This is a genomic window from Arabiibacter massiliensis (assembly GCF_902386925.1).
GTDB classification, from domain to species: domain Bacteria; phylum Actinomycetota; class Coriobacteriia; order Coriobacteriales; family Eggerthellaceae; genus Arabiibacter; species Arabiibacter massiliensis.
Genome location: NZ_LR698996.1, coordinates 1,143,547 through 1,199,645, shown reverse-complemented (window position 1 = coordinate 1,199,645; position 56,099 = coordinate 1,143,547). Strand labels below are relative to the sequence as shown.

Genomic DNA, 56,099 nt, shown 5'->3' with positions numbered 1-56,099 from the left:
GTTCGCGTTCGGCTCCTCAACCGAGACGAGCGCCTTCGGCCCCTCGCGCAATCCCTGGGACCTCGAGCGCGTGCCCGGCGGCTCGTCGGGCGGCAGCGCGGCGGCCGTGGCGGCGGGCCTGGCCGCGGTGACGCTGGGCAGCGACACGGGCGGCTCCATCCGCCAGCCCGGCAGCTTCTGCGGCTGCGTGGCCGTCAAGCCCACCTACGGCGTGGTGTCGCGCTTCGGCGTGGTGGCCTTCGGCAGCTCGCTCGACCAGGTGGGCCCGTTCGCCCGCTCGGTGGAGGACGCGGCGCTCGCGCTGAACGCCATCGCCGGCCGCGACGCGCTCGACTGCACGAGCCAAGCGGTGGACGTCGACTTCACGGCGAATCTGGCCGAGGGCGTGCGCGGCATGCGTATCGGCATCGTGCCCGCGTTCATGGAGGCCAAGGGCCTTACGCCCGAGGTGAAGGCCAAGGTGGAGGAGGCCGCCGAGCATCTGCGCGCGCTGGGAGCGGAGATCGTGGAGGTGGAGCTGCCCAACGCGCAGGCCGCCATGAGCGCCTACTACGTGCTGGGCCCCTGCGAGGCGTTCTCCAACCTGGCGCGCTTCGATTCGGTGCGCTACGGCTACTGCGACCCCGGGCACAAGGACCTGGGCGGCCAGTACGAGGCGAGCCGCGCCAAGGGCTTCGGCCCCGAGTCGCGCCGCCGCATCATGCTGGGCAGCTACCTTCTGTCCGCCGGCGTGTACGATAGGTACTACTACCCGGCGCAGCAGGTGCGCACGCTCATCACGCAGGACTACGCGCGCGCCTACGAGCAGGTGGACTGCATCCTGGCGCCCGTCTCCCCGCGCACGTCGTTCAAGTTCGGCGAGGTGAGCGACCCCACCGACATGTACCTGTCCGACATGTTCACCATCTCCATCAACATCGCCGGCAACGGCGGCATGAGCCTGCCGGTGGGCCTCGGCGCCGAGACGGGCCTGCCCGTGGGCGTGCAGCTCATCTCGCCGGCGTTCAAGGACGAGAACATGCTGCGCGCCGCCGCCGCCCTCGAGACGGTCTACGGCCCCGCGCCGGTCGCGCCCCTCTTCTCAGGCGAGGCCCCGGATATCAAGGCCGCCCCCGCCGACATCCCCGACGCAGCCGACGCGACGCCGGGCGTCGACCTGCCCGGCTTGCTGACAGAGGAGGGCGGCTTCGGCGTTGCCCACCAAGCGAGTTCCGCAGCGCAGCGAGGACTGTCCGAGCGACTGGGCAATGCCGAAGGCGCCCCGTCGCAGGTTGAAAAGGCAGGTGAGTAGCATGCGCAAGCTCGAAGAGGTCCTGCAGGATTGGGAGGCCGTCATCGGCCTCGAGATCCATGCCGAGCTCACGACGCTCGACACGAAGATGTTCTGCGGCTGCAAGCTGGAGTTCGGCGCCGAGCCCAACACCCACACCTGCCCCGTGTGCCTGGGCATGCCGGGCGCGCTGCCCGTGCCGAACCGCGCGGCCATCGAGTCCATCGTGCTGGCGGGCCTGGCCACCAACTGCGACATCGAGAAGCACTCGATGTTCTACCGCAAGACCTACATGTACCCCGACATGTCGAAGAACTACCAGACCACGCAGGGTCCCGTGGCCTTCTGCATGCGCGGCTTCCTGGACTTGGACGTGGACGGCGCGGCCGCCAAGGAGCGCCACGGCATCGAGGCCCTGGCCGAGGGCGACACGATGGAGAACATCACGCGCACGGCGGAGGGCTACACCGCGCACGTGGGCATCACGCGCATCCACATGGAGGAGGACGCGGGCAAGATGGTGCACGTCGGCGGCGGCGAGGGCCGCATCGCGGGTGCCACGCACTCGCTCGTGGACTACAACCGCGCGGGCACGCCCTTGACCGAGCTCGTGACCGAGCCCGACCTGCGCACGCCCGAGGAGGCGCGCCTGTTCATGCAGAAGCTGCGCCAGATCTACCTGGCGCTCGGCATCTCGGATTGCTCGATGGAGGAGGGCTCCATGCGCTGCGACGGCAACGTGAGCCTGCGCCGCCGCGGGGCGAAGGAGTTCGGCGTGAAGACCGAGCTCAAGAACATGAACAGCTTCAAGAACCTCCACGACGGCCTGGCCTACGAGATATGCCGCCAGGCCGAGGTGCTCGAGGAGGGCGGCCAGATCTTCCAGGAGACGCGCCACTGGGACCCGTCCAAGAAGCGCACCATCGTGATGCGCGTGAAGGAGACGGCCGACGACTACCGCCTGTTCCCCGACCCGGACCTCGCGCCCTACGACCTCACCGACGAGTGGATCGAGTCGGTGCGCGCCAAGCTCCCCGAGCTGCCCGACCAGAAGGCGGCCCGCTTCGAGGACGCGTTCGGCCTCACGCCTTACGACGCGCGCCACCTCGTGGAGCATCGCGAGACGGCCGACTTCTTCGAGGCGTGCATGGGGCTGGCTGGCGCCGATGCGGCAAAGCTGGCGAAGCCGGTGGCGAACCTCGTCATCAACGACGTGACCGCCTACCTGAACGCGCATGAGGGCGTGCGGCTGGCCGACACGGCGCTCACCCCCGCCCGCGCGCTCGAACTCGTGCGCCTGGTGGCTGAAGACGCCATCTCGTCCAAGCAGGGCAAAGAGGTGTTCGCGGCCGTACTCGACGAGGATAAGGACCCGGCCGCCATCGTGCGCGAGCGCGGCATGGAGCAGGTGTCCGACACCGGCGCCATCGAAGCCGTGGTGGACGCGGTGCTGGCCGCGAACCCCGACAAGGTGGCCCAGTACCAGGGCGGCAAGACGGGCCTCATCGGCTTCTTCGTGGGCCAGTGCATGAAGGAGATGCGCGGCCAGGGCAACCCCAAGGTCATCAACGAGCTCCTGGCGAAAAAGCTGGGGTAGGGGGCATCATGGCTGACGACAGCAGGAGGCCGGGGGACTGGCAGCGCAAGGATCTGCGCCGGAGCGCGAACGATCTCGAAGAGGATCCGGATCCGAGGAAGTGGTACGAGCAGACGTTCTGGATCGTGTTCTTCCTGCTCGTGTTCTGGCCGGTGGGCATCGTGCTCGCCTGGCGAAGCGACTGGCACATCGTTGCGAAGGTGGCGGCCACCCTGTACGTGGTCGTGGCCGTGTACTTCTCCTACAACATGTCGCAGATGGTCGCCCAGATGCAGCTGGGCTGACGCTGCTCTATGGCAGGGGCTGCGGCAGCCGATGCGCCGCAGCCCCTGTTTTTTCGGCGCGACGGCCGTCGGGCCATGCGGATGTGCCCCTCGTGCGGTATCATTCTCCTCGAAACACTGAGAGAGATCATTTGAGTTGCACGAGGTGAACATCATGACGACATTTGCAAACGGTCGCACGACCGTCCTGGCGGGCCACGGCTTCGCCGAATCCGGGCCCTATCTCCTGATCAACGACGTGGACGCCGGCGTCCAGCAGCGCTTTTCCGTGCGCGGGCGCACGTTCTCGCTGCGCCGCCTGCCCGCGCGACGCTGCGTGGGGCGCTTCGATCTGGGCTCGTCCGAGCGGAGCGTCTGCCCGCTCAATGTGGAGCTCCTGCCCGATTCGAAGGAGGCGATGTGCCCCGCCTGCATGCAGGCCACCGGCTTCAACCCGTCGTTCTACCACGCCGACTTCATCTCGCCCCAGCAGCGCGCTTACAACCTCACGCCGCATTTCGCGTATCTGGCGTACTTCTCGCCGCGCCACGTGAAGGCCGGCATCTCGGCGCAGGCGCGCGGCATCGAGCGGCTGCTCGAGCAGGGGTCGCGGGCGGCGCGCATCGTGGGTCGCTTCGAGAACGCCGACGACGCGCGCGAGCTGGAGGCGGCGATGTGCGCGCAGCCGGGCATTCTGGAAACCATGCGCGCCTCGCTCAAGACGCGCCTGCTCGTGGAGGAGCGCTACGACTTCGCGGAGGCTCGGGAGGTGCTCGACCGCGAGGTCGCGCGCCTCGGCCTCGACGGCGCGGAGCCGGCGCAGGACCTCTCGCCGTTCTACTTCGGCGGGCCGTCGCCTGACTGCCACGACCTGCAGGTTCCCGAGGGCCACGACGACGAGTGCGGCGGGCGCTGCATCGGCATGGTGGGCGGCGCGCTCGTGTTCGAGCAGGCCGGCGCGAACTACGTCGTGCCGGTGAAGGACTGGGAGTCCCACGAGGTCGAGCTCCTCGAGGACGAGGTGGTGTGCGAGTACGCCTACGAGCCCCAGCAGTTCTCGCTGTTCTGACGGCGCTCCCTTGCGACCACCTCGGTCACTTGTGACGGTTTTGCGCGCAGGGGAGGCTGTTTTTCGTCCTTTTCCGGATGGTTTCTCGGCGGAAAGCGTTTGACGGCTTTGACCGACCTGGGGATATGCCAGCGGCGCGCCCGCATCCGTGCGCAAAACCGTCACAAGTTGTGTTCTTCGAAGGGTGCGGTGCGGCGTCGCTTTCATGGACAGGCGCGGGGCCGTTCGTGTCGTAAAATGATGGGCATCGCAGAAATATCTTGCTTTAGCACTCTACTGTGGTAAAGTAGCGGAACGCGAAGGCGGCGTTGGCTCGGGTTGAGGGCGCGCCGCGGCTCCGATGGCGGAAATGTTTCACGTGAAACATTCGTTCGTGGTGACATTCCGGCTGCGGCCGGTGGACGGAAGGAAGAAGGCGAGGAATGAACCTGGTGACGCCGGCGGGATTTCGGGACGTGCTGACCGACGAGGCGGTGGCGCGCGAGCGCATCGCCCGCGACGTGCAGGCGTGCTTCGCCGAGCGCGGCTACCTGCCCATCGAGACGCCCACGCTCGAGGTCATGGACGTCATGCGCGCGGGGGGCCGCGTGCCGGGCTCGCCGTTCAAGTTCTTCGACGCGCGCGGCGACCTTCTGGCCATGCGCCCCGACGTGACGCTGCAGGTGGCGCGCATGTGCGCGACGCGCTTCGCCGACTGCGCAGGGCCGCTGCGCTTCCGCTACATGCAGCGCGTGTTCCGCGAGGCCGACGGCAGCATGCAGGCCGAGGCGCGCGAGATGACGCAGATCGGCATCGAGTGCATCGGCGAGGCCGGTGCCCAGGCCGACGCCGAGGTGGTGGAGCTGCTCGTGGAGGCGCTCGAGCTAGCCGGCGCGCGCGACTGCCGCCTGGCGCTCGCCACCGTGGGTGTGCTGCGCGCGCTGCTCGCGGCCTGCGGCGCCGCCGCGTCGTGGAAGGAGCAGGTGCTCGACGCCTACCACCGCTCAAACTTCGTGGAGCTCGACCGCCTGACGGGGGAGGGCGCCGCCGAGGCGGGCGCGCCTCCCGTGTTCTCCGCCGCCATCCGCGCGCTGCCGCGCATCCGCGGGGGCCGGGAGGCCATCGACGAGGTGCGCGCGCTCGTGTCGCCGCTCGGCTGCGAGGACGGCCTCGACGCGTTCGCGGCCACGTTCGACCTCCTGTCCGAGCGAGGGCTGGCCGATAGGCTGCTCGTGGACTTCTCGGTCATGAGCTCGTTCGACTACTACACGGGCATCGTGTTCGAAGCCTACGCGCCCGGCCTGGGCTCGCCGCTGGGCGCGGGGGGCCGCTACGACAACATGATCGGCTCCTACGGTGAGAGCCGCCCCGCCGCCGGCTTCGCGTTCTTCCTCGAGCAGGCCATGGCCGCTTCGGCCGCCGGCGCGCCTGCGGACGTCGAGGCCCCCCCCTTGCGCATCGCGGTGCCGAAGGGGTCGCTCAACGCCGACACGGTGGCGGCCCTCGAGGCCGCCGGCCTCGACGTGGCCGGCCTCGCGAACCCGGGGCGGCAGCTCATCATCCGCAACCCGGGCGTCGAGTACGTCATCGTGCGGCCCACCGACGCGCCGGCCTTCGTGGCCTCGGGCGCGGCGGACTGCGGCATCTGCGGCAAGGACTCCCTGCTCGAGGCCGAGCGCGACGTGGTGGAGCTGGTCGACCTCGAGTACGGCGCGTGCCGCTTCGTCGTGGCCGAGCCCGCCGGCGCGGCCGAGGCCACCGACGAGCACCTCCGCCGCCTCGGATCCATCCGCGTGGCCACGAAATACCCCCGCATCACGGCCGCCCATTACGCGAAGACGGGCATGCAGGTGGAGATCGTGAAACTCCATGGAAACATCGAGCTGGCACCCTTGACGGGGATGGCCGAGCGCATCGTGGACATCACGGCCACCGGCACCACCCTGCGCGAGAACGACCTCGTGGTGGTCGATGAGGTGCTCTCGTCCACCGCCCGCTTCTTCGCGAACACCTGCGCGTTCCGCACGGACGCACGTATCGTACAATTGGCCCGGACGCTCGCGCGCGACGCGCAGGGAGCGGACGCCGAGGAAAGGAAGTAGACATGCGCCGCATCATCCTCAAAGCCGGCGAGGTTTTCTCCAACGCCCACCTCAAGCGCACCGGCGCGTTCAACGCCGCCGCGCTCACGGCGGCCACGGCCATCGTCGAGGACGTGCGCGAGCGGGGCGACGAGGCCCTGCGCGAGCTCACGGAGAGGTTCGACGGCGTGCGCGTGGAGGACTTCCGCGTGAGCCAGGCGGCCATCGCCGAGGCCGTTGCCGCGGTCGACGACAAGCTGGCCCGCGCCCTGCGCACCGCTGCGGGCCAGATCCGCGACTTCCACGAGCGCCAGCGCCAGCAGAGCTGGTTCACCGTGCGCGAGGACGGCGCGCTTGTGGGAAGCAAGGTGGAGCCGCTCGATTCCGTGGGCATCTACGTGCCGGGGGGCCGTGCGCTCTACCCGTCGTCGGTGCTGATGAACGCGCTGCCGGCAGCTGTGGCGGGCGTGAAGCGCATCGTGTGCGTGACGCCGCCTACGAAGGACGGCTCGCTCGACCCCGCCATCATCGAGGCCTGCCGCATCTCCGGCGTCACCGAGATCTACGCGGTGGGCGGCGCGCAGGCCGTGGCCGCGCTCGCCTACGGCACCGAGTCCATCGCGCCGGTGGCCAAGATCACCGGCCCCGGCAACGCCTACGTGGCGGCCGCGAAGAAGATCGTGTCGGGCGATGTCGGGATAGACATGATCGCCGGCCCCTCCGAGGTGTGCGTCGTGGCCGATTCCACGGCCGACCCGGCGCTCGTGGCCATCGACCTCATGGCGCAGGCCGAGCACGACCCGCTGGCCGCCTGCTACCTGGTCGCCTTCGATGCGGAATACGCCGACGAGGTGGAGCGCATGGTGGAGCGGCACTTGCAGTCCTCCACGCGCGCCGAGATCACGGCCGCGTCGCTCGCCGACCAGGGGCTCGTCGTGGTGTGCGAGAGCATGGAGCAGGCCGTCGAGGCCGTGAACGTCATCGCGCCCGAGCATCTCGAGCTGCACGTCAACCACGCCTTCGACCTTCTGGGCGCCATTCGCAACGCCGGCGCCATCTTCCTGGGCGCGTGGACGCCGGAGGCCGTGGGCGACTACGTGGCCGGCCCGAACCACACGCTGCCCACGGGCGGCACGGCGCGCTTCTCCTCGCCGCTCTCCGTCGACGAGTTCGTGAAGAAGTCGAGCGTCATCCAGTATTCCTCGACCGCGCTCGCCAACGACGCCGACGCCGTCATGGCCATCGCGCGCCACGAGGGCCTCTGGGCGCACGCGATGAGCGTCGAGATGCGCAAGAACCTGCTCGACTGGGGCAACGTCTATGGGATCGAGGGCGGCGACGGCGCGCGCCGCGGAGACGGGGGAGCCGATGCGTAGCGTCTGCGCCCCGGCTCCGCAGCTCGCGGGCCTTGAGCCCTACGACCCGAAGTACCTGCCCGCCGACGCGTTCCTCTCGGCCAACGAGAACCCGCACGACGTTGAGCAGGAGGTCCGCCGCGACATCATGCGCGAGATCAAGCGCCTGCCGCTGAACCGCTACCCGGATCCTCTCGCCAACGACCTGCGCGACATGATCGCCGAGGCGAACGGCCTCGACCGCGACCAGGTGCTCGTGGGCAACGGCGGCGACGAGCTCTTATTCAACCTGGCGCTCGCGTGGGGCGGGCCGGGGCGCACGTTCCTCAACCTGCCGCCCACGTTCTCGGTCTACGATGCCAACGCGCGCCTTACGAACACGGCGGTGGTGGACGTGCCGCGCCGCGCGGACTTCTCCATCGACGAGGAGGCCGTGCTCGCGCGCCTGGCCGAGGGCGGCATCGACTACCTGATCATCACGAGCCCGAACAACCCCACGGGGCAGCTCGCCGGCGAGGAGTTCATGCTGCGCGTGCTCGACGCCACCGACGCGCTCGTCATGGTGGACGAGGCGTACTTCGAGTTCTCGCGCCAGACGATGCGGCCCTACCTGGACAAGCACAAGAACCTCGTCATCCTGCGCACGTTCTCGAAGGCGTTCAGCCTCGCGGGTGTGCGGATGGGCTACCTTCTGGGCGACGCGGAGGTGGTGCGCGAGTTCGTGAAGGTGCGCCAGCCGTACTCGGTGGACGCGGTGTCGCAGGCCGTCGCGCGCGTGGTGTACGCCAACCGCGCGAAGTTCGAGCCGGGCATCCGGGACATCATCTCCGAGCGCGCCCGCGTCATCGACGGCCTCAAGCGCATCCCCGGCGTGAAGCCGTTCCCGTCGGACGCGAACTACGTGCTGTTCCGCATCGAGAACGCGGGCCAGATCTGGGAGATGCTCTACGGCCGCGGCGTGCTCGTGCGCGACTTCTCGCGTGCGCCGCTTCTGGAGGACTGCCTGCGCGTGAGCGTCGGCTCGCCGGAGGAGAACGACGCGTTCCTGCGCGCGTTGCGGGATGCGGTGATGGGGAAGTGCGATTTGTCATCCTGAGCGAGCGAACGCAACCCCCTCTGTCATCCTGAGCGAGCGAAGCGAGTCGAAGGATCCCCTGCGGCACCAGCCGACAACGAAAGGACGAGGCACCATGGAAAACCGAACCGCCGCCCTGCGGCGCACGACGAACGAAACGGACATCGAGCTCTCCGTGAACCTTGACGGCACGGGTGCGGCCGACGTGGAGACGGGCATCGGGTTCTTCGACCACATGCTGGCCGCGTTCGGCCGCCACGGCATGTTCGACCTGCGCGTGCGCGCGAAGGGCGACCTCGAGGTGGACGGCCACCACACGGTGGAGGACACGGGCATCGTGCTGGGGCAGGCGTTCGCCCAGGCGCTCGGCGACAAGCGCGGCATCCGCCGGTTCGGCTCGCTCGCGCTGCCGATGGACGAGGCGCTGGTGCTGGCCGCCTGCGACCTGTCGGGCCGCGGCCAGCTGCACTGGGACGTGGACGTGCCGCCCGTGATGATCGGCGCGTTCGATGCGACGCTCGCCAAGGAGTTCTTCATCGCGTTCGCCGCCAACGCGGGCGTCACGCTGCACGTGCGGGGCCTCGCCGGCGAGAACGCGCACCACATCGTCGAGGCGGCGTTCAAGGCCGTGGCGCGCGCCCTGCGCGAGGCCGTGGAGCCCGACGCGCGCCTGGGCGATGCGCTTCCCAGCACGAAGGGCAGTCTGTGATGGCCCGTCGCATCGCCGTCGTCGACTACCGCAAGGGCAATCTGAAGAGTGTCGAGCGCGGCCTGGCCGCTGCGGGAGGCGACGCGTTCGTCACCGACGATGCGGCCGCCATCGCGGCGGCCGACGCCATCGTGCTGCCGGGCGTGGGCGCGTTCGCCGACGCCTCCGCCACCATGACCGAACTCGGGCAGATGGACGTCATTCGCCGCCGCATCGCCGCCGGCGTGCCGTTCCTCGGCATCTGCCTGGGCATGCACCTCATGTTCGAGGAAGGCGTCGAAGGCGCGCCGCTTGAGGACGACGAGGAATCCACCCGCAACGCCCCCGGCCTGGCCGTCCTGCCGGGCGTCGTAACAAGGATGCCCAAGCAGGACGACCAAGGCCTCTCCTACAAGGTGCCCCACGTAGGCTGGAACACGGTGCAACTGCGTGACGGCAGCGAGGGCTTCGGCGGCCTCCACCAAGCGAGTTCCACAGCGCAGCGAGGACTGTCTGAGCGACTGGAGGCTGCCGAAGCCCTTGCGGACGGCGACGGCATCTGCCCCCTGTTCGACGGCATACCGTCGGGCACCTATTTCTACTTCACGCATAGCTATATCGCGCCGTCGGGTCCGTTCGCCATCGGCGAGACCGCGCACAGCGTGGCGTTCCCCTCTGCCGTGCAGTACGGCGAGGCCGCCTTCGGCGTGCAGTTCCATCCCGAGAAGAGCTCGGACGCGGGCGCGGCGCTGCTGCGCAATTTCGTCGACTTCGTGAAAGGGGCGTGAGCCATGTACCTGCTCCCGGCCATCGATATCCTGGGCGGCAAGGCCGTCCGCCTCGCCAAAGGCGACTACGACCAGGTGACGGTCTACAACGACGACCCCGCCGCGCAGGCGCAGGCCTTCGAGGAGCAGGGTGCCTCGTGGCTGCATGTGGTCGACCTCGACGGCGCTCGTTCGGGCGAGCCGGAGAACATCGCCCTCATCGAGCGCATCCTGGCGAAGACCCTGCTCAAGGTGGAGGTGGGCGGCGGCGTCCGCTCGCTTCCCACCATCGCGCGCCTGGCCGACGCCGGCGTGTCGCGCGTGGTGCTGGGCACCTCGCTCGTGGCCGACCCTGATTTCGCGGAGGCCGCCATCGCGCGCTACGGCAAGCTGCTCGCGGCCGGCATCGACGCGCGAGGCGGCGAGGTGGCCGTGGCGGGCTGGCGCGAGGGCTCCGGCGTGGCTGCCGAGGAGCTGGCGCGCCACGTTGCCGACCTGGGATTTCGCCATCTCGTGTACACCGACATCGCGCGCGACGGCATGCAGACGGGCATCGATCCGGCCGCGTACGTGCGCATGGCCGAGGCGTTCGGCCGTCCCGTGATCGCGTCGGGCGGCGTGGCGGGCCTCGCCGACATCGAGGCGCTCGGCCAGGTAGCGGCCAGCGTCGAAGGCGTCATCGCGGGGCGTGCCGTGTACGAGGGCGCGCTCTCGGTGGCCGAGGGCGTGCGCGCCTGCGAGGACGCTACGCGCCGCATGGAGGCCGCCGCCGTCCAGTCGAACCCGTGCGGCGCGGCGGTCGCCCCGCAGCCGTCCGTCGGGCCCGACGACCCCCATCCCGCGCCCGTCATACCCTGTTGACCGATGGTCGACGCCGCAGGTGCGGCGTACGACGCGGTGAAGAAGGGCTTCGGCAAGCTGTTCGGAAGGAAGGGCTGAGACGATGCTGGCCAAACGCGTGATCCCCTGCATGGACGTGAAGGACGGCCGCGTGGTGAAGGGCGTGAACTTCGTGAACCTGCGCGACGCGGGCGACCCCATCGAGCTCGCGCAGCGCTACGACGAGGAGCGCGCCGACGAGGTCATCTTCCTCGACATCACGGCCACGAGCGACGACCGCGCCACCACGGTGGAGCTGGCCAGCCGCGCGAGCGAGCGGCTGCACCTGCCGTACTGCGTGGGCGGGGGGTTCCGCAGCGTGGCCGACATCCGCACCATGATAGCCGCCGGAGCCGACAAGGTGTCGGTGAACTCGGCCGCGGTGGCGGACCCCGCGCTCATCACCGAGGCGGCCGCCGCGTTCGGAGGCCAGGCCATCGTGTGCGCCATCGATGCGAAGCACGTCGCAGGCGCGGGGGATAAGTGGGAGGTGTACGTGCATGGCGGGCGTAAAGCCACCGGCATCGACGCCGTGGAATGGGCGCGCGAGGCGGCCCGGCGCGGGGCGGGGGAGATCCTGCTCACCAGCATGGACCGCGACGGCAGCCGCGACGGCTTCGACTGCGCGCTCACCCGCGCGGTGGCGCGCGCCGTGGACATCCCGGTCATCGCGAGCGGCGGGGTGGGCAAGCTCGAGCACTTCGCCCAGGGCATCATCGAGGGCGAGGCCGACGCCGTGCTGGCCGCAAGCGTCTTCCACTTCGGCGAGCTCACCGTCCGCCAAGTGAAAGAGCACATGCGCGCCCAGGGCATTCCGGTGAGGCTTTGACGCTTTGTCATCCTGAGCGAGCGTAAGCGAGTCGAAGGATCCCGTGCGGCGCCAGCAGGGACGCTTACGGTTGACACCGCACGGGATCCTTCCCCTAAAGGGACTAGCTTCGCGTCGCGACTCCGCGCTGCGCGCTCCGCTCAGGATGACATGCTGCATGCGCTGACGCGCTCCGCTCAGGATGACATGCTGCGTGTCAATGGTGAAACCGTAATTGTGCAGCAGCTGCTGCAGAATTTGTGCGAGCAAGGAGGAAGCGATATGGATCTGCCTGACCTCACCTACAACCCTGACGGCCTCATCCCGTGCATCGTGCAGGATGCGGGCACGCTCGAGGTGCTCATGATGGCGTGGATGAGCGCGGAGTCGCTCGCGCTCACGCTCGAGCGCGGCGAGACGGTGTTCTGGAGCCGCAGCCGCCAAGAACTCTGGCGCAAGGGCGCCACCTCCGGCAACGTCCAGCGCCTCGTCGAGCTGCGCTACGACTGCGATGCCGACACGCTGCTCGCCCTCGTGAACCCGGCCGGCCCGGCCTGCCACACCGGCGAGCGCAGCTGCTTCTACCGTGCGATCCGGGCCGCAGGCGGGCGCCTTTCCGATTAACCCGCAGGCGGGCCGCGTGCGGCGTGAGGGGTTTCCCCGCCAAAAAAGCCAACCTTCCACGTAGGGGTTGCGGCGATCGCTGACCGGGCCGATAATACCGTGATCTCAGTATGGTGTAGGATAGGAAGGTCGGCATGGCCGTGACCGGGAAACACGCAAACGCCGCCAACGGCGGGCTTCAGGGCCCGGCGCGCCTCGACTCGCTCACGGGTCTCCTGTCAAAGGAAGCGTTCTTCGAGGAAGCCTCCTCCTGGCTGCCTTGCGCCTGCGACCCCTGCGTCGTCTGCTTCGACATCGACCACTTCAAGCTGCTCAACGACCTCTACGGGCTCGAGCGCGGCGACGAGCTGCTGCGCTTTTTCGCCGGCGCCCTCAAGGAGCGCTTCTCTCCCGACGGCTGCCTTCCGCTCGCGCGCCTCGCCGCCGACACGTTCGCCCTGTGCACCGAGGCCCTCGATCCCCGGTCGGTCGAGAGCGCGCTCATCGACATCGCGTCGGCCTGCCCGCTCGGCGTGGACGCCATCTTCCGCGCGGGCATCTACCTCGTCGAGGACTCGCGCCAGGCCGTCAGCGTCATGTGCGACCGGGCCGTCATCGCCCTGCGCACGGTGAAGGGCAGCTACTTCGACCGCGTCGCCCGCTACGATCCGGGCATGCGCGAGGAGCTGCTGCGCGAGCGCGCCGTCGTCTGCGGCATCGAAGCCGCGCTGCGCGAGGACCGCATCGTGCCGTTCTTCCAGCCCAAGTGCAACATGCGCACCGGCGCGGTGGTGGGCGCGGAGGCGCTCGTGCGCTGGCTCGACCCACAGCGCGGCATCGTCCCGCCCCTCGAGTTCATCCCGCTGCTCGAGCGCAACGGCCTCATCCGCTCGCTCGACGTGCGCGTGTGGGAGAAGGCGGCCGAGTGGATACGCGGCCTGGTCGATCGCGGCGTGCGCCCCGTGCCCGTTTCGGTGAACGTGTCGCGCGCCGACATCTACCTGATGGACGTGCCCGCCGAGCTCGAGGGCATCGCCGCGCGCTACGGCATCGATCCGTCGCTTCTGGAGGTGGAGATCACCGAGAGCGCCTACTCCGAGCGCCCCGACCGCATCGTCGAGGCCATCGACGCGCTCGCCGAGCGCGGCTTCACGGTGCTCATGGACGACTTCGGCAGCGGCTACTCGTCGCTCAACATGCTCAAGGACATCAACGTCGATGTGCTCAAGATCGACCTGCGCTTCCTCGACCGCGACGACCGCCGCAGCAAGGATATCATGGAGTCGGTCATCCACATGGCGCGCTGGCTCGACCTGCCGGTCATCGCCGAGGGGGTGGAGACGCGCTCGCAGGTAGACTTCCTTTTGGACGCGGGCTGCGCCTACGGGCAGGGCTACCACTTCGCGCGCCCGATGAGCGCCGAGGACTTCGCGAAACGCCTCGAGCACGGCGCGGGCGTCGACTACGAGAGCCGTCCGCTTGAGGAGGCCCGCCGCCCCATCCTCGACTTCAAGGACCTGCTGCACGAGAACATGATCAGCGACCGCGTGCTCGAGAACATCATCGGCGCGGTGGCGCTCTACACCTACGCCGACGGCGACGTGCGGTTCCTGCGCGGCAACCTCGCCTACCGCCGCCTGTTCTCGCCGTTCGAGCGGGAGCAGGGCGCGGCCTCGGAAGGCGGCAGCGTGCTGCCCTTCCTGCACGAGGACGACCGCGCGCCCTTCCTCGATGCGGCCCGCGCCGTCGTCGAGTCGTGCCCCGACGACGGGGTTGAGGTGGTCGTGCGCCGCGAGGGCGAGGGCATGCTGCGCTGGTGCAAGGTGCGGCTGTTTTTGCTCAACGGCGGCGGGGAAGCGGCCACCCTCTACGGCACCGTCGCCGACGTGACGGCCCACATGGAGGACCTCGAGGCCCTGCGCGTGAGCGAGCGGCGCTTCGAGCTGGCCATGGAGGCCACGAGCCTCGTGGTGTTCGAGCTCGACATCCCCACGCGCACCGCCCGTTACTCCGAGTTCGTCCGGCGCGCCTTCGGCCTTACGGCCACGGCCGTCGCCGCGCCGGAGGGCTTCATCGAGCAGGGCACGGTGGCCGAGGAGTCCGTCGACGAGTTCCGCGGCGTCTACGAGGCCATCTACGACGGCGCCGAGCGCGCCTCCGCCGTCATCCGCGCGCACATGGGCGACGGCTCTATCGCGTACAACCGCGTCACGCTCATGGCGGTCCGAAGCGGGTCGGGCGCTCCCGACAAGGCGGTCGGCCTCGTGGAGAACGTCACCCGCGAGCGCACGATGGAGCTCTCCCTCGAGCGCCTCAGGCGCATCGCGAGCTGACGCTTCGGCGTCCCATGGGCGCGCATCTGCACCGATCCGTCAGCGCGCCTCCATCGCAATTACACGAACGACCCGGCTTTTCGCTTGAACGACGGGGGAACATGCGATACCATGAACCCCAGTTCATATCCTTTCAAGGAAGAAAACCCATCACATTGCACCTCTTCTCACGGAACCCATGCGCGCATTCCCGCGCGTTTCAAGCCGAAAGCCAATGCATAAGGAGGACTGGGTGAAGTTTTTTCTCGACACCGCCGATCTCGCTGAGATCGAAGAGGCGGCCAGCTGGGGCGTGCTCGCGGGCGTGACCACGAACCCGACGCTGTACGCCCGCACGGGCGGCAAGCTCGCCGATTTCCACAACCACATCAAGCGCATCTGCGAGATCGTCGACGGCCCCGTGTCGGCCGAGAGCGTCGCCATGACGCGCGACGAGATGGTCCGCGACGGCCGCGAGCTGGCCGCGCTGGCCCCGAACGTGGTGGTGAAGCTGCCCACCATGATCGAGGGCCTGGCCGCCACCAAGCAGCTGGCCGCCGAGGGCATCCCGGTGAACATGACGCTGTGCTTCACCGTGCCGCAGGCCATCATGGCCGCGCGCGCCGGCGCCCGCTACATCAGCCCGTTCGTGGGCCGCTTCGACGACATCTCCGAGGACGGCATCAGCCAGCTGGCCGACGTGGTCACGGCCGTGGGCAACTACGACTTCGGCCACGACGTGGAGATCATCGCCGCCTCGGTGCGCAGCGCGAACCACGTGGCGCAGGCGGCCCTCATGGGCGCCGACATCGCCACCGTGCCCTTCGGCGCGCTCAAGAAGTGCGTGCAGCATCCCCTGACCGACCGCGGCCTCGAGGCGTTCCTCAAGGACTGGGAGAAAGTGCAGAACGCATGAGCGAGAACGAATCAGCCACCATGGCGCCCGAGGCCCCCGCGCCGGCCGCCAAGCCGACGCGCCGCCGCTCCACGAGCGTGAAGGCGAAGGCCCCGGCCGAGAAGGCCCAGCCCGCCAAGGCCGCGGAGGCCAAGCCGGCATCCGAGCCCAAAGCCGACGCGCCCGCCCCCGCGCAGCGCCCCGCGCGCCAGCCGCGCAAGTCCGTGAAGGCGGGCGGCCAGAGCGCCCCGCAGCAGCAGGGCGGCAACACCGCCAAGCGCCCCGGCCAGAACTCGAGCGGCCGCAACCAGGGGCAGGGCAACCAGAACCGCCAGAAGCAGAACGGCGGCCAGCGCCAGAACAACGCGGGCAACAAGCAGGGCGGCAGCAACCAGAACAACCGCCGCCAGCGCCGTCCGCACGAGAACAACCGCGGCCCCCGCGAGATGCAGCCGAGCGTCTCGCGCGAGGAGCTGGCCAAGCTCAAGGTGGCCGAGCTGCGCGAGAAGGCCGCCGAGCTCAACGTCGACGTGACGGGCCTCAAGAAGGCCGAGCTCGTGGAGGCCGTCTTCAAGGCCAGCGTCAAGGCCGAGGGATTCATCGAGGTGTCGGGCATCCTGGACATCCTCGCCGACGGGTACGGGTTCCTCCGCACGCAGGGCTACCTGCCGAGCGAGTCGGACTGCTACGTGGGGCTTTCCACCATCCGCCGCAACGGCCTGCGCAAGGGCGACCTCGTGGCCGGCCAGACGCGCCCGGCGCGCGAGAACGAGAAGTACGCCGCCATCCAGAAGGTCACGGCCGTCAACGGCACGCCCGTCGAGGAGCTCGGCGCCCGCGTGCGCTTCGGCGACCTCACGCCGGTCTACCCGGACGAGTGCCTCATCATGGAGCACGGCAAGAACACCATCACGGCCCGCGTCATCGACCTCGTGAGCCCCATCGGCAAGGGTCAGCGCGGACTCATCGTGAGCCCGCCCAAGGCCGGCAAGACCACCATCCTGAAGGATATCGCGGCCGCCATCAGCGCGAACAACCCCGAGGTGCACCTCATGTGCCTGCTCGTGGACGAGCGCCCCGAAGAGGTCACGGACATGGAGCGCTCCATCAAGGGCGAGGTCATCTCCTCCACGTTCGACATGCCCACCGAGAACCACATCGCCGTGTCCGAGCTGGTCATCGAGCGCGCCAAGCGGCTCGTGGAGTGCGGCAAGGACGTCGTGGTGCTGCTCGACTCGCTCACCCGCCTCGCGCGCGCCTACAACCTGGCGCAGCCCGCGTCGGGCCGCATCCTGTCGGGCGGCGTCGACTCCACGGCGCTCTACCCGCCCAAGCGCTTCCTCGGCGCCGCGCGCAACATCGAGCATGGCGGCAGCCTCACCATCCTGGCCTCGGCGCTCGTCGACACGGGGTCGAAGATGGACGAGGTCATCTTCGAGGAGTTCAAGGGCACCGGCAACATGGAGCTCAAGCTCGACCGCAACCTGGCCGACCGCCGCATCTTCCCGGCCATCGACCCGGTGGCCTCCGGCACCCGCAAGGAGGACCTGCTGCTCGAGCCGCAGGAGGCGCCGCTCATCTGGGCCGTGCGCCGGATCCTCGCCAACACCAACAACACCGAGCGCGCCATGGACATGCTCATCAAGTCGCTCAAGCAGACCGACACCAACCAGGAGTTCCTGGTGCGCACCGCGAAGAAGGCCCAGCACAGCAAGGCGGACGGCAGCATCGAGTTCTAGCCGCCCCGCCGCCGCCCGCCCGGCAAGGCGGCCCGCGCGCAGCCCGCTCATGGAGAACCGCCGAGGAACCGCGCCCCCGTGGCGCGGTTCCTCGCAGCGTGCGGTAGTATGGTCGCACGCTCGAACGAGGAGGATGCATGTCCCAAGACAACAGCAACTGGCAGCAGCAGGTGTGGCAGCAGCCCGCCCCGCAGCAGCCCGCTCCGCAACCCGCGTACGGCGCCCCGCAGCAGCCGTACCCGCCCCAGCAGCCTAAGAAGAGCCGCGGCTGGATCGTCGCGCTCGTGTGCGTGCTCTGCGTGTTCGCGCTCCTGGCCATCGGCATGCTTTCGTGCACGTCCATGATGGCGTCTTCGTTCGGATCGTTCGGCTCCCTCGCCGCCGCCGACGACGTCGACTACCTCACGCAGGACGCGGTGGCCGTCATCGACATCGACGGCACCATCCAGTACGACGGCACCACCGCGAGCCCCGAGGGCCTGAAGAAGCAGCTCGACCGCGCCGAGGAGAACAACCGCATCAAGGCGGTCGTGCTGCGCGTCAACTCCGGCGGCGGCACCGCCACGGCGGGGGAGGAGATGTCGGCCTACGTGCGCGAGTTCTCCGAATCCACCGGCAAGCCCGTCGTGGTGTCGAGCGCGTCGATCAACGCGAGCGCCGCCTACGAGATATCCTCGCAGGCCGACTACATCTACACGGCCAAGACCACGGCCATCGGCTCCATCGGCACTGTCATGCAGGTGACCGACCTGACGGGACTCCTGGAGAAGCTCGGCATCTCGGTGGATAACATCGCCAGCGCCGACAGCAAGGACTCCAGCTCCGGCACGCGCCCGCTCACCGAGGAGGAGCGCGCCTACTACCAGGCCCAGGTCGACCAGATCAACGCCACGTTCATCCAGACCGTGGCCGAGGGCCGCGGCATGGGCGAGGACGAGGTGCGCGCGCTGGCCACCGGCATGACGTTCACCGGCATGGAGGCGGTCGACAACGGCCTGGCCGACGAGATCGGCACGAAGGAGGACGCGGTGGCCAAGGCGGCCGAGCTCGCGGGCCTGTCGCACTACGCGACCGTGAGCCTGCGAGAGGAGATCGACGGCCTGTCGAGCCTGCTCGGCCTCATGTCCGAGAACGAGATCACCACAGACGAGATAGCCCGAGCGCTGAAGGAGCTGGAAAACGATGGCAGCATCGCGCGGTAACCATGAGCGGACCTCCTGGCCCAAGCGGGCCGTCGTCACGGCGGGCATGCCCTACGGCAACAAGCCGCTGCACTTCGGCCACATCGCCGGCGTGTTCGTGCCGGCCGACGCCTTCGCGCGCTTCCTGCGCGACCGCATCGGCGCGGCCAACGTGCGCTTCATCAGCGGCACCGACTGCTTCGGCTCGCCCATCAACGAGGGCTACCGCAAGCTCGTGGAGGCCGGCGAGTTCGACGGCACCATCGAGGAGTACGTGCTCAACAACCACGCCGCCCAGAAGGCGACGCTCGACTCCTACGGCATCAGCCTGGACATCTACGAGGGCTCCAACATCGGCCACTCCGGCGACGTGCACCAGCTCATCAGCGAGAAGTTCATCGAGAAGCTGCACGAGAACGGCCACTTGCAGCGCCGCAGCACGCTTCAGTTCTACGACCCCGAGGCGAAGACGTTCTTGAACGGCCGCCAGGTGGTCGGGCGCTGCCCCGTGCAGGGCTGCAAGTCCGAGCACGGCTACGCCGACGAGTGCGACCTGGGGCACAGCTACGCGCCGGAGGACCTCATCGCGCCGAAGTCGTCCCTCACGGGCGTCGAGCCCGAGATGCGCCCGGTGGAGAACTGGTACTTCGACCTGCCCGCGTTCGCGGAGTTTTTGCGCGCGCACGTGGAGGCGCTCGAGGCCAACCCGGACGTGCGCGCCATCGTGCCGCAGGCCATCAAGGAATTCCTGGCCCCGCCGGTCGTCTACATCAAGAACGACGCGCGCGAGGCGTACGAGGCCGTGGCCGCCGACCTGCCGGCCCACGAGCTGCGCGAACCTGAGAAGGGCAAGCAGAGCTTCGAGATCGAGTTCGCCGACATCGACGCGCGCGACGCGGCCCGCGAGGTGCTCGGGCGCGCGGGCATCCGCTTCCGCACCGGCAAGGCGCTCGTGCCGTTCCGCATCACGGGCAACATCGAGTGGGGCGTGAAAGCCCCGGTCATCGACGGGCTCGAGGGGCTCACCGTGTGGTGCTGGCCCGAGAGCCTGTGGGCGCCCATGTCGTTCACCATGGCCGTGAACGACCAGCGGGGCATGCCGCGGGGCAGCTGGCGCGACTGGTGGTGCTCGAAGGACGCCGAGGTGTTCCAGTTCATCGGCCAGGACAACCTGTACTTCTACGGCGTGGCGCAGCCGGCCCTCATCGAGGCGCTGCGCCCCGGCGACATCCTCGCGCCCGGCGTGACGGAGAACCCCATCCGCCAGACCACGCTCGTGGCCAACCACCACATCCTGTTCGGCGACAAGAAGGCCTCGTCGTCGGGCGCCGTGAAGCCGCCCACGGCCGACGAGCTTCTGGACCACTACACCGTCGAGCAACTGCGCGCGCACTTCCTGGCGCTCGGGCTGGACCAGAAGTCGGTGGGCTTCAAGCCCAAGCCCTACCTGGCCACCCCCGAGGAGCTGGCCGACACGCGCGTGGCCGACCCGGTGCTCAAGGAGGGCGCGCTGCTCACCAACGTGTTCAACCGCCTGGCCCGCAGCTGCTTCTACGAGGCGCAGAAGAACTTCGAGGGCTACCTGCCGCTCGGCGAGGTGAGCGGGGATGTGGTGGAGAAGGCCCACGCGACGCTGGCCGCCTACGACGCCACGATGCGCCGTGCGGAGCTGCATACCATCATGTCCATCATGGACGAGTTCATCCGCTGGGCGAACAAGCGCTGGACCGACGGCATCCGCGAGGCGGAGCTCGCCGGCGACGACGAGGCGCGCCGCCAGGTGCTCGTGGACTCGTTCTACCTCCTGCGCGTGGCGACGCTGCTCATGCACCCCGTGGTGCCCTCCGGCGCGGAGAAGATCTGCGACTACCTGAGCTTCGAGTTCGACGAGTTCTTCAGCTGGAACTACGACTTCGAGGACGTCGACGAGCTGTGCAGCGCCGGCGAGCTGGCCGAACGCCGCCACCGCATCCGCGAGCTGCCGCCCCGCTTCGACTTCTTCGAGAAGCACCCGAGCCAGTACAAGTGACGCGAAAGGCGCGCATGCTTCACGTAGACATCTTCACCGACGGCGCGGCTCGCGGGAACCCCGGCCCCGGCGGCTACGGCGCGGTCATGCGCTTCGTCGACCGCAACGGCCGCGTGCATGAGAAGGAGCTCTCGCAGGGCTTCGAGCGCACCACCAACAACCGCATGGAGCTCCTCGGCGTGATCGCGGCCTTCGAGGCGCTCAAAAGCCCCTGCGACATCACGCTCTACTCCGACTCGCAGTACGTGGTGAACGCCTTCAACCAGCACTGGGTGGACGGCTGGCTCAAGCGCGGCTGGAAGAACGCCAAGAAGGAGCCCGTGAAGAACGTCGATCTGTGGAAGCGCCTGCTCGCGGCGAAGCGGCCGCACCAGGTGGAGTTCGTGTGGGTGAAGGGCCACGCGGGCCACGCGGAGAACGAGCGCTGCGACGAGCTGGCCACGGCCGCGGCCGACGGCGAGGGCCGCGTGCGCGACGAGGGCTTCGAGCGCGCAGGCGGCATGCTGTAACCTCCGGTTGAGGCCTGCGCCGCTGTGCCGGCATCGTGGCTGATGGGAGGCGTGTCGATCGTGTAGTGATCGGCTCACGCTTCGGAAACGCCCGGCCTGTTCTGCTACACTGGACGCCAGCACGCACACGCATCGAACGCACGTGGAGGTACCTCGCATGCAGAAGCCCGTTTCCCTCGCCCGCCCCTTCGGCATCCTGGCGATACTCGCCGCCATCCTCATGGCGGCCGTTCTCGTCGCCCCGACGCCGGCGCACGCCGACCCGTCGTCCGCCGAGAAGCGGGCCGAGGCGCAGGCCGCGCTCGCGACCCTCGACTCCATGCAGTCGACGCTCGAGCAGGCGGCGGACGCCTACGACGAGGCCCTCGCCGCGCAGGCCGAGGCGGAGGCGAACCGCGACGAGGCCCAAGGGCGCATCGACGAGGCCAGCGCGCAGATCGCCGACGTGCAGGAGCGCCTCGCGGCGCGCGCGAGCAGCATGTACCGCACGGGCGGCAGCTCGTTTCTCGACCTTCTGCTGGGCTCGGCCACCTTTCAGGAATTCGCCACCAACTGGGACCTGCTCAACGCCGTGAACCGCAACGACGCCCAGCTCGTGCAGCAGGCGAAGGATCTGCGCGCCGAGATCGAGGACCAGCAAGCGACGTATGCCGAGCAGGCGCGCGTGGCCGCCGATAAGGCCGACGAGGCCAAGCGCAAGAAGGACGAGACGGCCTCCACCATAGCCGCCATGCAGGCCACCTACGACGGCTTGGACGCCGAGGCCGCCGCGCTGCTCGAGCAGGAGCGCGAGGCCCAGCGCGCCGCCGAGGAGGCGCAGGCGCAGTCCGTCGTCGAGGCCGCCATCGAGCAGGCCGAACGCGACAACGGCAACGGCAACGGCGACACGTCGGATCCCAGCCCCGCCCCGAGCCCGTCGCCGGCTCCCGAGCCCTCCTACAACGAGCCCATCGCCGGCTCGGTGGTGGAGCGCGCCTACAGCCAGATCGGCAAGGCCTACGGCTACGACGACCCGAGCTACGGCGCCGGGCCCTCCGCGTACGACTGCTCCGGGTTCGTGTCGTTCTGCCTGAGCGGCAGCTACTCCCGCATGGGAAGCACGCTCACGTTCCTTGCCTGGCCCCGCGTGGACAACCCGCAACCCGGCGACGTGGCCGTGAACGAGGGCCACTGCGGCATCTACGTGGGCGGCGGCATGATGGTGCACGCGTCCACCTACGGCGTGGGCGTCATCGAGGGGCCCGTGCAGGCCGGCATGGTGTTCGTGCGCCCGTAGCGGGTCGCGCGGGGCCTAGCGCACGGCGGCCTTGATGAGCGAGCGCAGCTCGTCGATGCCCGTGCCCTTCTCCGACGAGGTGACCACCACGGGCACGTCGGTTGCGAGGCGCAGCTGCTTTCTGATGGCGGCCTTCTGCTTCATCTGCTGCTGGCGCGAGAGCTTGTCGGCCTTCGTGAGCGCCACGGCGAAGGGCAGCTCGGCCTCCTGGAGGAACGCCACCATGTTCTCGTCGAGGGCCGACGCCGCGTGGCGGATGTCCACGAGCGACACCACGAGCGCGAGCGCGCGGTCCTGGCTGAAGTAGCCCTCGATGAGCTCCGACCAGCGCTCCTTCTCCGATTTCGACACCTGGGCGTAGCCGTATCCCGGCAGGTCGACGAAGCGCACGCCGTCGCACGCGAAGAAGTTGATCGTGGCCGTCTTGCCGGGCGTCTGCGACACCTTCGCCAGGCCCTTGCGGTTGAAGAGCTTGTTCAGAAGCGACGACTTGCCCACGTTCGAGCGCCCGGCGAAGGCGATCTCGGGCAGGGTGGAGGCCGGCAGCTGCGACGAGACGCCGAACGAGCGCTCGAAGGCCACGTTGTTGATGTTCATGCGCGATGCTCCTTAGCGGGGCGGGGGACGATGCAGCGTCCATGGTACCCGAAAAGCCCCGCGCGGGGAGCGTGAACCTCCCGAACCCCACCCGAGCTACGCACGGCCGGCCTTGCGCGGGAGGCGCGGTGCAATGTGCGCGAGTTATGCACCCTTGCGGAGCGGAAAAGGCCCGGAAAATGCAATGTCGTCGAGTTATGCACCCCTTCGGAAGCCGTTTTCGAGAAATGGCGCGTGGCAGGGAATGGCCGACCTGGGGTTTTTCTGCGGACCGATTCCGCTTCGCTTCCCAAAGGGCGCGTTTTCCCGCGCGCAGGGGTGCATAACTCGCCTACATTGCAGGGCAGGGCCGAACCCGACCCTCCTCGAGCCCGCACGCACGTGTGGATATTCGAGAAGCGCTTGCAATCCCTTCGCGCTGTGGTAAGATTCAACGGTTTCTAATTACGCATGCTCGCGCGACCCGCTCCGCCAGTGGCCAACCGAAAAAGGCTGCGGAGTCCGGGGATGACCGCGGGCAGAGGACTAACGAATGGAGAGAGTCATGACGAAAGTCAGCATCAAGACGCTGCTCGACGCGGGCAGCCACTTCGGCCATCAGACGCGCCGTTGGAACCCCAAGATGAAGCCGTACATCTTCGGCAGCCGCGGGGACATCTACATCATCGACCTCAAGCAGACGCTCGTGGGCCTCGACCAGGCGTACACGTTCGTGTCCGAGCTGGCCAAGAAGGGCGGCACCGTGCTGTTCGTGGGCACGAAGAAGCAGGCCCAGGAGGCCGTGGCCGACGCCGCCAACAAGTGCGGCATGCCCTACGTGAACGCCCGCTGGCTCGGCGGCATGCTCACGAACTTCGTCACCATCCGCTCGCGCGTGACCCGCATGGAGGAGCTCGAGGCCATGGAGGCCGACGGCCGCATGGCGGTGCTGCCGAAGAAGGAGCAGATCCTGCTGCGCAAGGAGCTCGGCAAGCTGCAGACCAACCTCAACGGCATCCGCAACATGAAGCGCACGCCCGACGCCATCTTCGTCATCGACACGAACCGCGAGGCCATCGCCATCCATGAGGCCCGCCGCCTCTCCATCCCCGTGGTGGGCACGCTCGACACCAACTGCGACCCGGATGACGTCGATTTCGGCATCCCGGCCAACGACGACGCCATCCGCTCCGTGCGCCTGCTTGCCGACTTCGTGGCCGACGCCGTCGTGGCGGGCGTGGGCGTGCCGGTGACGGCCGCCGAGATGGGCGCCGAGGCCGAGGCCGCTGCCGCTCCTGCCGAGGCCGCCGCTCCGGCCGCTGCCGAGGCTCCGGCCCCCGAGGCCGCCCCTGCCGCCGAGGCTCCCGCTGCCGAGGCTGCCGCTCCGGCCGCCGAATAGCCCTACGAACACCACCGTTTTTGCTGCGGGACCGCGCGTCCCGCCGAGAGAAAGGAACACCGTGGCTGAGATCACCGCTTCCCTGGTCAAAGAGCTCCGCGAGATGACCGGCGCCGGCATGATGGAGTGCAAGAAGGCGCTCGTCGAGGCCGAGGCCGATCTCGAGAAGGCCGTCGACGTCCTGCGCACCCGCGGCCTGGCCGCCGTCGCCAAGAAGGCCGGCCGCGCCACCAACGAGGGCACCGTCATGGCCATCGTCTCCGACGACGCCGCCAGCGGCGCCGTCGTGGAGCTGAACTGCGAGACCGACTTCGTGGGCATGAACGACAAGTTCAAGGCCTACGCCGAGAAGATCGCCAAGGCCGCGCTCGCCGCCAAGCCCGCCGACCTCGAGGCCCTCAAGGCCGCCGACGCCGAGGGCGAGACCGTGGAGGCCGTCGTGACCGACGCCATCCACACGCTCGGCGAGAACATCCAGCTGTCCCGCTTCGCGGTGGCGGAGGGCGGTGCCGTGTCGTCCTACATCCACGGCGGCGGCAAGATCGGCGTGCTCGTGCAGTTCGACGTGCAGGGCATCGACCCCGCGTCCGCCGAGTTCAAGGCCTTCGGCCGCGACGTGGCCATGCAGGTGGCCGCCGCCTCGCCGGTGTCCGCGACCCGCGAGTCCGTCGACCCGGCCGTGGTGGAGCACGAGAAGTCCATCTACATGGCGCAGGCCGCCGAGTCCGGCAAGCCCGAGGCCATCCAGGAGAAGATGGCCGTCGGCCGCCTGGAGAAGTTCTTCAAGGAGAACGTGCTCACCGAGCAGGCTTACGTGAAGAACCCCGACCAGACCGTGGCCGACTACACCGCCGAGACGGCGAAGAGCCTCGGCGGCGAGATCAAGATCGTCGACTTCAAGCGCTTCGTGCTGGGCGAGTAGTCCGTCCCGCCAGCCGTTCTGCTTTCGTTGTGAAGGCCCGCCTTGCGCGGGCCTTCGCTTTCTATAATGGACCGACGACGAACCGCACGCGCCGCTACGCGTGTTTCATAGGCGAGGACAGGCCCGCGTCCGGGCCCGGAGGGGTTTTCATGGCTGAAGAGATCATCATCGTGCAGGGCACCAACACGCTGGCCGGAGAGGTGTCCGTGTCGGGCGCGAAGAACTCCGCCCTCAAGCTCATCGCGGCCGCGCTGCTCGGCCGGGGGCGCACGCTCATCCGCAACGTCCCGCTCATCTCGGACATCGAGATCATGTCGGAAGTGCTGCGCTGCCTCGGCGCCACGGTGGAGCGCGACGGGCACACCCTCGTCGTGGACACCGGCGCGGTGGAGGAGCACGAGACGCCCTACGAGCTCGTGTCCAAGATGCGCGCGAGCATCTCGGTGCTCGGCCCGCTCATCGGGCGCTTCGGGCGCGCCCGCGTCGCCATGCCGGGCGGCTGCCAGATCGGCGCCCGCAAGATCGACATGCACCTCGTGGGGCTCGAGGCCATCGGCGTCACGTTCGCCATGGACCACGGCTTCCTGGAGGCGGAGACGCCTGAGGGTCTGCGCGGCGCGCACGTCGTACTCGACTTCCCGAGCGTCGGCGCCACGGAGAACCTGCTCATGGCCGCCGTCGTGGCCGAGGGGACGACGGTCATCGAGAACGCCGCGCGCGAGCCCGAGATCGTCGACCTCGCCAACATGCTCGTCGCCATGGGCGCGCGCGTGGAGGGCGCCGGCTCGGCCATCATCGAGGTGGAGGGCGTCGCCTTAGACGAGATGCATCCCTGCGAGCACACCACGGTGGGCGACCGCATCGAGGCGGGCACGTTTTTGGCCGGCGGCGCGCTCACGGGCGGGCCGGTCACCGTGCGCGGCATCGACCCGTCGTATCTGCGCGTGGCCCTCATGAAGCTCTCGTCCATGGGCTGCGACGTTCAGACGGGCGAGGACTGGGTCACCGTCTCGCGCACGCGCCCGCTCGAGCCCATCGACATCCAGACGCTGCCGCACCCTGGCTTCCCCACGGATCTGCAGGCCCAGTTCATGCTGCTCGCGGCGCGTGCCGACGGCATGTCGGTCATCACGGAGAACGTGTTCGAGAACCGCTTCATGTTCGCCAGCGAGCTCATGCGCATGGGCGCCGACATCGCCATCGAGGACCACCACGCCCTCGTGCGCGGCGTGGACGTGCTGCAGGGCGCCGACGTGTCCTCCACCGACCTGCGCGCCGGCGCGGCCCTCGTGCTCGCGGGCATCGGGGCCGAGGGGGAGACGCGCGTGCACAACATCGGGCACATCGACCGCGGCTACGAGGACTACGTGGGCAAGCTGGCCTCGCTCGGCGCCGACGTCGTGCGCACGACGGTCGGCGAGCCGTCGGGCCGCTGAGGGACGTTCGCATGCCGAACCACCGCAAGAAGGGCTTCACGGCGACGCAGTCGAAGCTCACCTCCCGCCGCCTACGCTCGGCGACGGTCGGCACGCACGTGCCGCGCCGCTCCCACCAGGGCATGAACGGCGCGTCCATGGGGTTCTCGAGCCCGCGCAAGCAGAAGCGCGCCGCCCGCGGCTACGTGGACACCATCCTGCCCTCCACGTCCACCCGCGAGAGCTCCTCGCAGTACTCCCGGCGCGTGAGCAGGCGCGAGTTCACCGACGAGGTGCGCCGCCGCGCGCGGGTGCGCCGTATCGTCGTGGCCGCCGCGTGCCTGGCCGTCGCGCTCTGCGCCGCCGCGATCGTGGGCGCGGCCACGTTCTTCGGGTCGCTCGACGCCAAGATGTCGCTCGGGGACTCCGACGCGTCCTCCGCGCTCGTCGCGGCGAAGTCGGGCGAGCCGTTCTACGCGCTCGTGGCCGCCGACCTGGACGAGGCGGGCGTCGCCGGCGGCGTGCCCGGCCCCGACGCGCTCGCGCTCGTGCGGGTGGACCGCACGGCCCGCACGGCCACCGTCGTGTCGATCCCCGCGACGCTGCAGGTGGCGCTCAAGGACGGCGAGCCCCACCAGCTGCGCGACGCGGCGGCCGAAGGGGACGCCTCGCTCGTGTCCGCGGCGGCCTCGTTCGCCGGCGTGAGCGTATCCCACCTGGTCAAAGTCGATGCGGCGGGTGTGATGCGCCTCGTCGACGCGGTGGGGGGCGTGGAGGTGGACGTCGCCGAGGAGGTGGACGACCCGACGGCGGGCGACGTGTACCTTCCCGCCGGCCGCCAGCAGCTCGACGGCCGCAGCGCGCTCACGCTCCTGCGCGCGTCGAACTTCGAGGGCGGCCTGGAGCGGCAGGCGGCCAACCAGCGCTCCGTGCTCTCGGCGCTCTCCGTGAAGCTGTTCGGCGACGGCACGCTCGGCTTCCTCGCGCTGTTCGACGGCCTCGACGGCGCGTTCAAGACCGACGTGGGCGCCGCCGACGCGCTCTCGCTCGCCGACGCGCTGCGCGGCATGGACGAGGCCGCGGTGCGCGGCGCGCTCGTGCCGGGGTACGAGACGGAGCGTGACGGCACCGCGTTCTATATGGCCTCGTCGGACGCGTGGACGGCCATGATGGAACTCGTGGAGGCGGGGGAGGACCCCGTGGTCGAGGAGCAGGCGCCCCTCGTCGATCCGGCCAGCTTCACCATCACCGTGCGCAACGGCTCGGACATCGCGGGCGGCGCGGCCCAGCTCGCGGCCACGCTGGGCGATCGCGGCTTCGACGTGACCGAGACGGGCAACACCGACGTGTACGCCGCCTACGACGAGACGCTCATCGTGTACAACGACGACAAGTTCGAGGGCGCCGCGCAGACGGTGGTGAATGCGCTCGGGTTCGGGCGCACGGTGCCGGGCAGCGGCTTCTACACGTTCGAGACCGACGTACTCGTCGTGCTCGGCAAGGACTGGAAGCCCACGGCGTAGCGCGCCGCAACCGCATTCTGTCCGCTTTTCGCGGGCGCTGCGAACGCGGCGCGCGCCCTGTGGTAGAATCGGCACCTGAAAACAACCATTTCGGAGAAGGGAAGATACTATGGTGGAGAAGAACGACGTGGCGGCCGTGCTCGAGCTCATCCGCCCGAGCCTGCAGGCCGACGGCGGCGACGTGCGCCTCGTGGACGTGGACGCGGACGGCGTGGTGTCCGTGGAGCTGCAGGGCGCCTGCAAGGGCTGCCCGATGTCGCAGATGACGCTGGCCAACGGCGTCGAGCGCATCCTCAAGGAGCGCGTGCCCGGCGTGACGAAGGTCGTCCCCGCGGACCTGTAGGAGGCGGCGATATGGCGCAGTGTTGGGAGCGCCGCGGCTGCGACGAGGAGATGAGGTCGCGCTGCCCGCACAACGTACCCGGCGAGCCGTGCCCTGCCGACTGCCGGTTCGCGGCCTGCGTGCGCGACACGCACGTGGTGTGCCAGGACTTCAACGTCCTGCTCAATCCCGCGCGCGACTACGACGCGGCGGTCAAGGAGGTGTGCCGCTTCTGCGAGCACTTCCTCGAGAACGGCCCCGATGTGGCCGATCGCAAGGACGACGGCCCGGCGCGTCAAGGCAACCCGAACCGGTTTTTGCTGTAAGAAGAGCGGCCGCCCCCGGGCGGCCGCTCTGCGCTGGACGTGACGTCCCGTCTCACCCGCCGCCCGCATTCGCGGGAGCGCGTGCGGTGGGTTCTGCTACAATGGGGGAAAGGAAGCGAGCCGGCGAGCGAAGGAGCGTGAGACGATGAGTTATGGCGTGACGTGCCCCGCATGCGGCGAGAACGGCCTCGACGTGTGCCGCTACGACTCCATGCTCGTGGTGAGCGCCGACCTCGCCATGTTCACGCTGCGCTGCCCCCGATGCGGCGCAACCGTGTCCAGCATGCAGCATATCCCGCAGAAGCTGCGCGACGAGGTCCGCTTCGCCGCCATCGAGGTGGGTGCGGGAATGGGTTCGGACTAGGGGTTCCGCCGCTGTTCTTGCCGGCGGAGCCGTTTTTTCTCGCGAAGGAACGACATGCTCAACGACATCTACCAGTCCCTCGATCCCGTCGCGTTCTCGGCGGGGCCCTTCGCCGTGCGGTGGTACGGCATCGCCTACGTGCTCGGCTTCGTGTGCGCGGCCCTCGTCATCTGGCGCGTCGCCCGCCGCTGGCGCGTGCGCGTGGACGTGGACTCGCTGCTCACCATCATGTTCTGCGTCATCATCGGCGTGATCGTGGGCGGGCGCCTCGGCTACGTGCTCTTCTACGGCGACGGCTTCTACCTGGCCCATCCCGAGAAGATCCTCGCGTTCAACGAGGGCGGCATGAGCTTCCACGGCGGGCTCATCGGCGCGCTTCTGGCCGGCATCGTGGCGGCCAGGTTCACGAACATCCCGTACCTCACGCTGGCCGACCTCGGCTGCATCGGCGCGCCTCTGGGCCTGCTGTTCGGCCGCCTGGCGAATTTCGTGAACGGCGAGCTGTGGGGCGCGCCCACCGACGCGGCCTGGGGCGTGGTGTTCGGCGGCGCGGCGGGCACGATGCCGCGGCATCCCTCGCAGCTCTACGAGGCGCTTCTGGAGGGCGTCGTCATCTTCGCCGTGCTCTACCTGCTCTCGCGCAAGCAGCCGCCTCGGCCGCGCGGCACGTTTCTGGGCCTGTTCCTCGTCATGTACGGCAGCTTCCGCTTCCTCGTGGAGTTCGTGCGCGAGCCCGACGTGCAGCTGGGGTATCTGTGGGGCGGCTGGCTCACCATGGGGCAGCTTCTGTCGGTGCCGCTCATCCTGGTGGGCGCGGGCGTGCTCGTTTATGCGCTTGTCGTGAAAAAGCCGCAGCAGGGCCTTCCAGAAATGCAACAGAGTGAGTAACATATACGCGAACGACCGAACGAACCGATTCACGCAAACGATGAAGGGGGAACTCCCATGGATCTGAAATTCTACCGCTGCGCCCACTGCGGCAACGTCGCCATCAAGCCGTTCGACGCCGGGGTGCCCATGATGTGCTGCGGCGAGCAGATGGCCGAGCTCACCGCCAACACCACCGATGCCGCGCTCGAGAAGCACGTGCCGGTGGTGCGCGTCGACGGCGCGAACGTGCACGTCGAGGTGGGAAGCGTGCTGCATCCCATGACGCCGGAGCACTACATCACGTTCATCTGCCTGGTCACGAAGAGCGGCTACCAGATCCGCGAGCTCACCCCGGAGGACGCCCCCGTGGCCGACTTCGCCCTGGCCGAGGGCGACGAGGCGCTCAAGGTGTACGAGTACTGCAACCTCCACGGCCTCTGGGTCGCCGAGGTCTAGGCGCTCCGCTCCAACCGACGCACGACGCGCCCGTCCCGCCTCGCGGGGCGGGCGCTTTCACGTGGGGGCCGATAACGCCGACGCCTCTCACGCACGCGCCCCGCCGGGGCGGAAGGGCGGGGCGCTCCCTTCGGCATCCGCCTTTGGAGCTTGCGTCGGGACGGCCGGATGCGGGCGGGCCCCATGCTACAATCGTCCCGTGAATCGAAGCGCGCGCGGCCGCCCGGCCCGGCGCGCGGCCGCCGCAGACGGGAGGACGTCATGGGATTTCTCGATAACGCACAGGAGATGCTGGACAAGGGCGTGTCGGTTGCGAAGGGCGCCGTGTCGGGCGTGGCGGTGGAGCAGCAGGCGTTCGCGAAGGCGTTCGTGCGCTTGTGCGCCGACGGCTACGCGCAGGGCTGGCACGAGGGCAACGGCGGCAACCTGTCGTACCGCCTGAAGCCCGAGGACGTGGCGTCGTGCCGCTCGTTCTTCTACGACAACCCGAGCTCCTGGGTGCCGCTGGGCGCGCAGGCCGACAACCTGCGCGGCGAGTTCTTCATGGTCACGGCCGCCGGCGCCCACCTGCGCGCCGTGCCGCTCGACCCGGACGCCGCGGCCGGCATCGTGGAGGTGAGCCCGGCGGGCGACGCGTGGCGCATCGTGTGGGGCTTCAAGGACGGCGCGGTGCCCACGAGCGAGTTCGCGAGCCACGCGGCCGTCCATTCCGTGCGCAAGGAGGTCACCGGCGGCGCCGATCGCGTGCTCTACCACGCGCATCCCGCCGACGTCGTGGCGCTCACGAGCGTGCTGCCGCTCGATTCGCGCACGTTCACGCGCACGCTGTGGAAGGTGCTCTCCGAGGGTATGGTCGCGTTCCCGCGCGGGCTGGGCGTCGTGCCCTGGATCGTGCCGGGCGGCCCCGAGATCGCGCGCGCCACGGCAGACGCGATGCGCGGGTTCGACGCGTGCGTGTGGGCGCATCACGGCGCGTTCTGCCCCGGCCACACCTTCGACGCCGCCTTCGGCCTCATGCAAGCCATCGCGAAGGCCGCGTCCGTCTACGCGACGGCGCGCGCGATGAACGGCGGCGACGGCGAGCTTCCCAACATGATCCCCGACGAGGGGCTGCGCGGCATCGCCGAGGCCTACCGGCTGCCCGTGAACGAATCGTTTCTGGCGTAAGGCCCGGCAAAAGACGGGGAAGGGGGGCCTATGGCCCGAAGGACGAAGATCGTGTGCACGCTGGGTCCTGCGGTCGACGACGAGGAGGCGCTCGAGGCGCTGATCGGGGCCGGCATGGACGTGGCGCGCCTCAACTTCTCGCATGGCACGCACGACGAGCACCGCGCGCGGATGGAGCGGCTGCGGCGGGTGCGGGAGCGCCTGGATCTGCCGTGCGCCATCCTGCTGGACACGCGCGGGCCGGAGATCCGCACGGGCCCCCTGGCCGGCGGCGCCCCGGTGCGCCTCGAGGAGGGTGCCGAGCTCGTGCTCGTCGAGCGCGACGTGGAGGGCACGGCGCGCCTCGTCTCGCAGTCGTGCGCGGGGCTCTCGCGCGCGGTTTCGCCCGGCACGTCCATCCTCGTGGACGACGGCCTCATCGAGCTGCGCGTGGAGGGCGTGGACGGCGCCGACATCCGCTGCACCATGATGAACGCGGGCGAGCTGGGTGAGCGCAAGTCGGTGAACCTGCCCGGCACCGCGGTGCCGCTGCCCGTGATGACCGAGCAGGATCGCGCCGACCTCCTGTTCGGCATCGGGCAGAAGGTGGACTTCGTGGCCGCCTCGTTCGTGCGTGATGCCGAAGGAGTGCGCGCCATCAGGCGTTTCTTGGACGAGAACGGCGGGGCGGGCATCATGCTCGTCGCCAAGATCGAATGCTCGGAGGCCGTGGAGGACTTCGACGCCATCCTCGAGGCGTCCGACGGCATCATGGTGGCGCGCGGCGACCTGGGCGTTGAGGTGGCCCCCTACCTCGTGCCGCACATCCAGAAGGAGATCATCCGCGCGTGCAAGCGCGCCTCGAAGCCGGTGATCACGGCCACGCAGATGCTCGAATCGATGGTGCGCAACCCGCGCCCCACGCGCGCCGAGGTGGGCGATGTGGCCAACGCCGTGTACGACGGCACCGACGCGGTCATGCTGTCGGGCGAGACGGCGATGGGCGCGTATCCCGTCGAAGCCGTGCGCGTGATGGCGCGCGTGGCCGAGGCGAGCGAGCCCTACCTCTACGACGAGGCTGCGCCCGACCGCAGCCGCGTGCACGCCCGGGTGTCGCTGGCCGTGGGGATGGCCGCCGTGCAGACGGCCGAGACGCTGGAGGCCGCCTGCATCGTGGCGCCCACGATGTCGGGGCGGACGGCGCGCCTCATGTCCAACCTGCGCCCGCGCGTGCCCGTCTTCGCCGTCACGCCGAACGCGCGCGTCATGCGCCAGCTGCAGCTGAGCTGGGGCGTCACCCCCATGCTGGGCGACGTGCAGGGCGACATGCGCCACATCATCGACGACGCGCGGGAGGCCGTCGTGCGCCGCGGGCTGGTGAAGCCCGGCGACGTGGCCGTGCTCACGGTGGGCGATCGCTCCACGAGCCCCGTGGAGCCCGGCATCGCGCGCGGCGAGGACGAGGCCGTGGCCACGAACGCCCTCTACGTCGTGCAGGTGCATGCCGAGGGCGAGGACGTGGACCGCTTGTGACCGTCGCAACTTGCATTCGCCCGCGAGATGTGGCGCAGGCCCAGCATGGCGGGTTTCCGCAGCAGTGAAATTCTGCGGAATCTCGTTCGCTTCGACGCGGACTGTGCTATAGTGCAAAGGCTTGTCTTCGCCTTGGTCGGAAACCAAGGCCCGTAAAGGAGAACCAGAAATGAAACAGGGAATTCATCCGGAGTACGTGGAGTGCACGGTGAAGTGCAGCTGCGGCAACACCTTCACCACCATGTCCACGAAGTCGGAGCTGAAGATCGACATCTGCAACGTGTGCCATCCGTTCTACACCGGCCAGCAGCGCTTCGTCGACACCGGCGGGCGCGTGCAGCGCTTCGCCGACAAGTTCGGCAGCGCGAAGGACGTCGTGGCCGAGCGCGAGGCCGCGAAGAAGGCCGCGAAGGCCGCCGCCGTCGCCGAGGCCGAGGCCAAGAAGAAGGCCGAGCGCGAGGCGAAGGCCGCCGAGAAGGCCAAGCGCGCCGAGGAGTTCGCGAAGAAGGCCGAGCGCGACGCCGCCAAGGCTGCCGCCGCCGAGGCCGAGGCCGCTGCCGAGGAAGCCGCCCCCGAGGCGACTCCCGAGGAGGCCGCCGCCGTCGACGCCCTCGTCGAGGAGGCTCCGGCCGCCGAGTAGCCCTCGGATCGCACTTTTCTCGCACGAACGACGAACGCCCGGCATCGCGCCGGGCGTTCGCTGCGTTCAGGGACGGTTTTCGGGGCCGTTCGCCCTACGCCAACGGACGCGCGTGGGGCGCGATCTCCTGGAACTCGGCCTCGGAGAGATCGTAGCCGTAGAACGTCTTGAAGTAGCCTGCCGTCACGTCGTACATATCGTCGCTGTACTGGTCGGGGTACAGAAGGCGCGGCAGCCACTGCATGCCGAGCACCTGGTTCACGGTGGGCGGGTTGTTGAGCCAGCACCATGGCGTGCCCGGCACTTCGTACACCTGGCCGTTCTTCACGGCGTCCAGGTCGGCGAAAGCCGCGTCCGTGGCCACGGAGCTGTAGATGCTTCCCTCCTGGAACAGGATGACCTGCGGGTTCCAGAGTGCCAGCTGCTCCAAGCTTATCTCCACGCCGCTTCCGCTGCCGCTCACCTTGCCCAGGTCGGCCACGTTGTCAGCCACGAGGTCCACCACCTGGCCCTGGTAGGAATTCTTCGCGATGGTGTTCGTTCCCTTGTCGCCCAGAAGGTACGCCACCTGCGCGCGCTCGCTTTCGGGGATCTTCGCCATGGTGGCAACCGTCTCATCGTAGGCCTTCTTGCAGTAGTCGGAAAGCTCCGCGCCGCGCTCCTCCATGCCCAAAAGCTCGCCGAGCTTCTCGTAGGCGGCTCCGTAGTCCTCCATCTTCGTCTCCACCATCACCACGGGGATGCCCAGCTGCGTTTGCAGCGTGTCCAGGTCCTCCGCGATGCCCTCCTTCAGCTCGCCGGTGTCGATGAGTATCTGTGCGCCGGAGGCGGCCACGGCCTCCTTGTTCAGGTCGCCCTTCGAGCCGAACGCCGCGCCCGTCACGGGCAGGTTGGCGTAGTCGGCGCCCAGGTACTTCGCCTGGTCGTCGGTGAGCTCGGTGGAGATGGTCACCATCTTCTCGGGCGCCATGGTGAGTAGGATCTGGGTGGCGGTGTGGCCGGCGGGGGCGATCCTGTCTATCTGCGCGGGCACCTCCACGGTGCGGCCCGCCGAATCCGTGAACGTGCGGGTCTCGCTCGCGGCCGGCTGCTCGGCCTGGGCGGCGCCGTCGCCGGCGGGGGCGGCGTCCTGCTGCGGCTGGCTCTGCGCGCAGCCGCCCAGCGCGAACGCCAGCCCCAGGCATGCCGCGCACGCCGCCAAACGCAACGACCAGGCCTTTCTCGTGCTCATCTTCCCTCCCATGGAACCTTCCTTCCTCTTTTGGCCCTTTTGGGCCCTATCGCTTGATCTCGCGCACGGGCACGCACACGCGCACCTTGTCGCCGTATAGGGAATTGACCTCCACGTCCACGTCGTAGATGGTGCTCACCAGCTCCTTGGTGATGACGTCCTTGGGGTCGCCGAACGCGTGGACGCGGCCGTCGTTGAGCACGAGCGTCTGGTCGGCGTAGAGGAACGCCTGGTCGGGCTGGTGCGTAGACTGGATGATGCTCATGCCCTCGCGCGCCAGCTGTCGCACGGTGGAGAGCACGCGCACGGTGTTGCCGTAATCGAGCGCGCTCGTGGGCTCGTCCATGATGATGGTGCGGGCGTTCTGCGCCAGGGCGCGCGCGATGAGCACCAGCTGCTGCTCGCCGCCGGATATCCGGGTGTAGGGACGGTGCCCCAGATGCGCGACGCCCACGCGCTCGAGCGCCTCCCAGGCCGCTTCGACGTGCGAGCGCTTGGGCGCGCCGAACAGCCCCACGCGCCCGCCCGCGCTCATCAGCACCACGTCGAGCGCGTCGTAGTCGTAGGTGGAGGAATGCGACTGCGGGATGTAGGCGATCTCGCGCGAGCGGTCGCGGATGGAGAGCGTGCGCAGGTCCCTGCCGTTCACGCGGATGCTGCCCTTCCAGCCGCCGTTCAGGCACAGGATGCAGCGGAACAGGGTGGACTTGCCCACGCCGTTGGGGCCCAGCACGTTCACCAGCGTGTTGTCGGGGATGTGGAAGCTCACGTCGTCCAGCACGCGGTGGCTGCCGTAGGAGAACGTGAGGTGCTCGACGTCGATGCTCATAGGCGCTGCTTCTTCCGCGTGATAAGGTACAGGAAGAACGGCGCGCCCACGAACGCGGTGAGGATGCCGATGGGTATCTCGGCGGTGGCCGCCAGGCGCGCCACGTCGTCCACCACGAGTAGGAAGATGGCGCCCATGAGCATGCTGGCGGGCAGGAGCCGGCGGTAGTCGCAGCCGATGATCATGCGCGCGAAGTGGGGGATGACCAGGCCCACCCAGCCTATCATGCCCGAAACCGCCACGCTGGCCGCGGTGATGAGCGTGGCCGCGAGGATGACGATCATGCGCACGCGCCGGGCGTTCACGCCCATGGTGGAGGCCTCGTCGTCGCCCATGGTGAGCACGTTGATGCGCCAGCGCAGCGCGAACAGCACCGCGAGCCCCGCGGCCATGGGGCCCGCCGCCATGGCCAGGTCGGAGGGCTTCGCGCCGGTGAGGCTGCCCATGAGCCAGTAGGTGATGGCGGCCAGCTGGTCGGTGGGGTCGGCGATGAGCTTGGTGAACGACACGCCCGCCTGGAAGAGCGAGCTCACCATGACGCCCGCCAGCACCACGATGAGCAGGTGGTTCCCCTTCGCGCGGCTGCCCACCAAAAGCACCAGCAGCACCGCGCCGATGGACCAGGCGAACGCGGAGACGGACACGCCGAAGGCGCCGAGTCCCAGAAGGATGGCGCACGCGGCGCCGAAGGCCGCGCCCTGGCTTGCGCCCAGGATGTCGGGGGAGACGAGCGGGTTCTGGAAGGTGCCCTGGTAGGCGGCGCCCGCGGCGGCCAGGCTGCAGCCCACCATGAGCGCGAGCGCGATGCGCGGCAGGCGCACCTGGAAGAACAGGGTGGCCTGCTGGTCGGTCCAGAACGGGTCGATGGGGAAGGCGAGGCTTCCCAGCATGCCCGCGGCCTCGGCGGGGGAGATGGGGAAGCGTCCCAGCATGAGCGAGGCCAGCACGGCCAGCACCATGAGCGCAACGAGCGCTACGATGATGGCGGCGCCGCGCCGGCTGGCGCGCCGGGATGCGCAGCGCGCGGCGGCACTCCGGTCGTCGAGCCTGTCGGTTGTCGCTTCCACCGCCGCTCCCCCTTGATACTCATTCAAGGATAATGTAGGGCAAATATATCCCAAAATCAGAATATTATCAATCGAAAATAATTAAAAGGGCGCGAAAGGAGTGGGGCGTGAAGCGCGCGAGGTCTCGGCGTGCCATTGTTTCACGTGAAACATCGGGGGTTCTAGCACGGATGTTTCACGTGAAGCATCGGGACCTTCGCGGAGCGGGTCAGGTGCCGGAACGCTTCAGCATGGCCATCTGCAGCGCTTCGCCGAAGAACCGTCCTGCGCCGGTCTTCACGGCGAAGCGGGCCTTCTCCGGGTCGGCCACCACGCTGCCGGCGAGCGCCTCGGCGCCCCGCTCGAACAGGACGGGCGACATGACCACGCTCGGGCCCACCATGACGACATGCGCGTTCCGCGCGAGATCGAGCAGGCGCGGCGCGGTCTTGTTGATGAGCGTGACGCCCGTCATGAAGGCGAAGTCGGCGCTTGGCAGCACGTACTCGCAGGCGGGATCGGGCGTGTCGAGCTCGCTTGAGCAGTTGCGCTCGAGCACGGTGAGGCGGGCGTACTCGGCGATGCGCTCGACGCGGGGGAAGTGGCCGACCACCACGACCTGGGCGCCGCCTGCGGCCTCGATGCGCGGGCGGTAGAGCTCGAAGGCGTCCATCTTCCGCACGGTGCCGTCGGGCAGCTCCACCGGCTCGTCGTAGGCGGCGCCCAGGGGGTCGAGCAGCTCCGTGCGCGCGTAGAAGGCGTTGAGGGCCGCCACGCCGAGGGTCGCCTCCTCGAAGCACCACGACTTCGCGAGCTGGGCCGTCTCGCGCAGCGGCCGTCCGCGCAGGTCGCGCTTGCAGGCGCGCCGGGCGCCGCCTTTGCAGGTGAAGCTCACGCCCATGCCGCAATCGGCCTCCACGTAGGACCAATGCGTGCCCAGGCAGTAGTCGCGCACCACGGCGTCCTCGGGTATGCTGTCGATGAGGCGGTCATAGAGCTCCCACGGGGAGGAGTCGGGGTTCTGGCGGTCCATGGCGGCCCTTTCTGCCGATGATTTATCTTCGGAAGAGTATACTATGCGTTTGAGGATAATTGAGCAAGGAGAATGCGGAGGGCGGAGATGCTGTTCCTGCTAACGGGCGATGTGCAGGTGGGCAAGACGCGCTGGCTCGAGGGCCTGGCGGCGGAGCTCGCGGAGGCGGGCGTCGAGGTGGCCGGCGTGCTCGCGCCCGGCGTGTGGCGCGAGGGGGAGGGGCGGCTCGAGAAGCTCGGCATCGACAACGTGCTGCTGCCGGGAGGCGAGCGCGTCGCGTTCGCACGGCGGCGCGATCTGGCGCTTGCGGAGGGGGCGTTCGATCCCGCCAGCCAGAGCGCCGCCGCCCAGCTGGCCTGGCATATCTCCGACGACGCCCTTGCGCGGGTGAACGCGCATTTCGACGCGCTTGCGGAGGCGATGTTTCACGTGAAACAAACGTTTGCGCAAACAGATGTTTCACGTGAAACATCGGGCGCAGGGCCGGGCCTTCTGGTGGTGGACGAGCTGGGGCGGCTCGAGCTGGAGCGCGACGGCGGCCTGGCCTCGGCGACGGCCCTTCTGGCGGCGGGGCCGACGGAGCGCTTCCCGCATGCGCTCGCCGTCGTGCGTGATTGGCTGTGCCCGCGCGCCCGCGAGCGCTTCGGGGCCGCATGGGGCGGCGCGGAGGAGCTCGCGCCGGGCGAGGAGGCGCGCACGCGCGTGCGGGAGGCGCTCGGGCTGCCCGTCTGAGCGCCGTCCGCCGGCCGTTTCCGCACGGCGCTTGCATTCCTTATTGATAATGATTATCATTACGGATAGTGAAATCGAGAGCTGGGGAAAGGTGCACCATGATCGATCAGACCGCGTTCTTCAATCTGAGCTACGGGCTCTACCTTATCGGCGCGACGGACGGCGAGCGCAAGGCTGCCTGCGTCGCCAACACGTTCCAGCAGGTCACGTCCTCGCCGCTGCAGGTGAGCGTGGCGCTGAACAAGGAGAACGCCACCACCGACGTCATCCTGGACTCCGGGCGCTTCACCGTGTCGTGCCTGGCCAAGGACGCCACGATGGAGCTCATCGGCACGTTCGGCTTCCATTGCAGCACCGACGTGGACAAGTTCGCCTCGTGCGAGACGGGCCTCGACGCGGCGGGCGTGCCCTACGTGGCCGAGCAGTGCGTCGCACGCTTCTCCGTGCGCGTCGTGCAGGCGGTGAACCTGGGCACGCATATCCTCTACGTCGGCGAGGTGGAGGAGGCCGAGAAGCTGTGCCCCGGCGAGCCGATGACCTACGCCTACTACCACCAGGTGAAAGGCGGCAAGACCCCGCCGAAGGCCTCGAGCTTCCTGCCCGATGCGCCCGACGCGCCGGCGCCCGCCGCTGCCGGCGACGCGCCCAAGCCGAAGGTGGGCTGGCGCTGCACGGTGTGCGGCCATATCGAGTACGTCGACGAGCTGCCCGACGACTTCATCTGCCCCGTCTGCGGCGTGGGCAAGGACATGTTCGAGCGCGTCGAGCTGTAGTGCGAAAATGGCATAAAAGGGGACTGTCCCCTTTTATGCCATTTTACTTGTCCCAAGCGAGGAAGGCCCAGGTGACGGTGCGGGGCTCGCGTAGGCGTAGGCGCTTCTCGGGCACGCCCTTCTTGTCGGGCTCGCCGGCGCGCTCGTTCTCCATGAGGTTCGCGTCCAGCCATTCGCGCAGCCGCCCGAGGGCGGCGGCCATCGCGGGCGCGGGCGTCGTCGCGCCGCAGGAGTCCTCGGCCATGCGCGCGAACGCCTCGTAGGCCTCCTCGGCGGTGTCGAACGTGTCGGCGCGCGTGGAGTCGATGTAGGCGAGCTCCGGGCGCAGGCCCTCGTTCGCCAGGATGTTGAGGGCGTAGAGGTAGTCGTGGCCGAGCACGCTCTTGAGGCCGATGGCGGCGAGCACCCGCTCGTCGGTGCGCGGCGAGGCCCCGGTGGCCAGCGTCGCGCACACGCGGCGGCGCGCCACGTCGGTCAGGCGCAGAAGCGAATCCCTCATATCGGCCGTGGCCACCGAGCGCGAAGCCACGCACACATCGACCATCCCCGGGCGCACGCCGAGGGCGGGCCAGTCGTCCTCCCAGCTCATAAGCTTGGGGAACACGGTGGTCACGCCGTAGGCGTCCAGGTCCTCCCGCAGCCGGTCGAGCATGCCCTGCGAGAAGTCGGCCGCCACCACCTTGTGGCCGGCGAGCCCCAGCGGGATGGACAGCGCCCCCGTGCCGCAGCCCATGTCGAACACCGTCTCGCCGGGGCGGATGGCCGCCAGCTCCAGGAACCGCTCCACGTAGGGGTTCGGCGCGTCCTTGGTGGTGAACGTGCGTGCGCGCTTGTCCCAGTACGACGCGTCGTCGGGGCGGCGGCGGGCGCGCTGGAGGCGCTTCCACTCCTCGTTCCAGTCGCGGGTGGTGAGCAGCGGCTCGAAGTTCTCGTCCATGGCGTGCCTTTCGCGTGGAGGGTGCTTGAGGGCGGACGACTCGCGCCGCCATCGGCCGGTCGTTTCGGGTACCATAGTAGCGAACGAGAGCGCGGAGGGGCGCGGGAACCGCCCGATCTGCCGTAATTCTTCTTGATTGAGGAGTATGGAGCCCATGCACGTCGAACTGCTCTACCACACGCCCGATCCGGAGCGCGCCATCGCCACGGCGGCGCGCCTGTGCTACGCGCCCGTGGGCGCGGCCGAGCTCATGGAGACCATGCCCGAGGAGCGCGTGAAGAGCGTGCTCTCCACCATCATGGCCAGCGGCCACTTCTCCACGCTCGAGCACGCGAGCTACACCTTCGCCGTGGACGGCGTGTCGCGCGCGCTCACGCACCAGCTGGTGCGCCACCGCATCGCCAGCTTCAACCAGCAGAGCCAGCGCTACGTGAAGTTCGCGGACGGCGTGGCCGTGGTGAAGCCGGAGAGCATCGCGGCCGACGAGGCGACGAGCGCGCTTTTCGACGAGGCCGTGGCGAAGGCGCAGGAGGCCTACCGGGCGCTGCTGGACGCCGGCGTGCCCGCCGAGGACGCGCGCTACCTCTTGCCCAATGCCGCCGAGACGAAGATCGTCATCACCATGAACGTGCGCGAGCTGCTGCACTTCTTCTCCTTGCGCTGCTGCAACCGCGCGCAGTGGGAGATCCGCGACATGGCGCACCGGATGCTCGAGCTCGCGCGGCCCACGGCGCCGTTCGTGTTCATGGACGCCGGCGCGCCCTGCGTGCGCGGCGCGTGCCCCGAGGGCAAGATGACCTGCGGCAACCCCTATCCTCGCGTGACGAGGGGCTAGACGATGGCCGAGCAGAAGAGTGATCTGTCGCGCGCGTTCAAAGAGGACGGCGCGCTCAAGACCCACGTGGGCGGCCAGGCGCTGCTCGAGGGCATCATGATGCGCGGCAAGTACAACTGGTCGGTGGCCGTGCGCGAGCCCTCCGGCGGCATCTACGTGGAGGAGCACGACCTGGCGAGCGGCCGCGCCGGCCGCGGATGGATGCACTGGCCGCTCGTGCGGGGCTGCCGGGCGCTCGTGGAGTCGCTCGTGCTGGGCTTCAAGGCGCTCGAGATCGCCGCCGAGCATGCGTTTGCGGAAGATGAACCTGATGAGGCTGCCTGTTCTGCTCGCGAGTCCGCGGAGGGGGCCGGCACCGCCCAGTCGCTCGAACAGTCCTGCTCGCACGGACAGCCCACTGGGCTGTCCGGCTCGTGCGGAACTCGCTTGGTGGACGATGCCGACCCCCTCCGCTCCGAGGGCGCTGGGGGCTCCTTCGCTGCGGAGGGGGCGGTTTCCGACGTTGAGGGGAGCCCGATCGGCTCGCTCGCTGAGGAGGGGGGATTCTCGTGGAGGGACGACTTCGGGCGGCCGGACGCGGTGATCGATGCGCTGGGGGCGCAGACGTCGCTTGAGGTGGTGGAGGAGGCGCAGGCCGAACCCGCGCCGGCGAAGAAGTCGTTCTTGGACGAGGAGGCGGAGTTCGGGAAGAAGGAGATGGCTATCTCCATGGTGCTCGGGCTCGTGCTGGGCGTGGTGCTGTTCATCGTGGCGCCGGCGTTCATCACGAACCTCATCGTGGGCGAGTACGACCAGAACACGGTGCTCTGGAACATCGTGGACGGCCTGCTGCGCGTGGCCGTGTTCGTGTTCTACCTGTGGCTCATCGGGCGCATGCAGGACATCAAGCGCATGTTCGGCTACCACGGCGCCGAGCACAAGACCATCCACTGCTACGAGCACGGCCTGCCCCTCACGCCCGAGAACGCCCGCAGCTTCCCGCGCCTGCACGTGCGCTGCGGCACGGCGTTCCTCATCATGGTGATGGTCATCGCCATCTTCGTGTACACGGTGACGCCCATCAACGGGCTCATCGAGGCGTGGGGCGTGCCCGACGGCGCGCCGAAGCTGGCGCTGGTCATCCTCGTGCGCATCCTGCTCATGCCCGTGATCGCCGGCATCTCGTACGAGATCACGGTGAAGTGGGCGGGCAGCCACCCGGACAACCCGCTGGTGAAGGTGGTGCTGTGGCCTGGCATGCAGATGCAGTACCTCACCACCAACGAGCCCGACGACGGCATGATAGAGTGCGCCATCGCCGCCATGCAGCGCGTGCTGGAGCGCGAGGAGGCCGAGGCCGCGAAGGCGAAGGCCGACGCCGCCGAGGACCCCGAGCCGGCCGCGACGGCGGCGTGAGGCCCGACACCGACCCCGAAAGGCGGAGCCGATGGAGCCATCCATTTCCGTGCAGGGCCTGAAAAAGACCTTCAGGCTCTCGGCCAAGCAGCGTAAGATCGACCGCACCGACGCCCGCACGAAAACCGCCGTCGACGGTCTATCGTTCGACGTGTTTCCCGGCGAGATATACGGCCTTCTGGGCCCCAACGGCGCCGGCAAGACCACCACGCTGCGCATGCTCGCGGCGCTCGTGAAGCCCGACGAGGGCGACGCGCTGGTGGAGGGGTCTTCGGTGGTGTCCGACCCCATGGCGGTGCGCGCGAAGATAGGCTTCCTCACCAGCGAGCTCAAGTTGGAGGACGTGTTCTCGCCCGACTACCTGTTCGACTTCTTCAGCGAGCTGCACCATGTGGCGCCTGCCGTGCGCGACGAGCGCAAGCGGGCGCTGTTCGGCCGCTTCGGCATCGACGCGTTCGCGCAGACGAAGGTGGCCGACCTGTCCACCGGCATGAAGCAGAAGACCTCGCTCGCCATGTCGCTTGCGCATGACCCGCGCGTCATCGTGTTCGATGAGCCCACGAACGGCCTGGACGTGCTCACGGCCAAGACGGTCACCGACTTTCTGGTTGAGCTTAAAGGCGAGGGCCGCACGGTGCTTTTGTCCACGCACATATTCAGCCTGGTGGAGAAGGTGTGCGACCGCGTGGGCGTGATCATCGACGGGCGCATGGCCGCCAGCGGCACGCTGCCGGAGGTCACGGGCGGCCGCGCGCTTGAGGACGCGTTCTTCGACCTGTACGCGCAGACGGTGGGGGAGGCGTCATGAAGGGCAACGTGCTCACGATAACCAGGAAGGAGCTGGCGCGGTTCTTCAGCAACCGGGTGTCGGCGCTCGTCTCCATCGTGCTGCCGGGCGTGCTCATCTTCGCCATGTGGAGCGTCATGGGCAACGTGATAGCCGACATGTCCAAGCCCGACATGGCCAAGCCGCCTGCGGTGGCCGCGGTGAACCTGCCCGAGAGCGTGCGCTCCCTGGCGGCCGACACGGTGCTGCGGGTGAGCGACGAGCCCACGGCGCCGAGCGCGCAGGACATGCGCGAGCGCATCGACCAGGGCGACGTGAAGGCGTTCGCCGTGTTCCCCGAGGGCTTCGACGAGGCCGTGGCCTCCTACGACCCCGCTTCGGGCAAGCCTGCTCCGCAGGTGGAGATCTACTACGACTCCACCGACCCCGATTCGCAGGCCGCCTTCGCCGCGCTGCGCGACGTGCTGGACGGCTACGAGTCGTCGCTGGCGAACCGCTTCGACGTGAACGCGGGACAGGGCGCCTACGACGTGGCCGACAAGCGCGACGTCGCCGGCTCGCTCGTGGTGTCCATCGTGCCCATGCTGCTGCTCATCTTCCTGTTCAGCAGCTGCATGTCCATTGCGGCCGAGTCGGTGGCGGGCGAGAAGGAGCGCGGCACCATGGCCACGCTTCTGGCCACGCCCGTGCGCCGGCGCGACATCGCGCTGGGCAAGGTGCTGGCCATCACGCTCATCGGGCTGGCTATCGCCGTATCCAGCCTGATAGGCATCCTTGCGGGCCTGCCGAGCCTGGCGCAGGGGATGATCGACGTGAACGTGTACGGCCCGATGGAGTACCTGCTTCTGGCCGTGGTGGTTATCTCCACGACGCTCGTCATCGTCATGCTGATCACCGTGGTGTCGGCGCTGGCGAAGGGTGTGAAGGAGGCGTCGATGTATCTGACGCCGCTCATGATAGTGGTCATGCTGGTGGGCATCTTAGGGATGTTCGGCGAGGCCCAGGCCGATTGGTGGTACTACCTCATCCCGCTGTACAACAGCGTGCAGGCCATGATCGGCATCTTCACGTTCGATTTCCAGCCGGTGAACATCACGGTGTGCGTGGCGGCGAACCTCGCCTTCACGGGCGCGGGCGTGCTGGTGCTCCAGCGCATGTTCAACAGCGAGCGCCTGATGTTCGCCCGCTAGGCGGACCCGCAGACGAAGTGGCAGGAATTTTCGGCTGTGGCATAAGCGAGTCGCGATCGCAAAATGCGACCTGGGGAAACGCTGCGTAGCGAGCGCCGCAACTTCGCGCAGGGCCCGAATCCGTACCACAGCCGAAAGAAATTGACATAAGCTTACAGGTCATCTTTTAAAGGCACCCTCTCTGTCAGGGCGGAGGCGTCGACGGCCCCCTCTGTCATCCTTCGACTCCGCGCTGGCGCGCTCCGCCCATAGGATGACAACGGCACGTGCCGATTTTGCGCTAGGCGTGACTGATTTCGCTTTCGTGAAGCTTCCGTAACCTGCATGCCATCTGGGACGATGGCGTGCGTGCTAGACTGGCCGATGCACTCGCCATCGAATACGGGAGGTTCATCGACGTGGCAGACGCTATCTCGGTATCCAATATCTATAAGAGCTTCGGCACCGTGGAGGCGCTCAAGGGCGTGTCGCTTGAGGTTGCCGAGGGTGAGAAGGTCGTGGTCATCGGACCGTCGGGCTCGGGCAAGAGCGTGCTCATCCGCTGCATCAACGGGCTCGAGATGCCGGACGCCGGCCGCATCGTGGTGGACGGCATGGACCTTTCCGACCGCAAGGTGAACGCCCGCGCGCTCGCCCGCGACGTGGCCATGGTATTCCAGAGCTACAACCTCTATCCGCACAAGACGGTGCTGCAGAACGTGACGCTCGCGCCCATCAAGGTGCTCAAGGTGCCGCGCGATCAGGCTGAACGCGACGGGCGGGCCTACCTTGAGCGCGTGGGCCTCTCCGACAAGGTGGACAAGTACCCCGACCAGCTCTCCGGCGGCCAGCAGCAGCGCGTGGCCATCGCCCGCGCGCTCAACATGCATCCCAAGATCATGCTCCTCGACGAGCCCACGAGCGCGCTCGACCCCGAGATGGTGCAGGAGGTGCTCGACGTCATCAAGTCGCTCGCGGAAACCAACATGACCATCGTCATGGTCACCCACGAGATGGGCCTTGCCCGCGAGGCGGCCGACAAGGTGGTGTTCATGGAAAACGGCCTGGTGGTGGACCAGGGCACGCCGCACTACCTGTTCGACGAGACGGACAACGCCCGCGTCAAGAGCTTCCTCTCGAAGATACTTTAGGGGCGCGCCATGATATCGAGACGGACATTCATCCGCACGTCGGCGCTGGCCGCTGCGACGCTCGCCCTCGGGGGCCTCGCCGGCTGCGTGGCGAACCCCGACGTGCTGCGCGTGGGCACGAAGATCGACGTGCCGGGCTTCGGCTTCCAGAACCCCGAGACGGGCAACATCGAAGGCATGGAGGTGGACATCGCCCGCGAGCTGGCCAAACGCATCAAGGGCAGCCCCGACGCGCTCAAGGTGACGGGCGTGAACGTCACCACGCGCGGCGCGATGCTCGACAACAACACCCTCGACGCCACGCTGGCCACGTTCACCATCACCGAGGCGCGCAAGAAGAGCTACAACTTCTCGCGGCCCTACTACACCGACCACATCGGCGTGCTGGTGAAGAAGTCCTCGGGCATCGCCGACCTGCGCGACTTGGACGGCAAGACCGTGGGCGTGGCGCTGTCGGCCACCACGCGCGACAAGTTGACCGCCGCGGGCGACGAGATAGGCATCTCCATGAGCTTCGCCGAGTACTCCACGTACCCGGAGATCAAGATAGCGCTGGTCACGGGCCGGGTGGACGCGTTCTCGGTGGACCGCTCCATCCTGAACGGCTACGTTGACGGCTCCACTATGCTGCTCGATACGCAGTTCGCGCCGCAGGAGTACGGCGTGGCCACGAAGAAGTCCAACGTGGAGCTGGCCGCCCAGATCGACGCAGCCATCGGCGCCATGGCCGACGACGGCACGCTGGATGCGCTCTACGAGCGCTGGGGCCTGGCCACCGAGAAGCCGGAAGCGGGTGGCGGCGATGCTTGAGATCTTCGCACCCTACAAGTGGGAGGCGCTCTTCCAGCGCTGGCCCGATATCCTGGCCGCATTCGGCACCACGGTGGGCATCTCCGCGCTCGCCCTGGTCATCGCGCTTGCGCTCGGCATCCTGTTCGGCGTGCTGTCGGTGTCGCGCATCCCGGTGCTGCGCTGGGTCACCCGCGTGTACGTGGAGGTGGTGCAGAACGTGCCGCTGCTTCTGCAGGTGTTCGTGTTCTACGCCATCTTCCCGCTGCTGGGGCTCTCGCTCGCGGCGTTCTGGATAGGCGTGCTGGCCATCGGCATCTACCACGGCGGCTACATCTCGGAGGTGGTGCGCAGCGGCATCGGGTCCATCCACCGCGGTCAGTTCGAGGCGGCGAAGAGCCAGGGCTTCTCGTACTGGCAGGCCATGTTCCTCATCATCCTGCCGCAGGCGTTCCGCATCATCATGCCGCCTCTGGCCGTGCAGGCGGCGAACCTCGTGAAGAACACGTCGGTGCTCGCGCTCATCGCGGGCGGCGAGCTCATGTACTTCTCGAACTCGTTCGCGGGCTCCACCAGCTACTACGGGCCCGTGTACGTGGTGGCGGCGCTGCTGTACTTCGCCATCTGCTTCCCGCTGTCGCGTCTGGCGCTCTACCTGGAGCGCCGCACCCGCGCGCACCGGCACCTGGCCACGGGCGACGCGAGCGAGGCTTTGGGCGAGGACGCCATGGAGGTCACGCCGGGCACGCACGACATCACCGGGCGCGCGGCGGCCGCCACCATGGCCGCGGGCGTGGACACCATGCTCGACACGGTTGACATCGCGCCGGCCCGGCAGGCGCCCTCGCCGCGCCACCCGCTGCACGTGCTGGGCGAGGAGGCCGACGCCGCCGGACGCGGGCCCTTGGAGCAGGCGTTCACCGGGCGGCAGGCAGCCGAGATCGCCGACGAGATAGGCCGCGAGATAGCCCAGGAGATCGCCGAGGAATGCGGCGGCGACGAGGCCGGCGCCGCGCGCGCCATGCGCACGAAGTCGGGCCGCGTGAAGGCGCATCGCAAGCTGGAGCGCCGCGTGGCCGCCCGCCGCGGGCTGGAGGGGCCGGTGGACGCCGAGGGCGCGGCGATGCCGGCCACGCTCGACGCGGCCGCGGAGGGCGCGCGCGACTTGAGGTCGAAGGGCCATCGCAGGTCGGCCGAGGCCGACGAGGCGCTGGCCTCGCGCGCCGAGACGGCCACGAGCGACCGCATCACGCGCGACGTGCGCCGTCGCGTGGAGGCGCGCCTCGGCGAGGACGCTTTTTTGGACAACCTTTCCGTCCCCGGCGAGATCGGCGGCGCGGCCGAGCGCCTGGCCCACGTGCGCATCCCGCGCGACGAAGCCGATTTCGACGCCGAATCCGAGGATGCGGTCGCGCGGCAGCAGCGGGCCGCGCGCCGTCGCGCGGCGGAGGCCGGCGTCGCGACGGGCGGCCCCGAGACTCCCGAGCCCGACGACGTCAAGCTGGACCAAGGGGCCGACGAGGCCGGCCGCATCGCCGCCGACGATGCCGAGCTGGGGCGGGAGGAGGACCGATGAACGACATAGCCGCGCTCTTCACCTGGGTTAACATGAGGTTCCTCTTGCAGGGCCTCGGGATGACGCTGCTCATCAGCGCGCTCGCCATCGCATGCTCCATCGTGCTGGGCACCGTGATCTCGGTCATGCGCACGTCGAACGTCCGCGCGCTGCGGGGCATCGCGACGGCCTACATCGAGGTGTTCAAGAACACGCCCTTGCTGCTGTGGATCATGTTCACGTTCTTCGTGGCGCAGCTGCCGCCCATCGGGGCGGCCGTGCTCGCGTTCACGCTGTTCACGAGCGCGAGCGTCGCCGAGATCGTGCGCGGAGGTTTGGCCAGCGTGCCGCACGGCCAATACGAGGCAGCTCGCTCGCAGGGCTTCTCCACGGTGCAGACCTACCTGCTCATCATCCTGCCGCAGGCGCTGCGCAACATGGTGCCGGCGCTGCTGTCGCAGTTCGTGACCACCATCAAGGACACGAGCTACCTCTGGGGCGCCATGGCGCTGCAGGAGCTCATGGGCCGCGGCATGATCCTCATGAACAGCTACAACTCGACCGCGCAGATCTTCGCCATCTTCGGCATCATGGCCGCCGTCTACTTCGTCGTGTGCTTCACGCTCTCCCAGATAGTCCGCGCCTACCAGCGGAAGCTGAAGGAGGCCCGCACGTCGTAGGGAGGGACGGGGTGACAAAGGGACGGGTAACCCCCCCCCTCCTCTCTCATCTCGCCTTACTGCGCGTAGGCCAGGAAGGGGAGGTACTGCTGGGCGCTTTCGGGTACTTCGAGGGTCACGGTCTGCCCGTAAGCCTCTATCGTGACGTAGCCGGGGTCGTCGTAGGTGGTGATGGTCCCCTCGATTCCGGCGTAGGCGCCTTCGACGGTGCCCGCAGCCTTGGCGTCCGCGGGCAGCGGGGCGGCCTGCCAGCTGTCGATGTCAAGGTCGGCGATGGCGGCGTCCAGCTGCTCGTCGGTGAGCCCGGTGGCGGCGGCGATGCTGTCGCGATTCGCGTCGATGGCGTTCTTCACCTGGTCTTTGACGCCGCTCGCGTCGAGCGCCGCGTTGGTCACGGCGGCCTTGGCCTCGTTGGCCGCATCCGAGACGGGGCCGGGCGCGGCGTTGGGGCCCGACAGGGCGAACACGCCCACGACGCCGACGATGACGAGGGCGACGAGCCCGAGGAGCACTCCGATGATCTTCTTCATGATGAGGGCCTCTCCTTTCAGGTTCGGACCGATCGGCAGGAAGCCGCCGTGAGTGCGTCGATGGTGCGAGGCGGAAGCGTTGGTGGGACGGTTCGGCGGCATCCCCCTCCCTACAGCCTACCCGAGTTCGCGCCGATTCACAAAACGCCCCCGACATCTTCAACGGGCGGTTACGAAATCACCATCCGATCTTCGGAAGTGCCTGTGGGCGGCGGCAAGCGCAGGGCTCTGATCTCGAGTGCTGGGAATCCGCTTGATCCGCGCTGGATTCCTGCTTGATCCACGTCGGATATCCGCTTGATCCGCGCTGGAGCCGCGATGGAAGCGCGTTGGATCCATGCGGCGAATCGACGCCATGCGCGCCATCTCCGCGCTGGATCGCGTTGCTATCCTGGTGGGGCGGGATTCTTGACGATATAACATAAATGTTATAAACTGGAATGGCCCCGCAGAAGGGGGCGACATGGAAGGGTTCGAGGTGGTTTTCTACCGGAAGCCGAGCGGGCGCGCGCCCATGGACGAGTTCCTCGAATCGCTTCCCCCGAAGCTGAACGCGAAGGTGCACCGCGACCTCGGCTCCTTGCGCGAGGAGGCCCATAGGTTGCGCGAGCCGCAATCGAAGCGTATGGGGAACGGGTTGTTCGAGTTGCGCAGCAGGCAGGGCGACGACATCGCGCGGTCGTTCTACTTCTTCTTCTCGGGCAGGCGGATCGTCGTGACGAACGGGTTCGTGAAGAAGACGCAGAAGACGCCCCGCAGGGAGCTTTCGCGGGCGCTCGCCTACAAAGCCGATTGGGAGGAGAGGTTTGGCAATGGATGATCTGGACAGGAGCCTCCAAGAGCATATGAAGGACCCGGAGTTCGCTGCCGAGTACGAGCGCCTGGAGCCGATGTACGACATCATCAGCGCCATCACGGTGGCGCGCGCGGAGCAGAACCTCACCCAGCGCGAGCTGGCCGAGCGCTGCGGCATGCGGCAGAGCGCGTTCGCTCGCCTGGAGTCCGGCAATGCGAACCCCACGCTCAAGACGCTGCAGCAGGTGGCCCGGGGCCTCGGCAAGAAGCTGCGCATCAGCTTCGTGTGACGCGCCGCCACGCCTCGCAGGTTCCGCAACCGCTTCAAGATGCGTAATTTTCGCCGCAAGCGCCGCAAATCGTGTATGCTAGCGTCTGCTGCGCGCACAGGCGCGCCATCCCCGCACACGTTAATAAACGAATGGGGCATCGTGTGAACGCGATCAGGCCGCGGGAGGCGGCCCGAAGAAGAGGAGGAACCGCGTGAAGCTGGTGGTAACCGAGAAGAACGACGCGGCTCAAAAGATTGCCGACTTGCTCGGCGTGAAGCGGCCCAAGGCCGACAAAGTGTATTCCACGCCGGTGTACCGCTTCGACGTGGACGGCGAGGAATGGGTGACCATCGGCCTGCGTGGCCACATCCTGGAGCCCGACTTCACCCCGACCATGGTGTACAAGAAGCGCGGCGGCTGGCAGGGCGTCACCGAGGAGGGCGAGACGTTCCCTGCGGAGCTGCCCGCGACGCTGCCCAAGCCCCCCTTCAAGAAGAAGAAGCCCTTCACCGAGGACGGCGTCGAGCTCAAGGCCTGGAAGATGGACGCGCTGCCCTACCTCGTGTACGCGCCCATCAAGAAGCTGCCCAAGGAGAAGGAGATCATCCGCTCGCTCAAGAACCTGGCGAAGAAGGCCGACTCCATCATCATCGCCACCGACTTCGACCGCGAGGGCGAGCTCATCGGAAGCGACGCGCTCTCCTGCATCCAGGAGGTGAACCCCACGGCGCCTGTGCAGCGCGCGCGGTACTCGGCATTCACGAAGGAGGAGATCACCCACGCCTTCGACAACCTGGTGGAGCTGGACGTGAACCTGGCCTCCGCCGGCGCCTCGCGCCAGGACATCGACCTCATCTGGGGCGCGGTGCTCACGCGCTACCTCACGCTCGTGAAGTTCGCCGGCTACGGCAACGTGCGCTCGTCGGGCCGCGTGCAGACGCCCACGCTCGCCCTCATCGTGGCGAAGGAGCGCGAGCGGCTGGCGTTCGTGCCCGAGGACTACTGGGTGATCCGCGGCGCGTTCGGCACCGACCCCGACGCCTTCGAGGCCCCGCATGCCACGGCCCGCTTCAAGAGCGAGGCCGAGGCGAACGCGGTGATGGCGCACGTGGAAGGCGCGACGTCCGCCACCGTGTCGGCCGTCGAGAAGAAGAAGCGCACGGTCCAGCCGCCAGCACCCTTCAACACCACCTCGCTCATGGCCGCCGCGTCCGCCGAGGGCATCAGCCCCGCGCGCACCATGCGCATCGCCGAGAGCCTCTACATGGACGGCTACATCTCGTACCCCCGCGTGGACAACACGGTGTACCCGAGCTCGCTCGACCTCGCCGAGACCGTGCGCGCCATCTCCGGCAACCCCGCCTACGCGCCCTACTGCAAGGAGCTCCTGGCGAAAGGCGAGCTCAAGGCCACGCGCGGCAAGAAGGAGACGACGGACCACCCGCCCATCTACCCCACGGCCAAGGCCACGCCCGATGACCTCGCGCCCGCCGACTACAAGCTGTACAACCTCATCGCGCGGCGCTTCCTGGCCACGCTCTCCGAGGCGGCCGTGGTGGAGGGCACGAAGGTGTCGCTCGACGTGAACGGCGAGCCGTTCGTGGCGAAGGGCGACGTGCTGGTCAAGCCGGGCTTTCGCGCCATCTACCCCTACGGCCTGAAGAAGGACGAGCAGCTGCCGGTTCTCGCGGAGGGCGAGCGCATCGCCTTTAGCGGCGCCACCTGCACGAAGAAGCAGACCGAGCCGCCCGCGCGCTACAGCCAAGGCAAGCTCATCCAGGAGATGGAGAAGCTGGGCCTGGGCACGAAGTCCACGCGTCACTCCATCATCGAGCGCCTCTACACGGTGAAGTACATCCAGAACGACCCCATCGAACCGAGCCAGCTGGGCATGGCCGTGTGCGACGCGCTTGACAAGTTCGCGCCGCACATCACGCACCCCGAGATGACGGCCGAGCTCGAGGAGGAGATGGACAACATCGCCGAGGGCCAGAAGACCAAGCTCGACGTGGTCACCACGAGCCGCAACCTCTTGGCCGACCAGTTGGCGAGCCTGCTGCCGCACTCCGAAGAGGTGAAGGACGCGCTCGCCGACGCCGTGGCCGCCGACGCCTACGTGGGCCCGTGCCCCAAGTGCGGCCGTGACCTGCAGCTGCGCGCGAGCCAGAAGACGCGCGGCATGTTCATCGGCTGCGCCGGCTGGCCCGACTGCGATGTGACGTTCCCGCTGCCCAAGGGCAAGGTGGAGGCCGTCCCCGAGCCGTGTCCGACCTGCGGCATGCCCCAGGTGAAGGTGACGGCCTTCCGCAGCAAACCGCGCACCATCTGCATCGACCCGAACTGCTCCACGAACAAGGAGCCCGACGTGATCGTGGGCGAGTGCCCCGTGTGCAAGGCCGCCGGCAAGCACGCGAACCTCGTGGCGCAGAAGAACCCGCGCACGCTCAAGCGCTTCATCCATTGCGAGAACTACGACGAGTGCGGGGTAGGCTACCCGCTGCCGCAGTACGGCGCGCTCCAGGCCACCGGCGAGGTATGCGAGCACTGCGGCGCGCCGATGGTGATCGTGACCACCGCGCGCGGCCCGTGGAAGCTCTGCCCCAACTTCGACTGCCCCGGCAAGGAGCAGGACGACGAGAAGAAGGCCGCGGCGGGGAAGGGCGGCGCGAGGAAGGCCCCCGCCAAGAAGCCTGCCGCCAAGCGCAAGGCCCCCGCGAAGAAGCCGGCCGCGAAGTAGCGGCCCCGCGGCGGCCCGAACGCGGCAGGCGGCGCGACGGGTATATAATTGCAAACACGTACCGGTAAGCTGATGGGAGAGAACATGGATGTGAGCGAAGAGGCGCTGCGGGTGCACGAGGAGTGGCAGGGCAAGCTGGACACGGTTCCCAAGATGCGCATCGCCACGCGCGAGGACCTGGCGCTGGCGTACACGCCGGGCGTGGCCGAGCCGTGCCGCAAGATAGCCGAGAACCCCGACGACGCCTACCGCTACACCATGAAGGCGAACACCGTGGCCGTGGTGAGCGACGGCAGCGCGGTGCTGGGCCTGGGCAACATCGGCCCCATGGCAGCCATGCCGGTGATGGAGGGCAAGGCGGCGCTGTTCAAGACATTCGGCGACGTGAATGCGGTGCCCATCTGCCTGGACACGCAGGACGTGGACGAGATCGTTGAGACGGTGGCGCGCCTGGCGCCGTCGTTCGGCGGCATCAACCTGGAGGACATCTCGGCCCCGCGCTGCTTCGAGGTGGAGCGCCGCCTCATCGAGGCGCTCGACATCCCCGTGTTCCACGACGACCAGCACGGCACCGCCATCGTGGTGCTGGCGGGCATCATCAACGCGCTGCGGATCGTCGGCAAGCGCAAGGAGAACTGCCGCGTGGTGGTGAACGGCTCCGGAGCCGCGGGCATCGCCATCACGAAGCTGATGCTGAGCTACGGGTTCAAGCATATCATGCTGGTGGACAGCGCCGGCATCGTGAGCTCGCATTCCACGCGCCTGAACGACGTGAAGCGCGCCATGCTGGAGGTGACGAACCTCGACGACGTGGAGGGCTCGCTCGCCGATGCGCTTGCAGGCGCCGACATCTTCGTGGGCGTGAGCGCGCCGGGCGTGGTGGACGGGCCCATGGTGGCCTCCATGAACGACGACGCCATCCTGTTCGCGCTCTCGAACCCCGTGCCGGAGGTCTACCCGGACGTGGCCAAGGCCGCCGGCGCGCGCGTGGTGGGCACCGGGCGCTCCGACTTCCCGAACCAGGTGAACAACGTGGTGGCGTTCCCCGGCATCTTCAAGGGCGCCCTGGAGGCCCGCGCCACGCGCATCACCGAGGAGATGAAGCTTGCCGCCGCCGAGGCGCTGGCCGCCCTCGTGTCCGACGAGGAGCTGTCCGAGGACTTCATCATGCCCGAGCCCTTCGACCCGCGTGCCGCCGAGGCGGTGGCGCAGGCCGTGAAGGACTGTGCGGGGAAATAGCCCGTGAGCGCGCCGATCGAGATAGACGAGGACCTCTGCATCGGGTGCGGCAGGTGCGCGGCCGACTGCGTGGGCGACAACCTGCGGGTGGAGGAGGGCCTCGCGCGCGTGCGCGGCCGCTGCATCCTGTGCGGGCATTGCGTGGCCGTGTGCCCGACCTCGGCGGTGTCCATCCCCGGCTACGATATGGCCGACGTAGAGGATGCGGTGCCGGCGAGCGAGACGCTGGATGCGGCGGCGCTTCTGCGCGCCGTCAAGTCGCGGCGCAGCGTGCGGTCGTTCCGGGCCGAGCCGGTGAGCTGCGCGGAGCTAGAGTTCGTGCTGCAGGCGGGGCGCTACACCGCCACGGCGAAGAACGCGCAAGGGTGCCGCTTCATCGTGGTGCAGGACGGCCTCGCCGAGCTCAAGCGCCTCGTGTGGGACGGCATCGAGGAGCTGCTCGCGCTGCCGGCCGACGAGAAGCCGCGCTGGGCGAAGCTCTACAAGCCGTTTCTGCGCGACGCGCGGGCGGGGAAGCGGGACTTCCTGTTCCGCGACGCGCCGGCCGTCGTGTACGTGGCCGCCGAACGCGCCGACGATGCGGGGCTGGCCGCCCAGAACATGGAGCTCATGGCCGCGACGCTTGGCCTGGGCGTCCTGTTCAACGGCTACCTCTGCCGCGCCTCCGAGGAGCTGCCCGCCGTGCGCACGTTCCTCGAAACGGGGGAGAAGCCGCTGCAGATGTGCCTGCTGCTGGGGCGCCCGGCCGTGACGTACGCGTGCACCGCCCCGCGCCTCCCCGGCGACTTCGTGGTGAAGTAGTCCCCGCGTATCGGCTCAGCCCTTGCGCTCGCGCGCCCATAGCAGTCCCCTCTCCCCAGAAAAAGATGAGCGGCTCGACTACTCGAACCGCTCATGCTTACCATCCGCAGCTTATCGGTGGCGGAACACCTTGCATAAACCATCCGCAGCTTATCGGTGGCGGAACACCTTGAATAAATCCAGTATGGCACGCGTGCGTGCAAGGCGCAAGCGAACAAACGGTGGAAAAGGTATGGCGTAAGGGTTTCCGAGGCGTGACCCTGCTTCTGGGCACACCAAAAAGTAAAGAGCTCTTGACATCCTGCTGCAAACGCGGCATACTGCGAAATGTCAAGAGCCCTTTACTTTTGGCTGAAAGGAGCCGATCATGGACGAGATGGGGAAGTCGATCAGGACGCGGTCGGAGGCGCTGGGGTACAAGTTCGCGGTCCTGCTGCTGGCGACATGGACGCTCGTCAACCTGGTGCTGTACCTGGCCACGGGGGGCGCGCGGGACATGCTGCCCACGCTCGTGCTCATCGCCGTGCTGCTGGTCCAGGGCTTCTCCGAGGAGTCGATGAAGCGGCGCATGGTGGAGGGCGACGACGAGTACCATGAGCCCAACCGGACGGTGCGCATCGTCGTGGGCGCGTTGGGCGTGGCGCTGGTGACGTTCTTCGCCGGCTTCTTCGCCCTGTACGCGGCGTAAGCGGGCGGCACCATGCGCAACGACATCAAGCGCTTGCGCAAGGCGCTGGGGCTGCGCCAGGAGGACCTGGCCCAACGCTGCGGCGTGAGCCGCCAGACCATCGTGGCCGTGGAGAACGCCAAGTACGATCCCACACTGCCTCTCGCCCTGCGCCTCGCCCGCGAGCTCGGCACCACGGTGGAGGAGCTGTTCCATCCGGAGTGACCGCTGCCCCGCTTCGCCTCTGCA

General features: G+C 68.6%; 55 protein-coding genes (1 of these 55 running past the window's edge). 48 read left to right on the top strand and 7 right to left on the bottom strand.

The genetic code is table 11. From position 1 onward, the window contains the following. The 19 genes from gatA to FX134_RS05165 all read left to right on the top strand — a co-directional run. Positions 1-1,291 carry the 3' portion of an Asp-tRNA(Asn)/Glu-tRNA(Gln) amidotransferase subunit GatA gene (gene gatA, locus FX134_RS05255; RefSeq protein ID WP_080798646.1) on the top strand. 401 nt of this gene lie to the left of the window's left edge, so the window shows 1,291 of its 1,692 coding nt (coding positions 402-1,692); the start codon falls outside the window, past its left edge; its stop codon occupies positions 1,289-1,291. Between the two features lies 1 nt (position 1,292). Continuing rightward, the gene (gene gatB / locus FX134_RS05250) at positions 1,293-2,867 is read left to right on the top strand and encodes an Asp-tRNA(Asn)/Glu-tRNA(Gln) amidotransferase subunit GatB (RefSeq protein ID WP_080798643.1); all 1,575 of its coding nucleotides are present in this window, start codon (positions 1,293-1,295) and stop codon (positions 2,865-2,867) included. An 8-nt stretch (positions 2,868-2,875) separates the two neighbouring features. Then, complete coding sequence (locus FX134_RS05245) at positions 2,876-3,151, top strand: holotricin-3 (RefSeq protein WP_080798641.1); 276 nt, start codon at positions 2,876-2,878, stop codon at positions 3,149-3,151. Between the two features lie 154 nt (positions 3,152-3,305). Beyond that, positions 3,306-4,199 carry a DUF2797 domain-containing protein gene (locus tag FX134_RS05240; RefSeq protein ID WP_080803789.1) on the top strand — a complete coding sequence of 298 codons (894 nt, stop codon included), beginning with the start codon at positions 3,306-3,308 and terminating at the stop codon, positions 4,197-4,199. A 422-nt stretch (positions 4,200-4,621) separates the two neighbouring features. Further along, positions 4,622-6,280 carry an ATP phosphoribosyltransferase regulatory subunit gene (gene hisZ / locus FX134_RS05235; protein WP_080798638.1) on the top strand — a complete coding sequence of 553 codons (1,659 nt, stop codon included), beginning with the start codon at positions 4,622-4,624 and terminating at the stop codon, positions 6,278-6,280. Positions 6,281-6,282: 2 nt separating this feature from the next. Further along, complete coding sequence (gene hisD, locus FX134_RS05230) at positions 6,283-7,635, top strand: histidinol dehydrogenase (protein ID WP_080798634.1); 1,353 nt, start codon at positions 6,283-6,285, stop codon at positions 7,633-7,635. After that, a complete protein-coding gene (gene hisC, locus FX134_RS05225) occupies positions 7,628-8,710 on the top strand; it encodes a histidinol-phosphate transaminase (protein ID WP_080803785.1) in 1,083 nt (360 codons plus the stop codon). Before hisD ends, hisC begins: the two co-directional genes overlap by 8 nt. 94 nt (positions 8,711-8,804) lie before the next feature. Next, positions 8,805-9,398 carry an imidazoleglycerol-phosphate dehydratase HisB gene (gene hisB, locus FX134_RS05220; protein WP_080798631.1) on the top strand — a complete coding sequence of 198 codons (594 nt, stop codon included), beginning with the start codon at positions 8,805-8,807 and terminating at the stop codon, positions 9,396-9,398. Next, entirely contained in the window at positions 9,398-10,165 is a 768-nt protein-coding gene (gene hisH, locus FX134_RS05215) for an imidazole glycerol phosphate synthase subunit HisH (protein WP_080798628.1), read from the top strand. Before hisB ends, hisH begins: the two co-directional genes overlap by 1 nt. A gap of 3 nt (positions 10,166-10,168) precedes the next feature. Then, positions 10,169-11,005: a 1-(5-phosphoribosyl)-5-[(5-phosphoribosylamino)methylideneamino]imidazole-4-carboxamide isomerase gene (gene hisA / locus FX134_RS05210; protein WP_080798625.1), complete on the top strand. Its 837-nt coding sequence runs from the start codon at positions 10,169-10,171 to the stop codon at positions 11,003-11,005. Positions 11,006-11,087: 82 nt separating this feature from the next. Further along, positions 11,088-11,852, top strand: coding sequence for an imidazole glycerol phosphate synthase subunit HisF (gene hisF / locus FX134_RS05205; protein WP_080798623.1), 765 nt, complete (start codon positions 11,088-11,090; stop codon positions 11,850-11,852). A 261-nt stretch (positions 11,853-12,113) separates the two neighbouring features. Then, positions 12,114-12,455, top strand: coding sequence for a phosphoribosyl-AMP cyclohydrolase (hisI, locus tag FX134_RS05200; RefSeq protein WP_080798620.1), 342 nt, complete (start codon positions 12,114-12,116; stop codon positions 12,453-12,455). Positions 12,456-12,589: 134 nt separating this feature from the next. After that, a complete protein-coding gene (locus tag FX134_RS05195) occupies positions 12,590-14,767 on the top strand; it encodes an EAL domain-containing protein (protein WP_080798618.1) in 2,178 nt (725 codons plus the stop codon). Positions 14,768-14,999: 232 nt separating this feature from the next. Further along, positions 15,000-15,662: a fructose-6-phosphate aldolase gene (gene fsa, locus FX134_RS05190; RefSeq protein ID WP_080798615.1), complete on the top strand. Its 663-nt coding sequence runs from the start codon at positions 15,000-15,002 to the stop codon at positions 15,660-15,662. Further along, positions 15,659-17,380, top strand: a complete 1,722-nt coding sequence (rho, locus tag FX134_RS05185) for a transcription termination factor Rho (RefSeq protein ID WP_080798612.1) — start codon at positions 15,659-15,661, stop codon at positions 17,378-17,380. The genes fsa and rho overlap by 4 nt, the downstream gene beginning before the upstream one ends. Positions 17,381-17,517: 137 nt before the next feature. Beyond that, entirely contained in the window at positions 17,518-18,582 is a 1,065-nt protein-coding gene (sppA, locus tag FX134_RS05180) for a signal peptide peptidase SppA (protein ID WP_080798609.1), read from the top strand. Further along, on the top strand, positions 18,563-20,590 hold the full coding sequence (locus FX134_RS05175) for a methionine--tRNA ligase (protein WP_080798606.1): 2,028 nt from the start codon (positions 18,563-18,565) through the stop codon (positions 20,588-20,590). Before sppA ends, FX134_RS05175 begins: the two co-directional genes overlap by 20 nt. A 14-nt stretch (positions 20,591-20,604) precedes the next feature. After that, a complete protein-coding gene (rnhA, locus tag FX134_RS05170; RefSeq protein ID WP_080798603.1) occupies positions 20,605-21,099 on the top strand; it encodes a ribonuclease HI in 495 nt (164 codons plus the stop codon). Positions 21,100-21,256: 157 nt separating this feature from the next. After that, entirely contained in the window at positions 21,257-22,375 is a 1,119-nt protein-coding gene (locus FX134_RS05165) for a coiled-coil domain-containing protein (protein WP_080798601.1), read from the top strand. A 15-nt stretch (positions 22,376-22,390) separates the two neighbouring features. Here the strand turns inward: FX134_RS05165 and yihA are convergent, their stop codons facing one another. Beyond that, on the bottom strand, positions 22,391-22,972 hold the full coding sequence (gene yihA, locus FX134_RS05160) for a ribosome biogenesis GTP-binding protein YihA/YsxC (protein ID WP_080798599.1): 582 nt from the start codon (positions 22,970-22,972) through the stop codon (positions 22,391-22,393). A gap of 544 nt (positions 22,973-23,516) precedes the next feature. Between yihA and rpsB the strand changes: the two genes are divergently transcribed. The 12 genes from rpsB (at position 23,517) to rpmE (ending at position 33,867) form a co-directional block, all read left to right on the top strand. Further along, positions 23,517-24,350 carry a 30S ribosomal protein S2 gene (rpsB, locus tag FX134_RS05155; protein WP_080798597.1) on the top strand — a complete coding sequence of 278 codons (834 nt, stop codon included), beginning with the start codon at positions 23,517-23,519 and terminating at the stop codon, positions 24,348-24,350. A gap of 61 nt (positions 24,351-24,411) precedes the next feature. Continuing rightward, positions 24,412-25,272, top strand: a complete 861-nt coding sequence (gene tsf / locus FX134_RS05150) for a translation elongation factor Ts (protein WP_080798594.1) — start codon at positions 24,412-24,414, stop codon at positions 25,270-25,272. A gap of 149 nt (positions 25,273-25,421) precedes the next feature. Beyond that, a complete protein-coding gene (murA, locus tag FX134_RS05145) occupies positions 25,422-26,708 on the top strand; it encodes a UDP-N-acetylglucosamine 1-carboxyvinyltransferase (protein WP_080798591.1) in 1,287 nt (428 codons plus the stop codon). A gap of 11 nt (positions 26,709-26,719) precedes the next feature. Next, positions 26,720-28,210, top strand: a complete 1,491-nt coding sequence (locus FX134_RS05140; protein WP_080798587.1) for an LCP family protein — start codon at positions 26,720-26,722, stop codon at positions 28,208-28,210. A gap of 109 nt (positions 28,211-28,319) precedes the next feature. Next, entirely contained in the window at positions 28,320-28,553 is a 234-nt protein-coding gene (locus tag FX134_RS05135; RefSeq protein ID WP_080798584.1) for a NifU family protein, read from the top strand. Between the two features lie 11 nt (positions 28,554-28,564). Next, the gene (locus tag FX134_RS05130) at positions 28,565-28,858 is read left to right on the top strand and encodes a hypothetical protein (protein ID WP_080798581.1); all 294 of its coding nucleotides are present in this window, start codon (positions 28,565-28,567) and stop codon (positions 28,856-28,858) included. A gap of 145 nt (positions 28,859-29,003) precedes the next feature. Next, positions 29,004-29,222, top strand: a complete 219-nt coding sequence (locus tag FX134_RS05125; RefSeq protein WP_080798578.1) for a UDP-N-acetylmuramoylalanyl-D-glutamate--2,6-diaminopimelate ligase — start codon at positions 29,004-29,006, stop codon at positions 29,220-29,222. Between the two features lie 54 nt (positions 29,223-29,276). Continuing rightward, positions 29,277-30,110: a prolipoprotein diacylglyceryl transferase gene (lgt, locus tag FX134_RS05120; protein WP_080798573.1), complete on the top strand. Its 834-nt coding sequence runs from the start codon at positions 29,277-29,279 to the stop codon at positions 30,108-30,110. 57 nt (positions 30,111-30,167) lie between these two features. Further along, the gene (locus FX134_RS05115) at positions 30,168-30,548 is read left to right on the top strand and encodes a desulfoferrodoxin family protein (protein WP_080798569.1); all 381 of its coding nucleotides are present in this window, start codon (positions 30,168-30,170) and stop codon (positions 30,546-30,548) included. A 261-nt stretch (positions 30,549-30,809) separates the two neighbouring features. After that, positions 30,810-31,715, top strand: coding sequence for a rhamnulose-1-phosphate aldolase (gene rhaD, locus FX134_RS05110; RefSeq protein WP_080798566.1), 906 nt, complete (start codon positions 30,810-30,812; stop codon positions 31,713-31,715). Between the two features lie 30 nt (positions 31,716-31,745). Continuing rightward, positions 31,746-33,227 (top strand): pyruvate kinase, encoded by a 1,482-nt coding sequence (gene pyk / locus FX134_RS05105; protein WP_080798563.1) that lies wholly within the window; start codon positions 31,746-31,748, stop codon positions 33,225-33,227. Positions 33,228-33,396: 169 nt separating this feature from the next. Next, positions 33,397-33,867: a 50S ribosomal protein L31 gene (rpmE, locus tag FX134_RS05100; protein WP_080798560.1), complete on the top strand. Its 471-nt coding sequence runs from the start codon at positions 33,397-33,399 to the stop codon at positions 33,865-33,867. A 94-nt stretch (positions 33,868-33,961) separates the two neighbouring features. Here the strand turns inward: rpmE and FX134_RS05095 are convergent, their stop codons facing one another. From FX134_RS05095 to FX134_RS05080, 4 genes are all read right to left on the bottom strand, one after another. Then, the gene (locus FX134_RS05095; protein WP_080798556.1) at positions 33,962-35,110 is read right to left on the bottom strand and encodes an ABC transporter substrate-binding protein; all 1,149 of its coding nucleotides are present in this window, start codon (positions 35,108-35,110) and stop codon (positions 33,962-33,964) included. 34 nt (positions 35,111-35,144) lie between these two features. Next, the gene (locus FX134_RS05090; RefSeq protein ID WP_080798552.1) at positions 35,145-35,927 is read right to left on the bottom strand and encodes an ABC transporter ATP-binding protein; all 783 of its coding nucleotides are present in this window, start codon (positions 35,925-35,927) and stop codon (positions 35,145-35,147) included. Continuing rightward, the gene (locus FX134_RS05085) at positions 35,924-36,994 is read right to left on the bottom strand and encodes a FecCD family ABC transporter permease (RefSeq protein ID WP_232050845.1); all 1,071 of its coding nucleotides are present in this window, start codon (positions 36,992-36,994) and stop codon (positions 35,924-35,926) included. The genes FX134_RS05090 and FX134_RS05085 overlap by 4 nt, the downstream gene beginning before the upstream one ends. A gap of 208 nt (positions 36,995-37,202) precedes the next feature. Continuing rightward, a complete protein-coding gene (locus tag FX134_RS05080; protein ID WP_080798549.1) occupies positions 37,203-38,006 on the bottom strand; it encodes a DUF364 domain-containing protein in 804 nt (267 codons plus the stop codon). A gap of 87 nt (positions 38,007-38,093) precedes the next feature. On the opposite strand from FX134_RS05080, the gene FX134_RS05075 reads away from it, so the two are divergent. Continuing rightward, positions 38,094-38,738: a P-loop NTPase family protein gene (locus tag FX134_RS05075; RefSeq protein WP_080798546.1), complete on the top strand. Its 645-nt coding sequence runs from the start codon at positions 38,094-38,096 to the stop codon at positions 38,736-38,738. Between the two features lie 98 nt (positions 38,739-38,836). Continuing rightward, a complete protein-coding gene (locus tag FX134_RS05070) occupies positions 38,837-39,511 on the top strand; it encodes a flavin reductase (RefSeq protein WP_080798544.1) in 675 nt (224 codons plus the stop codon). A 43-nt stretch (positions 39,512-39,554) separates the two neighbouring features. Here the strand turns inward: FX134_RS05070 and FX134_RS05065 are convergent, their stop codons facing one another. Beyond that, positions 39,555-40,448 (bottom strand): class I SAM-dependent methyltransferase, encoded by an 894-nt coding sequence (locus tag FX134_RS05065; RefSeq protein WP_080798542.1) that lies wholly within the window; start codon positions 40,446-40,448, stop codon positions 39,555-39,557. A 154-nt stretch (positions 40,449-40,602) separates the two neighbouring features. Between FX134_RS05065 and thyX the strand changes: the two genes are divergently transcribed. From thyX to FX134_RS05025, 8 genes are all read left to right on the top strand, one after another. Beyond that, positions 40,603-41,283, top strand: coding sequence for an FAD-dependent thymidylate synthase (gene thyX, locus FX134_RS05060; protein WP_080803778.1), 681 nt, complete (start codon positions 40,603-40,605; stop codon positions 41,281-41,283). A 3-nt stretch (positions 41,284-41,286) separates the two neighbouring features. Continuing rightward, positions 41,287-42,678: a DUF1385 domain-containing protein gene (locus FX134_RS05055; protein WP_172623391.1), complete on the top strand. Its 1,392-nt coding sequence runs from the start codon at positions 41,287-41,289 to the stop codon at positions 42,676-42,678. Positions 42,679-42,709: 31 nt separating this feature from the next. Continuing rightward, complete coding sequence (locus FX134_RS05050; RefSeq protein ID WP_080798539.1) at positions 42,710-43,486, top strand: ABC transporter ATP-binding protein; 777 nt, start codon at positions 42,710-42,712, stop codon at positions 43,484-43,486. Beyond that, on the top strand, positions 43,483-44,655 hold the full coding sequence (locus FX134_RS05045) for an ABC transporter permease (protein WP_080798532.1): 1,173 nt from the start codon (positions 43,483-43,485) through the stop codon (positions 44,653-44,655). Before FX134_RS05050 ends, FX134_RS05045 begins: the two co-directional genes overlap by 4 nt. 398 nt (positions 44,656-45,053) lie before the next feature. After that, positions 45,054-45,785 carry an amino acid ABC transporter ATP-binding protein gene (locus FX134_RS05040; protein ID WP_080803773.1) on the top strand — a complete coding sequence of 244 codons (732 nt, stop codon included), beginning with the start codon at positions 45,054-45,056 and terminating at the stop codon, positions 45,783-45,785. Between the two features lie 9 nt (positions 45,786-45,794). Then, entirely contained in the window at positions 45,795-46,595 is an 801-nt protein-coding gene (locus tag FX134_RS05035) for a transporter substrate-binding domain-containing protein (RefSeq protein ID WP_080798528.1), read from the top strand. Beyond that, complete coding sequence (locus FX134_RS05030) at positions 46,588-48,150, top strand: amino acid ABC transporter permease (protein WP_080803768.1); 1,563 nt, start codon at positions 46,588-46,590, stop codon at positions 48,148-48,150. Before FX134_RS05035 ends, FX134_RS05030 begins: the two co-directional genes overlap by 8 nt. Continuing rightward, the gene (locus FX134_RS05025) at positions 48,147-48,809 is read left to right on the top strand and encodes an amino acid ABC transporter permease (RefSeq protein ID WP_080798525.1); all 663 of its coding nucleotides are present in this window, start codon (positions 48,147-48,149) and stop codon (positions 48,807-48,809) included. Before FX134_RS05030 ends, FX134_RS05025 begins: the two co-directional genes overlap by 4 nt. Before the next feature lie 56 nt (positions 48,810-48,865). On the opposite strand, the gene FX134_RS05020 is transcribed toward FX134_RS05025, so the two are convergent. Beyond that, on the bottom strand, positions 48,866-49,339 hold the full coding sequence (locus FX134_RS05020; RefSeq protein ID WP_080798521.1) for a hypothetical protein: 474 nt from the start codon (positions 49,337-49,339) through the stop codon (positions 48,866-48,868). A 463-nt stretch (positions 49,340-49,802) separates the two neighbouring features. On the opposite strand from FX134_RS05020, the gene FX134_RS05015 reads away from it, so the two are divergent. The 7 genes from FX134_RS05015 to FX134_RS04985 all read left to right on the top strand — a co-directional run bounded on the left by FX134_RS05015 (position 49,803) and on the right by FX134_RS04985 (position 56,075). Continuing rightward, positions 49,803-50,159, top strand: coding sequence for a type II toxin-antitoxin system RelE/ParE family toxin (locus FX134_RS05015; protein WP_080798517.1), 357 nt, complete (start codon positions 49,803-49,805; stop codon positions 50,157-50,159). Further along, positions 50,152-50,424: a helix-turn-helix domain-containing protein gene (locus FX134_RS05010; protein ID WP_080798515.1), complete on the top strand. Its 273-nt coding sequence runs from the start codon at positions 50,152-50,154 to the stop codon at positions 50,422-50,424. Before FX134_RS05015 ends, FX134_RS05010 begins: the two co-directional genes overlap by 8 nt. Before the next feature lie 193 nt (positions 50,425-50,617). Then, the gene (locus tag FX134_RS05005; protein WP_080798512.1) at positions 50,618-53,143 is read left to right on the top strand and encodes a DNA topoisomerase I; all 2,526 of its coding nucleotides are present in this window, start codon (positions 50,618-50,620) and stop codon (positions 53,141-53,143) included. 84 nt (positions 53,144-53,227) lie between these two features. Next, positions 53,228-54,382, top strand: coding sequence for an NAD(P)-dependent malic enzyme (locus tag FX134_RS05000; protein WP_080798509.1), 1,155 nt, complete (start codon positions 53,228-53,230; stop codon positions 54,380-54,382). A 3-nt stretch (positions 54,383-54,385) separates the two neighbouring features. Then, positions 54,386-55,183, top strand: a complete 798-nt coding sequence (locus FX134_RS04995) for a nitroreductase family protein (protein ID WP_087881534.1) — start codon at positions 54,386-54,388, stop codon at positions 55,181-55,183. 367 nt (positions 55,184-55,550) lie between these two features. Then, a complete protein-coding gene (locus tag FX134_RS04990; RefSeq protein ID WP_080798507.1) occupies positions 55,551-55,871 on the top strand; it encodes a hypothetical protein in 321 nt (106 codons plus the stop codon). Between the two features lie 12 nt (positions 55,872-55,883). Further along, on the top strand, positions 55,884-56,075 hold the full coding sequence (locus tag FX134_RS04985) for a helix-turn-helix transcriptional regulator (protein WP_080798504.1): 192 nt from the start codon (positions 55,884-55,886) through the stop codon (positions 56,073-56,075). Positions 56,076-56,099: the final 24 nt, after the last annotated feature.

What these genes read in the sequence shown, in the direction of transcription:
- gatB (WP_080798643.1), top strand. Translation starts at nt 1,293, where the DNA reads ATGCGCAAGCTCGAAGAGGTCCTGCAGGATTGGGAGGCCGTCATCGGC.
- FX134_RS05245 (WP_080798641.1), top strand. Translation starts at nt 2,876, where the DNA reads ATGGCTGACGACAGCAGGAGGCCGGGGGACTGGCAGCGCAAGGATCTG.
- FX134_RS05240 (WP_080803789.1), top strand. Translation starts at nt 3,306, where the DNA reads ATGACGACATTTGCAAACGGTCGCACGACCGTCCTGGCGGGCCACGGC.
- hisZ (WP_080798638.1), top strand. Translation starts at nt 4,622, where the DNA reads ATGAACCTGGTGACGCCGGCGGGATTTCGGGACGTGCTGACCGACGAG.
- hisD (WP_080798634.1), top strand. Translation starts at nt 6,283, where the DNA reads ATGCGCCGCATCATCCTCAAAGCCGGCGAGGTTTTCTCCAACGCCCAC.
- hisC (WP_080803785.1), top strand. Translation starts at nt 7,628, where the DNA reads ATGCGTAGCGTCTGCGCCCCGGCTCCGCAGCTCGCGGGCCTTGAGCCC.
- hisB (WP_080798631.1), top strand. Translation starts at nt 8,805, where the DNA reads ATGGAAAACCGAACCGCCGCCCTGCGGCGCACGACGAACGAAACGGAC.
- hisH (WP_080798628.1), top strand. Translation starts at nt 9,398, where the DNA reads ATGGCCCGTCGCATCGCCGTCGTCGACTACCGCAAGGGCAATCTGAAG.
- hisA (WP_080798625.1), top strand. Translation starts at nt 10,169, where the DNA reads ATGTACCTGCTCCCGGCCATCGATATCCTGGGCGGCAAGGCCGTCCGC.
- hisF (WP_080798623.1), top strand. Translation starts at nt 11,088, where the DNA reads ATGCTGGCCAAACGCGTGATCCCCTGCATGGACGTGAAGGACGGCCGC.
- hisI (WP_080798620.1), top strand. Translation starts at nt 12,114, where the DNA reads ATGGATCTGCCTGACCTCACCTACAACCCTGACGGCCTCATCCCGTGC.
- FX134_RS05195 (WP_080798618.1), top strand. Translation starts at nt 12,590, where the DNA reads ATGGCCGTGACCGGGAAACACGCAAACGCCGCCAACGGCGGGCTTCAG.
- rho (WP_080798612.1), top strand. Translation starts at nt 15,659, where the DNA reads ATGAGCGAGAACGAATCAGCCACCATGGCGCCCGAGGCCCCCGCGCCG.
- sppA (WP_080798609.1), top strand. Translation starts at nt 17,518, where the DNA reads ATGTCCCAAGACAACAGCAACTGGCAGCAGCAGGTGTGGCAGCAGCCC.
- FX134_RS05175 (WP_080798606.1), top strand. Translation starts at nt 18,563, where the DNA reads ATGGCAGCATCGCGCGGTAACCATGAGCGGACCTCCTGGCCCAAGCGG.
- rnhA (WP_080798603.1), top strand. Translation starts at nt 20,605, where the DNA reads ATGCTTCACGTAGACATCTTCACCGACGGCGCGGCTCGCGGGAACCCC.
- FX134_RS05165 (WP_080798601.1), top strand. Translation starts at nt 21,257, where the DNA reads ATGCAGAAGCCCGTTTCCCTCGCCCGCCCCTTCGGCATCCTGGCGATA.
- yihA (WP_080798599.1), bottom strand. Translation starts at nt 22,972, where the DNA reads ATGAACATCAACAACGTGGCCTTCGAGCGCTCGTTCGGCGTCTCGTCG.
- rpsB (WP_080798597.1), top strand. Translation starts at nt 23,517, where the DNA reads ATGACGAAAGTCAGCATCAAGACGCTGCTCGACGCGGGCAGCCACTTC.
- murA (WP_080798591.1), top strand. Translation starts at nt 25,422, where the DNA reads ATGGCTGAAGAGATCATCATCGTGCAGGGCACCAACACGCTGGCCGGA.
- FX134_RS05140 (WP_080798587.1), top strand. Translation starts at nt 26,720, where the DNA reads ATGCCGAACCACCGCAAGAAGGGCTTCACGGCGACGCAGTCGAAGCTC.
- FX134_RS05135 (WP_080798584.1), top strand. Translation starts at nt 28,320, where the DNA reads ATGGTGGAGAAGAACGACGTGGCGGCCGTGCTCGAGCTCATCCGCCCG.
- FX134_RS05130 (WP_080798581.1), top strand. Translation starts at nt 28,565, where the DNA reads ATGGCGCAGTGTTGGGAGCGCCGCGGCTGCGACGAGGAGATGAGGTCG.
- FX134_RS05125 (WP_080798578.1), top strand. Translation starts at nt 29,004, where the DNA reads ATGAGTTATGGCGTGACGTGCCCCGCATGCGGCGAGAACGGCCTCGAC.
- lgt (WP_080798573.1), top strand. Translation starts at nt 29,277, where the DNA reads ATGCTCAACGACATCTACCAGTCCCTCGATCCCGTCGCGTTCTCGGCG.
- FX134_RS05115 (WP_080798569.1), top strand. Translation starts at nt 30,168, where the DNA reads ATGGATCTGAAATTCTACCGCTGCGCCCACTGCGGCAACGTCGCCATC.
- rhaD (WP_080798566.1), top strand. Translation starts at nt 30,810, where the DNA reads ATGGGATTTCTCGATAACGCACAGGAGATGCTGGACAAGGGCGTGTCG.
- pyk (WP_080798563.1), top strand. Translation starts at nt 31,746, where the DNA reads ATGGCCCGAAGGACGAAGATCGTGTGCACGCTGGGTCCTGCGGTCGAC.
- rpmE (WP_080798560.1), top strand. Translation starts at nt 33,397, where the DNA reads ATGAAACAGGGAATTCATCCGGAGTACGTGGAGTGCACGGTGAAGTGC.
- FX134_RS05095 (WP_080798556.1), bottom strand. Translation starts at nt 35,110, where the DNA reads ATGGGAGGGAAGATGAGCACGAGAAAGGCCTGGTCGTTGCGTTTGGCG.
- FX134_RS05090 (WP_080798552.1), bottom strand. Translation starts at nt 35,927, where the DNA reads ATGAGCATCGACGTCGAGCACCTCACGTTCTCCTACGGCAGCCACCGC.
- FX134_RS05080 (WP_080798549.1), bottom strand. Translation starts at nt 38,006, where the DNA reads ATGGACCGCCAGAACCCCGACTCCTCCCCGTGGGAGCTCTATGACCGC.
- FX134_RS05075 (WP_080798546.1), top strand. Translation starts at nt 38,094, where the DNA reads ATGCTGTTCCTGCTAACGGGCGATGTGCAGGTGGGCAAGACGCGCTGG.
- FX134_RS05070 (WP_080798544.1), top strand. Translation starts at nt 38,837, where the DNA reads ATGATCGATCAGACCGCGTTCTTCAATCTGAGCTACGGGCTCTACCTT.
- FX134_RS05065 (WP_080798542.1), bottom strand. Translation starts at nt 40,448, where the DNA reads ATGGACGAGAACTTCGAGCCGCTGCTCACCACCCGCGACTGGAACGAG.
- thyX (WP_080803778.1), top strand. Translation starts at nt 40,603, where the DNA reads ATGCACGTCGAACTGCTCTACCACACGCCCGATCCGGAGCGCGCCATC.
- FX134_RS05055 (WP_172623391.1), top strand. Translation starts at nt 41,287, where the DNA reads ATGGCCGAGCAGAAGAGTGATCTGTCGCGCGCGTTCAAAGAGGACGGC.
- FX134_RS05050 (WP_080798539.1), top strand. Translation starts at nt 42,710, where the DNA reads ATGGAGCCATCCATTTCCGTGCAGGGCCTGAAAAAGACCTTCAGGCTC.
- FX134_RS05045 (WP_080798532.1), top strand. Translation starts at nt 43,483, where the DNA reads ATGAAGGGCAACGTGCTCACGATAACCAGGAAGGAGCTGGCGCGGTTC.
- FX134_RS05035 (WP_080798528.1), top strand. Translation starts at nt 45,795, where the DNA reads ATGATATCGAGACGGACATTCATCCGCACGTCGGCGCTGGCCGCTGCG.
- FX134_RS05030 (WP_080803768.1), top strand. Translation starts at nt 46,588, where the DNA reads ATGCTTGAGATCTTCGCACCCTACAAGTGGGAGGCGCTCTTCCAGCGC.
- FX134_RS05025 (WP_080798525.1), top strand. Translation starts at nt 48,147, where the DNA reads ATGAACGACATAGCCGCGCTCTTCACCTGGGTTAACATGAGGTTCCTC.
- FX134_RS05020 (WP_080798521.1), bottom strand. Translation starts at nt 49,339, where the DNA reads ATGAAGAAGATCATCGGAGTGCTCCTCGGGCTCGTCGCCCTCGTCATC.
- FX134_RS05015 (WP_080798517.1), top strand. Translation starts at nt 49,803, where the DNA reads ATGGAAGGGTTCGAGGTGGTTTTCTACCGGAAGCCGAGCGGGCGCGCG.
- FX134_RS05010 (WP_080798515.1), top strand. Translation starts at nt 50,152, where the DNA reads ATGGATGATCTGGACAGGAGCCTCCAAGAGCATATGAAGGACCCGGAG.
- FX134_RS05000 (WP_080798509.1), top strand. Translation starts at nt 53,228, where the DNA reads ATGGATGTGAGCGAAGAGGCGCTGCGGGTGCACGAGGAGTGGCAGGGC.
- FX134_RS04990 (WP_080798507.1), top strand. Translation starts at nt 55,551, where the DNA reads ATGGACGAGATGGGGAAGTCGATCAGGACGCGGTCGGAGGCGCTGGGG.
- FX134_RS04985 (WP_080798504.1), top strand. Translation starts at nt 55,884, where the DNA reads ATGCGCAACGACATCAAGCGCTTGCGCAAGGCGCTGGGGCTGCGCCAG.